Below are 57,671 nucleotides of genomic sequence, written 5' to 3'. Positions count from 1 at the left end.
CTACGCCGACATGTGGGCGGATTCCGAGAACACCGAGAAGGTGCCGAACTACGCGCTGGTCGATGCCCTGGTCGGCTACGACCTGAGCCAGATCGGCTGGAGCGGCACCAGCGTGCAGCTCAACGTCAGCAACCTGTTCGACAAGGAATACATCGCGTCCTGCTACAACACCAGCTTCTGCTACTACGGTGCCGAACGCAGCATGACCGCGACACTGACCTATGATTTCTGATCCCGACACTTCCGCAGTCCGTCGATTCTGAATCGACCCGCACGACCCGCCGGCGGCAAGGATGTCGCCGGCACCATCGCCCTGAACCACTCATCGTCTGACACATCTGGCATGCAAGAACCTCTGGCATCGCACTCGCACTCTGCGCTTACGATGTCGAATCACGTGATACCGATGCCCACGGCTCGCGTGATTGACGTGTCGACGACATCGCCAACAACTCCACCAACAACAACGACCGCAAACGCGGCACTTGATGAATGTCCTGACTGGTCCTCGCACCTGAGCCATCTGTCCCAGCTGGCTGCGAGTCTCTTCCAAGTCTTTATCTGCGAACATTCGCATAAGGTTATGTAATGCACAGCCTTCAAGATTCCGCCGCCACCTACGGCGCTGCCACAGGATCCTCCGCGTCTGACACCCAGACCGACGCCTGTGCGGGCTCCCTGTCCCGCTCGCCCAGCGCCGCCCTGTTCTCGCCTGCCAACATGGATGCCTGGCAGGCCGGCATGAACCGTATCAGCACCCTGGTGGCTGAACAGCTCGACAGTGTCCAGCAGCCGTTCAGTGGCATCACCCCGGAAGCTCTGCGTCCGGCCTTTGCCGATCTCGACCTCGAGACGCCCCTCGAGAACCTCGAAGCCGGTCTGGATGAGCTCAAGTCGCTCTACCTGAAGGACGCCGTCTATTTCCATCACCCCCGCTACATCGCACACCTCAACTGCCCGGTCGTGCTGCCCGGCGTATGGGCAGAGAGTCTGCTGGGTGCGATCAACTCCTCACTCGACACCTGGGACCAGAGCGCCGGCGGCACCCTGATCGAGCAACGCCTGATCAACTGGACCACCGATCGCCTGGGCCTGGGGCCGACCGCCGATGGCATCTTCACCAGCGGCGGCACCCAATCCAACTTGATGGCGCTGCTGCTGGCCCGTGACGCAGTCTGCGAGAAGCTGCCCAACCACCCCGGCAACCAGACCCACGGCCTGCCGCCGGAAGCCGGGCGCCTGCGTGTCTTCGCCTCCGGCATCAGCCATTTCAGTCTGCAGAAGGCCTGTGCCCTGCTCGGTCTCGGTCATAACGCCGTCGTCCCGGTCGCCGTGGATGAGCGTCGCCGCATGGACCCCGATGCCCTGCGGGAAGCTCTCGACAACGCCCGTGCAGAAGGCCTGATTCCGATGGCCGTCGTCGGCACCGCCGGCACCACCGACTTCGGCAGCATCGACCCGCTGGAGGCCATTGGCCGTGAATGCCATGCCCGCGGCATCTGGTTCCACGTCGATGGCGCCTACGGCGGCGGTCTGATCACTTCACGTCGTCACGGTCACTGGCTCAAGGGCACCGAGATGGCAGACTCCGTCACCATCGATTACCACAAGACCTTCTTCCAGCCGGTCAGCTGCAGTGCATGCGTGGTACGTGATCGCACCCAGCTGCGCCACGTCACCTACCACGCCGACTACCTCAACCCGGAGCTTCAGGCCCGCGAAGGCACGCCGGACCAGGTCAACAAGAGCCTGCAGACCACCCGTCGCTTCGACGCCTTGAAGCTGTGGATGACACTGCGTCTGATGGGCGCCGATGCACTCGGCGACATGCTCGATTGCGTGATCGACCTCACCCGCGAAGGCTACCAGCTGCTCGCCGCGGCACCGGACATCGATGTCGTCCAGGCCCCGGAACTGAGCACCCTGGTGTTCCGCTTCCATGACGCCAATGAAGAGACCCTCAGCGCCGAGCAGTGGGATGCCTTGAACCGCGAGATCCGCAAGCGCCTGTCACGCAGCGGTGAGGCCATCGTCGCCGCCACCAAGGTGTCGGGCCGTCAGTACCTGAAGTTCACCCTGCTCAACCCGGAAACCACCCGCGATGACATCGCCGCGGTGGTCGAACTGATCCGCCAGCACGGCCAGGCGCTGATCAAGGCGCATCATCTCGCCGTCAGCACCACGGCCCAGGCAAGCCACGCCGCAGCACTGGCCGATGCCCTGGTCGATACCCCGGCCGCCAAACGTCGCAGCCACACCACAGAAGCAAAGGAAAGCCGTCATGCATGACACCTCGACTCCTCACGTCACCGACACAGCTGAAACGCGCAATGAGGTGCTCGACTTCGTCGCCATCGGCATCGGCCCCTTCAATCTGAGCCTTGCCTGTCTGAGCGAGCCGCTGGAAGACGTGAATGGCGTCTTCCTCGAGCGCAAGGCCGAGTTCGACTGGCACCCGGGCATGCTGCTCGAGGATGCCAGCATGCAGACGCCCTTCATGGCGGACATGGTCTCGCTGGCCGACCCGACCAGCCACTTCAGCTTCCTCAACTATCTGAAGCTGCATGACAAGCTCTACAACTTCTACATCCGCGAAGACTTCTTCCTGCTGCGCCGCGAGTACAACCAGTACTGCCAGTGGGCGGCGCGTGAGCTGACCAGCCTGCGCTTCGATCATGAAGTCCAGGACATCCAGCATGTCGGCGATATCTATGTGGTGCGCGGTATCCGCCCCAGCACCGGCGAAGCCTTCGCCTATCGCGCACGCAAGCTGGTGCTGGGCACCGGCACCCAGCCCTACCTGCCCAAAGCCGCCGATGCCGTGCGTGACGTCGTCCCGGTGGCCGGTAGCCGCGTGTGTCACAACGCCCACTATCTGGCGCGCAAGGACGAGCTGACCTCCCAGCCGGCCATCACCATCATCGGCTCCGGCCAGAGCGCCGCCGAGATCTATCTCGACCTGCTGCGCGAGATCGACCAGCACAGCTACCAGCTCAACTGGATCACGCGCTCGCCGCGCTTCTTCCCGCTGGAGTACGGCAAGCTGACGCTGGAGATGACCTCGCCGGATTACATCGATTACTTCCACGCCCTGCCGCGTGAGCAGCGCAACACCCTGCTGGCGACCCAGAAGGGCCTCTACAAGGGCATCAATCTCGAGCTGATCGACGAGATCTACGACACCCTCTACGCCAAGCAACTGCAAGGCGTGGTGCCTACCACCCTGATGACCAATACCGAACTGACCTCGCTGAACAGGCAAGAGGCCGACGGCGAGTTCACGCTGGGGCTCTATCAGCGTGAACAGCAACAGGCCTGGCGTCACGAGACCAGCGCCGTGGTGCTGGCCACCGGTTACCACTACGCGGCTCCGGCCTTCTTGAAGAGCATCGAGTCACGCATCCGTCGTGATGCCGAAGGCCGCTACGCCGTCGGACGCTTCTATGCCGTCGACGCGCAGAGCACGGCAGATGCCGAAGGCAATGAGGGCGATCAATCGCCGTTCGCCGGCGAGATCTTCGTCCAGAATGCCGAGCTGCACACCCACTCGCTGGCCGCGCCGGACCTGGGCATGGCCTGCTATCGCAACAGCTGCATCCTGCGCGCCATCACCGGCCGTGAGGTCTATACCATCGAGCGCCGCATCGCCTTCCAGAGCTTCGGTGCGCCCGGCTCTGAAAAGGGCTGTGGCAATGGCTTCACACCGCTGCCCGCCGCACACCTGTCCTACGGCGATACGGATATTCACGCCGGCCCGTCCTCTACCGAAAGCTCTACTACCGGCCCATCCTCTGCCGACAGCTCCTCTACCGGCACGGCCTCTGACACCCAGACCGACACGACTCACACCGCTGCACCGCAACACCGGGAGACCACCGCATGAACATGCCAGTCGACATCACCAGCGCCGCAAGCGCCGAACAGTCCAGCAGCGCGGCAAGTTCTCACAGTGCAGCGACACCGTCACAGCAGGTGTTCGGAACGACATCGCTCGCCGCGCCGGCACCGCTCAATCTGCTCAGCCCGGCACCGGGAACGCGCTTCACCCGCCGCGCGGTGGAGCTGGAGCAAGCCCAGGCGCGCCTGCGCAAGCCGCAGGATGACAGCACGAGCGAGCGCGCCGAATTCGCGCTGCGCCCGCTGGATCTCGCCGCCGACATGGCGATGGTGGATGAGTGGACCAGCGGCGAGCGCGCCAGCTTCTGGGGCATGAGTGATGACCTCATCACCACCAAGTACGACTTCTACCAGGGCCTGGAAGAGAGCAAGCACGCCCAGGGCTGGGTCGGTCTCTACAACGACCAGCCGGCGTTTCTGGTGGAGCTCTACGATCCGGCACACGATCCGCTCGGCAAGCACTACGCCGTGCAGCCCGGAGACTTCGGCATGCATTTCCTGGTCGCGCCGCGCAGCGATGACCAGGCCCCCATCAGCGGCTTCTCGCGGGCGGTGATCGAATCGATCATGGCGATGATCTTTGCCGGCCAGTTCCGTGACGAGCATGCCGCTGAAGGGAAAGATGCCGTACGTCCCGTCAGCCGCGTGGTGGTCGAACCGGACAGCCGCAACGAGCGCATCCATCCGCTCAATGCCGCCGTCGGCTTCATCGATCATGGTCCGCTGGATCTCGATGGCAAACCGGCGCGTCTGTGCTTCTGCACCCCGCAGGATTTCCGTGCTGCCCTGGCCACCCGCAGCCCGCGTCTGGACACCGCCATCACCGCCAATCCGGCGGCAGCTGGCCAGCATCTCACCGGACCGGACTGGCAGCAGGCCAATCGCCTGCTGGTACGCAAGGCACTGGCCGAATTCAGTCATGAACGCCTGATCCACCCGCAGTGTGCCGATGAGGCCAATGCCCGCATCACGGATGGCTGGCACCATTACTGCCTGCCACTGAGCGCCCCGGCAGGTGACACGACGCCCGTCAGCCGTCGCGCGGCGCAATATCGCTTCGTGGCGCGACGTTTCCAGCTCGATCACTGGCTGATCGATGCCGCCTCCATCCAACGTCTGGATGCCGATGGCAACTCCCTGCCGCTGGACGCGCGTGAGCTGATTCTGGAACTCAACGATGTGCTGGAGATTCCGCCGCGCCTGCTGCCGGTCTATCTCGAGGAAGTCAGCGCCACACTTGCCTCCAGCGCCTGGAAGATGCAGCGCGCCGTTCGTGAGAACCAATCTGCCCGCGTGCTGGCCGGTGCCTCCTTCCAGACCCTGGAATCGGCGATGAGCGAGGGCCATCCGTGCTTCGTCGCCAACAATGGCCGCATGGGCTTCGATGCCATGGACTATCGCGCCTACGCGCCGGAGGCCGCCCAGCCCTTCGCGCTGGTGTGGATCGCCGTGCATCGCGACAACGCGCACTACTCCGCCGTGGATGGTCTCGATCCGCGCCGTCTGCTGGAAGAGGAACTGGGTCAGGCTGAACTGGCCCGCCTGGAGGATCAGCTGACGGCTAAGGGCCTCGATGCCGCCGATTATCTGATGATGCCGGTGCACCCATGGCAGTGGAATCACAAGCTGGCCATCACCTTCGCCGCCGAGATCGCCAGTCAGCGCATCGTCTGCCTGGGACTGGGTGAAGACCGCTATCAGGCCCAGCAGTCGATCCGCACGCTCTACAATCGCAACCAGCCGGGCCATCGCTACGTGAAGGTCGCGCTGTCGATCCTCAACATGGGCTTCATGCGCGGTCTGTCGCCCTATTACATGCGCGCCACTCCGGTCATCAATCAGTGGCTGCAGGGCCTGATCGATTCGGACCCGTCCTTCGAGAAGTGGGGCTTCCGCCTGCTGCGTGAAGTCGCGGCCATCGGCTATCGCGATGATGTACTGGAAGACGCGGACCCGGCAGCCGTGGGCTATCGCAAGATGCTGGCCAGCCTGTGGCGCGAGAGCCCGGAAGACGTCAAGGACGAGGGCGAGCGCCTGATGACCATGGCGGCGCTGCTGCACGTCGACAATGACGAGAAGGCCTTGCTGCCGGCGCTGATCGAGCGCTCCGGCATCGGCGCCGAAGCGTGGATCGACAAATGGCTGACGGCCTACATGACGCCGCTGCTGCACTGCTATTTCAAGCACGACCTGGTGTTCATGCCGCATGGCGAGAACCTGATCATGCGTCTGCGCGATGGCGTGCCGTGTGGTGCGCTGATGAAGGACATCGCCGAGGAAGCGGCGCTGTTCGCCACCGAGGAGACCCGTGCACTCGAGCTGCCGGAAGGGGTCGAGCGTCTGGTGGTCGAGGTGCCGGAACCGATCCGCATCCTGTCGCTGCTCACCGATGTCTTCGACTGCATCTTCCGCTTCGCGGTGCCGCTGCTGGTGCGCGAGCAGGTGATGACGGAGGAGGCCTTCTGGTCTCGCGTCGCGGCTTGCATCCATGACTACCAGGATGCCCATCCGGAGATGGCTGACAAGTTCGCGCGTCATGACCTGTTCGCACCGCGCTTCACGCTGTCATGCCTCAACCGCCTGCAGCTGCGCAACAATCAGCAGATGGTCGATCTCACCGATCCCTCCGGTGCCCTGCAGCTCAAGGGCGAGCTGGACAACCCCATCGCGGCCTTCGCCCGCCGCTAGGCGGTGACACTCATGGCGATCACCAGATCGCCATGACCCGTTAGCTACGACAAGCTAACGACGACCAAGCAACACCGGGACCGCCCTCGTCATGCACGGGGGCGGTCCTTGGCGTGCCTGACACCCAACCATTGATAATGATTCCTAACAACAATACCATTACCCTCCCATCACGAAAGATCTCATTGCGAGCCGTGGATGTCCTCTCACGCCAAGCCCCCAGTTCGGACTCATCGCGACACGGATGATCGAACGCCTGACACACGCGGGCCAGAAGATGAAACGCCCGCTGAGCTGCAGGCTTGTGCTGCACAGCAATACCGCCAATCTCTGGACCAGCTGTTTGCCGAGCATCGTCATGAACTGACCGGCTTTCTGGTGCGTCAGCTAGGCTCGCATGAGCTGGCGGAAGACATCAGCCATGAGGTCTATCTGCGTCTGCGTCTGACCGGGGACTGGCCCGCCAACCCGCGCGCCTGGCTGTTTCGCATCGCACGCAACCTGATCATCGATCATCATCGCCACCAGTCCCGCGCACCGGAATTCGAATCGGTGTCCGAGGGTGATGAGCGCGTGGCGGCCGCCCATCTGGACCCGGAGAGAAGTCTGGCGCGCCGCCAGAAGTTGCAGGTTATCGATGCGGCACTCTCCGAGCTGGCAGGCCACTTTCGCCTCGCCCTGACCTGGTATCGCCTCGAGGGCCTGACCAAGCGCGAGATCGGTGAACGACTCGGTGTATCCGAGCGCATGGCGGGCCGCTACGTCTCCCAGGCGCAGCAGCACTGCGCGACCCGACTGGCTGCGGCAGGCTGTTATCGCAATGAAGTCAGCCGCGACTGCGCCGCCTGCCGACAGGACACCGCGAATTCGCCGTCAGCCGCGCAGCGCACGTCAGCCACGCCCGGCAAGGCGCGACGACGAAGCCGACGTGATGACGTCCCGATAGCAAGAGGCGATCAGCACTGATGGCCCCGCGGAGCACGGATGGGCGAACGTCTCCGCGTCATGTCGCCCAGAATGAATCGCCCTTAGCCTGACGCCCTGACCACGGATGACGATGCTTTCATGTTCACTCTCGACCACCTGCGCTTTGACCTTGGCGAGCGCTGCCTGCTCAAGACGCAGTCTCTCGATTTCGCCCCCGGCCAGGTGCATGGCCTGATTGGCCACAATGGCTCCGGCAAGTCGACATTGCTCAAGCTGCTGGCGCGTCAGAATACGCCGACCAGTGGCAAGCTGGCGCTGGATGATCGCCCGCTCTCGCAGTTCGGCAGTCGGGAATTCGCGCGGGCAGTGGCCTATCTACCGCAGCACCTGCCGCCGGCCGAAGCGCTGACCGGCCGAGAGCTGGTCGCCTTCGGCCGTTATCCGTGGCACGGCCTGCTCGGGCGTCCCGGACCCAAGGATGAAGAAGCCATCGAGCGCGCCATCGCGCTGACCCACACCGAAGCCTTCGCCAATCAGCAGGTCGATACCCTCTCCGGTGGCGAACGTCAGCGCGTGTGGCTGGCCATGCTGCTGGCCCAGGGCAGTCGCTATCTGCTGCTGGACGAGCCGCTGGCCGCGCTGGACATCGCCCATCAGATCGAGGTGATGGAGCTGGTCTCGCATCTGAGTCATACCCTGGGACTGGGCATCATCATCGTGCTGCACGACATCAATCTGGCGGCGCGCTATTGCGATCGTCTGGTTGCGCTGCACAGCGGCAAGGTACTGGCCGAAGGCGCACCCGATGAAATGATGAACCCCGTCACGCTCAAGGACATCTATGGCGTCGAGATGCAGGTGATCACCCCGCCGCAGAGCCGGCAGCAGATCGCGGTGCCGCTATGAAGTGGTTGTTGGCACTGATCGGACTGAGTCTGCTGGCGGTGGGTCCCGCCAGCGCTGCCATGACGGGTGACGCCCACGAGGCACCAGTGGGCTTCGTCGATCGCCCCGTCGTGGCGCTGGACTGGACGCTGGCCGAGACCCTGACCGGCATCGGAGTCCGCGCCATGGGCGTGGGGCAGGTGGAAACCTACGCAAGTTGGGTGGATCAACCGGCGCTGCCGCAGGGCACGCGGGATCTTGGCCTACGCACCCAGCCGAACCTGGAGCAGCTGGCCGCCCTCGCCCCGGATGACATCCTGATCAGTCCGATGCTGGCAAGCCTCGCGCCGCGCCTATCGGCCATCGCGCCGGTCACCAGCATCGCCATCTATACCCCGGACGCCGATACCTGGCAGACACTGGTCGCCGCGACCCGCCAGCTGGGCAAGCTGACGCAGCGCGAGCCACAGGCCGAACAGCTGATTCGCCTGAGCACCACTCGCCTGGCCGGTTACAACGCCGCGCTGCGCCAGCAGGCGGCACGCGATGGTGAGACGCCGCTGCCGCTGTTGATGGTGCAATTCATGGATGACCGCCATGTGCGCATCTTCGGTGACAACAGCCTGTTCCAGGCCGTGATCGAACGCATGGGCATCGACAATGCCTGGCAAGGCGATACCAATGCCTGGGGCTTCGCCACCGTCAGTCTCGAGAAGCTGGTGACGCTGAAGGGCCGCATGGTGGTAGTGGAGCCGCTGCCACCCGGCGGGCGCGAGGCCCTGGCGCGCAATGGTCTGTGGCAGGCCATGCCCGGCGTGCGCGAGAACAGCGCTGCCTCGGCACCACTGTTCCTGCCACCGGTATGGAGCTTCGGCGCCCTGCCCTCGGCCAATCGTTTCGCCGACCTGCTCGCCGACCATCTGCTTGACGGGCATCTGCTTGACGAGCATCTGATCAACGACCACACGGACACGGCGCTCGATGGCGAGGCGACACTTGAGGGAGAGATCACCGATGGCCACCACTGACCAGGTCATGAGAGAGCGTTCCTCTTCCGCCGCCCTTCGGCTCACTCCCGGCAGAGCCTGCAGCCTGCTCACGCTGGCCCTGCTGGTGCTGGGCAGCCTCGCCCTCAACCGTGACGGCCTGAGCCTGATGCAAGGCCTGACGGCACTGTGGGCATCGCCCGATTTCAGTGATGCGGCCCGTCTCGGCCAGGCAGACAGCGCACTGCTTTCCGCGCAGCTGGTGGCCCATGTCAGCTGGTGGCCACGGCTGGTCTGCGCGCTGCTGGCCGGGGCTGCGCTGGGCATGGCAGGCGTATTGATGCAGCAGGTGCTGCGCAACCCGCTGGCTGCCCCGACGACGCTGGGGGTTGCCAGCGGTGCGAGCCTGGCGATGATGCTGGCGACGCTGTTCGCCCCTGCATTGATGGCCGGCACGGGTCTTGGGGGCGACGGCTTCCAGCTGGGCCGTGAATGGGTCGCGCTGGCCGGTGGCCTGGCGGCCATGGGGCTGGTGTTCGCGCTGGCCTGGGCGCGTGGCATGTCGCCGACCGTGGTGGTGCTGGCCGGACTGGTGGTCAACCTCTACATCGGCGCGCTGGGCATGGTGCTGTTGCTGTTCAATCAGGAGGCCCTGCACGGCACCCTGGTGTGGGGCGCAGGCTCGCTGGCCCAGAACAGCTGGGATGGCGTGATCACGCTGCTCACCCGTCTGTTGCCGGGCATGTTGCTGGCGCTGGTGCTGATGCGTCCGCTGGCGGTGCTGGACCTCGACGAGGCCAATGCCCGAAGCCTGGGCGTCTCGCTGCGCAAGCTGCGTCTGATGAGCCTGGGGCTGGCGGTATTTCTGAGCGCCTGCGTGGTCAGCGTGCTGGGCATCATCGGTTTCATCGGCCTGGCCGCGCCAGCCTGCGTGCGTCTGATGGGCGCGCGTCGCCTGGGTCAGCGTCTGCTGTGGGCACCATTGTTCGGGGCGCTGCTGCTGGCAGTGACGGACCAGGTGGTCGCCAGTCTCGATGGCCTGCTGCCCAACCTGATTCCCACCGGTGCGATGACGGCGGCCCTCGGCGCGCCGCTGCTGCTGTGGCTGATTCCGCGCCTCAAGATGGCCCAAGGGGCTGGCCCCGCCAGTCATCACGGCATGTCACTGACGCATCGTCATCCCCGCCCTGACCGACTGCTCGGCTGGCTGCTGGCCGGGGTCTGCGTGGCCCTGATGCTGGCCCTGCTGGTCGGCAATGGTGCCGATGGCTGGACGCTTGGCAGTGATATGCTCCAACAGTTGCTGGCCGGCCAGACCAGCGTGCTGGACTTCCGCCTGCCAAGGGTACTGGCGGCGGCAGGCGCCGGCGTGCTGCTGGCCCTCGCCGGGACGCTGCTGCAGCGTTTGACCAGCAACCCGATGGCCAGTCCCGAGATTCTCGGCATCAGCGGCGGGACTGCCATCGCCCTGATGCTGACACTGCTGCTGGTGCCCGGCGCAGGCCAGCTGACACTGCTGGCATCAGGGGTCTGCGGCGCACTGGCCTGTCTGGTGCTGCTGGTGCTGCTCAACCACAGAAGCGGCTTCGTGCCGGAGCGCGTGCTGCTGTGTGGCGTGGCGATCACCGCGCTCTACGATGCGGTGCGCGGCATCATCCTCGCCGATGGTGACCCGCGCGGTCAGCAGATTCTGGCCTGGCTGTCCGGCTCCACCTACTACGTGGGCCTCTCCGCGGCGGTCGGCGTGCTCGCGCTGGCGATCATCGCGGTCCTGCTGGTGCGCCCGCTGGCGCGCTGGCTGGATATCCTGCCGCTGGGCACGGCGAGCGCCAGCGCGCTCGGTATCGGCGTGACCCGTGCCCGTCTGGTGCTGCTGGGCACGGTGGCGGTGCTCACCGCGCTGGCGACCCTGATCGTCGGCCCGCTGTCCTTCGTCGGCCTGCTGGCCCCGCACCTGGCACGCCTGCTGGGGCTGAGCCGCGCCCGCGAGCACATGCTCGGCGCGGTGCTGTGCGGGGCGCTGTTGATGGTGCTGGCGGACTGGCTGGGCCGCCAGCTGCTGTCGCCCTACGAGATCCCCGCCGGCCTGATGGCCTCGCTGATCGGCGGCAGCTACTTCCTGTGGAGTCTGCGCAAGTCGGGCTGATGTTCCCTCGATGAGAGGCCTCGAGCCAGAAGACACGCAGCCAGAAGACACGAGACCAGAAGACACGAAGCCCGCGACCTCTGATCGCGGGCTTCGTGTTTCAGCGTTTCTCTTTCAACAAGCCGCACTCAGTTGCCGAACACCACCGTGCGCCTGTCATGCAGGAAGACGCGCCGCTCGAGGTGATAACGCACGCCCCGTGACAGCGTCAGACATTCGATATCACGGCCCTTGGCGATCAGGTCTTCCGGATAGTGGGCGTGATCCACCGTCTCGACGCCCTGGGTGATGATCGGGCCTTCATCGAGATCATCGTTGATGTAGTGCGCGGTGGCACCGACCAGCTTGACGCCCTTCTCGTAGGCCTGATGATAGGGGCGCGCGCCCTTGAAGCCCGGCAGCAGCGAGTGGTGGATGTTGATCGCCCGCCCCGAGAGCTTCTCGCACATGTCACTCGACAGCACCTGCATGTAGCGCGCCAGAATCACCAGCTCAGCCCCGGTGTCCTGCACGATCTGCCATACCTGGGCTTCCTGCTCGGCCTTGGTCTCGGCGGTGATCGGCAGGTGGTGATACGGCAGGCCATGCCACTCGGCCAGCGGTGCCATGTCCGGATGGTTGGAGATGACGGCGGTGATATCCATCGGCAGCTGGCCGATGCGATGGCGATAGAGCAGGTCGTTCAGGCAGTGGTCCGAGCGCGAGACCATGATGACCACCTTCATGCGCTCATCCGGCGCACTCAGGCTGACGTCCATCTCGAAGTCGGCGGCGCGCGTGCCCAGCCCCTGCTCGAAACCGGCGGCGTCAAAGTTGTCACTGAGCTCGCCGACCTCGGTCTGCGGACGAAATTCGGCCCGGATGAAGAAGCGCCCCGACAGGCGGTCATCGAAGGAGTTGAGCTCGGTGATATAGCAGCCCTGCTCGCGCAGGTAGCGTGTCACGACGTCCACCGTGCCGATACGGCTGGGACATTGGGCGGTCAGAATCCAGGTATCACGCATACATAGGTGCCTGTCATGTAAGGATTATTCATTGTTGGAAGCAGCAACGTCAGGGTTGCATCCGAGGCCCTGCGCGACAAACCAATATTATTGAGGCGGGCTTCAGTATTTCTGAAGCCCGCCTCCTGGCCCGGGCAAGGCCCCTGGCAGTTGATTCAGGTCATGGCGTGCGCCTGCGACAGAGCTCTCTCCATACGCAGACCTCTCTCTCCATACGCAGATATCAGGCCTTGATGCAGACCCCGAATTCCTCGCTGGCATCCAGCAGCCAGCGGCCGAGGTAATCGGCGAAGCTTCTGCGCACCACCAGCTCGAATTCGCTCTCGCTGACGCGGCGCAGCACCAGTGTCGCCTTGGCGAACACCGCCGGCACACCCCGTCCGACCGGGAAGGCACGCGGGTGTACATCGGTGGGCGTCGACTTCATCAGCACCTGACGCGCCTGGTCGCCACTCAGCGAGATGACGGTCTGACCACCGCTGACGTTGACCACCTGAAAGCGGCCGGCCAACGCCTCATGCAGCGCCTTCTCGACAGCGAAGGCCTCCTCACCGGGCACCAGGATCAGCCACTCATCCGGTGACAGCCACTGGATCGAGCGGCCGCCCTCATTCTGGTGGAGGGTCGCCGGTGTCAGCGGCAGCGCCAGACCCAGCGCCGCTTCGACACCCTCGGCGAAGCCCGGCTGCGCGGGGTCACCGCGCAACGTCAGGTGACCGAGAAACGCCTTCTCCTGCAGCACGACGCCGGCATCGCCGTCATCGCGGGCCGTGAACAGATGCGCCAGCGGCGAGCGGGCGCTCTGGGCGTGAACCTCGGGCGTCGGACGCTGGTCGATCACCGACGTCTGAGAGCTTGTCATGTCCTGCGGCTGCGCCTCGACGGCGGCACCCGCTTGCGGGTCGAGTGTGGTGGCATCAGACATGCTGGCGCTCCCCTTTCTTGTCGTAGAACACCGGTGATGTGATTTCGGCTTCCAGCGTCGTGCCATCCGCCTGTGGCAGGAACACCGTCTCTCCGATGCGCTTGGCACCGCCCTTGACCACCGCCAGCGCGAAGCCATGTCCCAGCGTCGGGCTGTAGTAGCTGGAGGTCACGTGGCCGACCATCGGCATCGGGATGGCGTGCTCCGGATCGAAGACGATCTGCGAGCCTTCCGGCAGCACGATGCGCTCATCGCCAGCCTTCTTGCGCGTCGGAATCAGGCCGACCATCTGCTTGCGGTCGTCGCGGCGGGTATCCGGACGCGACAGCGCACGCTTGCCGATCCAGGAATACGGCTTGTTGTAGCCGACACACCACTGCATGCCGAGGTCTTCCGGGGTGATCGAGCCATCGGTGTCCTGACCGACGATGATGAAGCCCTTCTCGGCGCGCAGCACGTGCATGGTCTCGGTACCGTAGGGCGTGAGCCCGTACTTCTTGCCGCATTCGAACAGGCGCTTCCAGACATGCAGCCCGTAGTTGGCCGGCACGTTGAGTTCGTAGGACAGCTCACCGGTGAAGGAGATGCGGAAGATGCGCCCGGGAATGTCGGCGATCAGCCCTTCACGCACTTCCATGAACTTGAAGCTGTCACGGTCGAGATCGATGTCGGTCAGCTCGCTGACCAGTGCACGCGCCTCGGGGCCGGTGACGGTCAGGGTCGCCCAGTGATCGGTGACGCTGGTCATCTGCACGTCCAGTTCCGGCCATTCGGTCTGGTGCCACAGTTCCAGCCATTCCAGGATCGAGGCCGCACCACCGGTGGTGGTGGTCATCAGGAAGTGGTCTTCGGCCAGACAGGTGGTGACACCGTCGTCCATCACCATGCCGTCGTCGTGACACATCAGGCCGTAGCGCGCCTTGCCGACGCCCAGCTTGGCCCAGGCGTTGGTGTAGATGCGATTGAGGAACTCGCGCGCATCGCGACCGGTGATGTCGATCTTGCCCAGGGTCGAGGCATCCAGCACGCCGACCTTCTCGCGCACCGCCAGACACTCGCGCTCCACCGCGGCATGCATGTCCTCACTGCCCTGCGGGTAGTACCAGGGGCGCTTCCACTGGCCGACATCCTCGAACTTTGCCCCTTGCGCCACGTGCCATTCGTGCATCGCGGTGTAGCGGATCGGGTCGAACAGCTCGCCGCAGTGACGGCCGACGATGGCGCCGAAGGTCACCGGCGTGTAGTTGGGACGGAACACGGTGGTGCCGGTGTCGGGGATACTCTGCCCCAGACAGCGCGCGGCGACCGCCATGCCGTTGATGTTGCCCAGCTTGCCCTGGTCGGTGCCGAAGCCCATCGCGGTGTAGCGCTTGACGTGTTCGATGGACTCGAAGCCTTCGCGGGTGGCGAGCTCGATCCCGGCGGCAGTGACGTCGTTCTGCAGATCGACGAACTGCTTGGGCGCACGCGCGGTGGGCTTGTCATGCGGTACCTGATAGAGCGGCAGCATCGGGGATTCCGCAAGCTCGGACACCGCCGGCACCTCGGCCCGGGCGGTCTCGTACTCGCAGGCTTCCACTGCGGCGACACCGCTGGCGTAGGCCGCGACCAGCACATCTTCCAGCGCGAAGCTGCCATTGGCGGCACCACAGGCATCGAAGCCCTTGAGCATCGGCGCGCCCAGCGCGGGCAGGAAGCCGTGGATCTCGTCGCTCCACACCGGGCGTGCGCCGGTGTGTGCCGCCAGGTGAACCACCGGGCTGTAGCCGCCGGAACTGGCGATGGTGTCGCAGGCAACCTCTTCCACTTCACCGGTGACAGAGAAGCCGTCGATATCGATGGCCGCGATGCGCGCGCCTGTCACGCGGCGCTCACCCTTGGCCTCGATCACGGCGGCGCCGGTGATGATGCGGATGCCGGCGGCACGCGCCGCCTCGACCATCACGCCGGAAGGGGCCGGACGCGCATCGGCGATCGCGACCACTTCACGACCGGCCGCCTTCCATGCCAGCGCCGCGCGATAGGCGTAGTCGTTGTTGACCGACAGCACCAGCTTGTCACCGGCGGCGACGCCGTAACGAGTCAGATAGGTGGTGACGGCACCGGTCAGCAGGTTGCCCGGCACATCGTTGTGGCTGTAGACCAGCGGCCGCTCGTGGGCGCCAGTGGCCATGATGACGCGGTGGGCGCGCACGCGATGCAGGCGTGAACGTGCCTGCTGGGCGCCACGAGCATTGCGCGGCGCGAGATCGGCCTGATGCTCGGTGCGGCGCTCATGCAGCGTCACGAAGTTGTGATCGTGATAGCCGTTGGCGGTGGTGCGCGGCAGCAGCTGCACATCCTCACAGGCCGCAAGCTCCGCCAGCACGGCGTCACGCCATTCGATGGCGGGCTTGCCGTCCAGGGTCTGATCGAGACAGTCCGCCGACATGGAGAGCAGCGAGCCACCCAGCTCTTCCTGCTCGTCACACAGGATGACGCGCGCGCCGCTGCGGGCCGCGACCAGCGCCGCCATCAGGCCCGCCGGGCCGGAGCCGATCACCAGTACATCGGTGTGCTGATGCAGGTGATCGTAGATGTCCGGGTCGTCCTCGAGCGGAGAACGCCCGAGACCGGCGGCCTTGCGGATGTACTTCTCATAGGTCATCCACAGCGAGGCCGGCGCCATGAAGGTCTTGTAGTAGAAGCCCGGCGGCATGAACTTGCCGCCCAGCTTGCCGACCTGCGGCAGGAAGCGGCTCATCAGGTCCTTCTGGGCCTTGACCCAGCCGCTGACGGCGTGGGCTTCCAGGCCGTCGTAAAGCGCCTGCTGGGTGGCACGCACGTTGGGCACCTGGCCCGCTTCGGTGCTGCCCAGCTGCAGGATGGCGTTGGGCTCTTCGGCACCGGCGGCGACCAGGCCGCGCGGACGCGCATACTTGAAGCTGGCGTTGAGCACGTCGAGGCCGTTGGCCATCAGTGCCGAGGCGAGGGTATCGCCTGCCAGGCCCTGATAGCGCTTGCCATTGAAGGTGAAGGTCAGCGGCGTGGCGCGGTCGATGCGTCCACCCGAGGCGAGACGGCGCGGGGCAGCGGCGGTCTGGTTGTCTTGCTGGCTCATGCGCTCACCCCCTTGGCTTGCGTGGTCGGATCGGCTTTCGTCTCACCGGTGATGGTGGGCTGCTCGCCCATGCGATAGGTCTCGAGAATCTCGTAGGTCACGGTGTGGCGGGTGATGTTGAAATACTTGCGACAGCCCACGGCGTGAATCCACAGCTCGTGGTGGACGCCACGCGGGTTGTTGCGGAAGAACAGATAATCCCCCCACTCGGCATCGGAGCAGGCTTCAGGGTCCTTCGGGCGCTCGATATGCGCCTGGCCCTTGACGTGGAATTCCTCTTCCTCGCGCAGCTCGCCGCAGTAGGGACAGAAGATATGCATCATGGTCGGTCGTCTCCTGACGGCAGGTTCAGTGCGCGACGCCAGCGGCGCCGTGTTCGTCGATCAGCTTGCCCGTGTTGAAACGGTCATAGGAGAAGGGTTCTGCCAGCGGATGGGTGCGCCCCTTGGCCAGTGTCCAGGCAAAGACGTTGCCGGAACCCGGCGTGGCCTTGAAGCCACCGGTACCCCAACCGCAGTTGAAATAGAGCCCCTTCACGGGCGTCCTGGAAATGATCGGACAGGCGTCCGGGCAGGTGTCGACGATGCCGCCCCACTGACGGTTCATGCGTACCCGCGAGAAGATCGGGAACATCTCGACGATGGCCTGCAGGGTGTGCTCGATGGTCGGGTAGCTGCCACGCTGACCGTAGCCCACGTAGCCGTCGATGCCGGCCCCGATGACCAGGTCGCCCTTGTCCGACTGGCTGACATAGCCGTGGACGTGGTTGGACATCACCACGGTGTCGAGAATCGGCTTGAGCGGTTCGGAGACCAGCGCCTGCAGCGGGTGGGATTCCAGCGGCAGGCGGAAGCCGGCCTTCTCGGCCATCACGCCGGAGTTGCCGGCGGTGACCACGCCGACACGCTTGGCACCGATGAAGCCGCGCGAGGTTTCCACCCCGACGATGGCGCCATCCTGCTTGCGGAAGCCGGTGACCTCGGTCTGCTGGATCAGGTCGACGCCGAGGCTGTCGGCACCGCGCGCGAAGCCCCAGGCCACGGCGTCGTGACGCGCCACGCCACCGCGCGGCTGCCAGGAGGCGCCGAGAATCGGGTAGCGTGCGCGGCTCGAGCAGTCCATCGCCGGCACCAGTTCCTGCACCTGCTGGGCATCCAGCACTTCGCCATCGATGCCCTGCAGACGGTTGGCATTCACGCGACGCTGGATGTCACGCATGTCCTGCAGGGTGTGGCCCAGGTTGAGCACGCCACGCTGCGAGAACATCACGTTGTAGTTCAGGTCCTGAGAGAGGCCTTCCCACAGCTTCATGGAGTGCTCATAGAGCGCCGCCGCCTCGTCCCACAGATAGTTGGAGCGCACCAGGGTGGTGTTGCGCGCGGTGTTGCCGCCGCCCAGCCAGCCCTTCTCGATCACCGCGACATTGGTGATGCCGTGCTCCTTGGCCAGATAGTAGGCCGTGGCCAGACCATGCCCGCCGCCACCCACGATGACGACGTCGTATTCCTTCTTGGGTTCTGGGCTGCGCCAGACCTTCTGCCAGTTCTCATGGTGGCTGAGCGCATGCTTGACCAGCCCGAATCCCGAGTAACGCTGCATTTGCCACCCTCCTCACTTCTTTGCCACCGCAAGCGCTGTCCGGTGCTCTCGTCCGAGTGATGTCTGTTGTTGTCACCCGAGTGATGCCTCTGCGCTTGCGGCATGTGTCGTTGTTATCGTTGTCTCTCGCCAGCGCCTTGTTCAGGCAAGCGCAGCGGGGTCGGTCACGCTGTTGGATGCGTAGACCGGGAAGCGTGAACAGACTTCCTCGACCTTGCCGCGCACCTCGGCTTCCACCTTGGCGCTCTCGCCGGTGGACAGCGCGTCGAGCAGGTCACAGATCCAGCCGGCCAGTGCCTCGCATTCCGCCTCGCCGAAGCCGCGCGTGGTGGCGGCCGGAGTGCCGATGCGCAGCCCGGAGGTCACGAAGGGGCTCTGCGGGTCATTCGGCACGCTGTTCTTGTTGACGGTGATATGGGCGCGGCCCAGTGAGGCATCCGCGTCCTTGCCGGTCACGCCCTGGCGGATCAGCGAGACGAGGAACAGATGGTCATCGGTGCCACCGGAAACGACGTCGTAGCCACGCTCCATGAAGACCTCGGCCATCACGCGAGCATTGGCGATCACGCGTGCCTGGTAGCTGACGAAGTCCTGGCTCATCGCTTCCTTGAAGGCCGCGGCCTTGGCAGCGATGACGTGCATCAGCGGGCCGCCCTGCTGGCCGGGGAAGACGGCGCCATTGAGCTTCTTGTGCAGCGCTTCATCACCGGTGGCGGAGAGAATCAGGCCACCGCGCGGGCCGCGCAGCGTCTTGTGGGTGGTGGTGGTGACGACATGGGCGTAGGGCAGCGGGCTCGGGTAGTGACCCGCCGCGACCAGACCGGCCACGTGGGCCATGTCGACCATCAGCCAGGCGCCGATCTCGTCGGCGATATCGCGGAAGCGACGCCAGTTGACCACGCGCGAGTAGGCGGAGAAGCCGGCGATGATCATCTTCGGCTTGTGCTCACGTGCCAGACGCTCCATCTCCTCGTAGTCCAGCTCGCCGCTTTCGGTCAGGCCGTACTGGATGGCGTTGTAGTGCTTGCCGGAGAAGTTGGGCGCCGCGCCGTGGGTCAGGTGGCCACCATGCGCCAGACTCATGCCGAGAATGGTGTCACCCGGCGAGACCAGCGCCATGAACACGGCCGCATTGGCCTGGGCGCCGGAGTGCGGCTGCACGTTGGCGTAGTCACAGCCGAACAGCGCACAGGCGCGCTCGATGGCCAGCGTCTCGACCTTGTCGACGAACTCGCAGCCGCCGTAGTAGCGCTTGCCCGGATAGCCTTCGGCGTACTTGTTGGTCAGCTGGCTGCCCTGGGCTTCCATTACCAGCGGGCTTGCATAGTTCTCGGAGGCGATCAGCTCGATATGCGCTTCCTGACGCGCTGTCTCTTCGAGGATGGCCTCGGCCAGTGCAGGGTCGAGTCTGGCCAGTCGGTCATCACGGGTGTAGCCATGTTGCTGAGACATTGCGCGCCTCCGGTAAGCGGATCGTTGTTGGAGTGGGTCGATGAAAGGGGATCTGTGATCGTCTGTTCGCCCGAATCCTGTCGAGTCAGCCCGGCGCCAAGGCCTTGGGTGGCTGTCTTGACCCGATACTAGCCCTGCCCCCCTGCGGCAAACTGCTTGTCAGCGTCACCCCGCAGCGCGAATGCGACATCGGCAGGCAAAAGCGACATCTCGACGGCCCGCACAGGGGAGCTGCAAATAGTGGCTGCCCGCCAATGGCGCTACACCGACGCCCCATCGGGCAGGTATGCTAGACACCGATATCGTGCGATCAGGCGCCGGATGACGACTGATCCATGCAAGCGCGCGCCTGGGGAAGGGAGTTGAGAATATGCTGATGGAATTGCTGGCGGTGATGGCACCGGTACTGTGTGGCGCCGCCATCGGCTTCTTCTGGGTCAGGCTGGGCAACGACTACCCGATGGCCTTCGTCACCCGGCTGGTGCTCTACATCGGCACGCCGGCGCTGATCCTCAATGCGCTGGGCAGCGCCGAGATCGACAACTCGAGCTTCCTGCGTACGGGCCTGGCGACGCTGTCTGTGATGGCCCTGCTGCTGGCGCTGAGCTGGCCCTTCGCGCGCCTGATCGGCAAGCCGTGGAAGGTGGCGGTGGCGCCATTGCTGTTCTCCAACGTCGGCAACATGGGCCTGCCTGTCTCGCTCTACGCCTTCGGTCAGGCCGGCTTCGCCTACGCCATCACCATCATGGTCACCATGTCGCTGCTGCAGTTCACCCTCGGCGCCTGGCTTGCCAGTACCAGCGGCAACCCGCTGCGCAGCGTGGTGCGCTCGCCGACCATCTGGGCCAGCATCGTCGCCACCCTCATGCTGCTCTGCGATGTGCACATGCCACGCTTCGTCGCCAACAGCCTGGAGCTGATCTCCGGCTTCACCGTGCCGCTGATGCTGATCACCCTGGGCGTGTCGCTGGCCAGCATTCGCGTCAAGAATCTGGCGGCGGGCGTGGGCTTCAGCGTCCTGCGCATTCCCTTTGCTGCCCTGTGTGCCTGGGGGATCGGCACCCTGCTGGACCTGCCCCCGCTGGCACTGCATGTGTTGACCATGCAGATGGCCATGCCGGTGGCGGTCTACAACTACATGTTCGCCCAGAAGGCAGGTCGCGAGCCGGAATACGTGGCCACACTGGTGTTCTGCTCGACGCTCGCCGCCTTCCTCTATCTGCCCATGCTGCTGGCGGCGATGGGGGCGACACTGGGCTGACCCGACGGCAGCTGCCCGAGCCTTCCCACACTCAATGACAGGCACAAAAAAACCACGCGAGCCTGAGGCTTGCGTGGTCGTGTGACACCTTCCTGCGGAAACTGCCGTGCCGTGAAGAAGACGGTATTGCACCATCCCGATAGTGAGCAGCACGGCGCTTCCTGTTGCGACGATCAGCCTTGTAGTCCTGCTGGCACCCGCTCCCGGCCTGGAGGTGGTGCACCGTTCCCCTGTGTCATCATTGCCCTTTTGACCAAACCCGTGACTGGAGTGGCAGTCGTGGACCTGACGTGAACGCTCTCCGCTCTCGACCCGCAGCTGAAGATGGCATGCAGCCCAACGGGGCCTTGTGCTTTTGGCGCCGGGGCGAACCCTGGCGTGGCTCGGCGGGACTTCCTGCAGAACCACTTCCCGCAAAGTCCCCTGCACTGCTTGCGCTCATTCACGTGGCAACATCTGAAGGGTAGCCCCGAAGTCGTCTGCACCTCCAGATGGTTTGTGCCGTCTTCCTGCGCGAGTCGACTTGCTCATGAACCTGAGCATGAAGTCGTAGAGCACTCATACCCGACAGACTGTCAGCGCACCTCGGGCGTGGCGGCTTGCAGTCCCGCCAGGCCCTCGGCCTGCTGCTGACGCAGCTGGGCCAGCGTTGTCACGGCATGTCCCCTGGCTTGCCATTCGGCGCGCTCGGCATCGTCGGCCCGGATGATGAAGCGTCCAAGCAGGGTGTAGAGCAGCCCCAGCAACGGTGACAGCCAGCAGGCGAAGGCCAGCGGAATGTAAAGCAGCCCCTCCATGCCCGCGCCACCGGCCATCAGCCCCAGCGAACTGATCACCACCGCACCACTCGCATTCCAGGGCACCAGCGGCGAGATCAGCGTGCCGCCCTCTTCCAGTGAGCGTGACAGGTTGAGCGTCGAGTAGCCTTCTCCGCGGAATACCGGCGCGTACATGCGCCCCGGCAGAGCGATCGAGAGGTAGGGGTCGCCCGCGATGACATTGGTCAGCGCCGCCGTGGAACTGGCCGCGACCTGCAGACCGAAGATACCGCGCACCTTGACCAGCACCGCGGCGCACAGCACCTCCAGACAGCCGATCACCTCCAGCATCCCCCCGAAGGCCAGTGCGATCATCACCAGCAGGATGACCCAGGCCATCGACATCAGGCCACCGCGATTGAGCAGGCTGTCGATCTCGCTCACGCCGGTGTTCAGGGTGTAACCACTCTGCATATAACCGAACAGTGCCTTGATGGCCTCGCCCTGGACACCATAGGCCACCACGGCGCCCGCCAGCACCCCGACGAACAGCGCCGGCAGTGCCGGCATGCGCGCGATCGCCAGCGCCATCACCAGCAGCGGCGGCACCAGCACCCACAGATTGAATTCGAAGGCACCTGACAGCCCGGCAGTGATGGCAGTGATGCGCTCGAGATCCAGCGACTGGCCAGCGGCGAGCAGGTTGCCGGCGATCAGGTAGATCACCAGCGCGATCAGCATGGAGGGAATGGTGGTCGGCATCATGTTGCGGATATGCGCGAACAGATTCACGCCCGTCACCGCCGGTGCCAGATTGGTGGTATCCGACAGCGGCGAGACCTTGTCACCGAAGAAGGCGCCGGACACCACCGCACCGGCGGTCCACCACGGCGGTATGTCGAAGCCGGCCCCGATACCCATCAGCGCAAGCCCTACCGTACCCACCGTGCCCCAGCTGGTGCCCAGTGTGACCGAGACCACCGAGCACAGCAGCATGGCCGCCGCCAGGAAGTATTCCGGCGAGACCAGCTTGAGCCCGTAGTAGATGATCATCGGCACGCTGCCGGAGGCGATCCACACCCCGACCGTCATGCCGACCAGAATCAGGATCGCGATGGAGGGCAGGCCGACACGCACGATGCGCATCATGCCCTCTTCCATCGCCGACCAGCCGTAGCCCAGCTTCCAGCCGACCAGCGCCGTCATCGCGACGCCACAGATCAGCGGTACGTGCGGAGTGAATTCACCGAAGACAAAAAGTTGCAGGGCCAACACGGCCAGCGTTGCCAGGATGGGCAAGCTGGCCATGAGCAGGGAGGGGCGTTGCGGTGCATCGACATCACGAGTCATGAGACATTGCTCCATTAGCCAGTTGTACTTGTTGTACTTGTTGTCCCCCCACGCTAACCGACTCATGTCCCGACAGATGACTGACAGCGTCACCGACCTCCCTGTAAGCGACATCGTCTACGACTTTCCGCCTATCACTTGCGCGAGATTCATTCACCTCGCCGGGGACTGTCACCAACTTCATCTTGTGGTGAAAAGATGCTCTCCACCTGAACCTCAGATCCTCAGTAATCGATCACCACATCGCCATTGGGCACGCTGCAGCAGGACAGGATGAAGCCTTCGGCGACATCTTCATCGGTGATGCCACCGTTGTGTTCCATCGCGACCTCGCCCGAGACCTTCTGCACCCGACAGGTGCCGCAGATACCCATGCCGCAGGCCTTGGGAATATGCAGGCCGAGCTTGGCGGCGGCAGCGTGGACGGTCTCACCCGGGGCGATCTGCACCGACTTGCCGGTGGCGGAGAACTCGACCCGCGTGAGATCGGAGCGGTCCAGTTCATCGGCCAGCACCTCGGCCTGTTCGGCCTGCTCGATGGCCTCCTCCTCGACATCGACCGGCGTGGCCCCGAAGGACTCCTCGTGATAGCGGCTCATGTCGAAGCCGTGGCTGCGCAGCAGATGCTTGACCGCATTCATGTAGGGCGTGGGGCCACAGCAGAAGATCTCGCGCTCCATGAAGTCCGGCGCGATCATCTCGAGCATCGCGTCGGTGAGATAGCCGCGATAGCCGGACCAGGTCTGGCCGGTCTCGAAGCGCTCACAGATGACATGCATGTTGAACTCCGGCACGCGGGAATCCATGAACTCGAGCTGACGCCAGAAGATGATGTCGCGCGGGCTGCGCGCACTGTGCACGAAGGAGATATCCACATTGGCGTTGGTATCGAAGTACCAGCGCGCCATCGACATCAAGGGCGTGATGCCCACGCCGCCGGACAGCATCAGAATGCGTTCCGCCGGGTAGTCGATGCAGTTGAAGTTGCCGACCGGGCCGTGCACGGCCAGCACGTCGCCTTCGTTGAGGTTGTCGTGCAGCCAGTTGGAGACCAGCCCGCCCGGCACGCGCTTGACGGTGATCGAGAAGCTGTAGGGCACCGACGGTGAGCTGGAGATGGTGTAGGAGCGCATGATCTGCTGGGCATCGATCTCGAGCTCCAGGGTCACGAACTGCCCCGGCTTGAAGAAGAACATCACCGGCTGTTCGGCCATGAAACAGAAGGTGCGCACATCCCAGGTTTCCTGAATGACCTTCACGCAGCGCACGCTATGTCGACCGTTGGTCCAGGTCTGCGTCGTAACCGGATTGAAGTTGCTGAGTGTGGTGCTCATGAAGGCCTCGCTGGGCATGTTGTTCTTGGAGACATGTTCTTGAAGGGGCAGTGTCAGTTCTTGAAGAGACAGTGTCAGGCCACCCTGCGCTGCGTGCGCGACCAACGGTGGGGCATGCTCTGGATTGTCGAGTCAGCGTCCGGCAAGCATTTATCCGTGCACGACAGAAACATGCCCGATCCCTCCAATCACGCCCCCGCAGCGCCCTGCCCCCGCCTCAGCGCTGCGCCTGCCTGTGCCTCGAAGGCCCTGCGCAGACGAGCGGCGTCGGAAATACATCATTGAGCGTCGCCATCAGACATAAGTCGCGACTTGACCTCAGCCACACTGCGGTCCATGCGTGACAAAGCCACTCGGATATCATGCGGGCTGCCTGAACTTCCACGCTGACTATCCTGTTGAGCGAGCGGCCCCTCTGCCTGCGCCGCCCTCGACACCCGAACCGATCAGAACGGGATGACGCACCGCGCGATGCATCGGCACTCAGTCATAGTTGCGCTGACTCATAGGTGCGCTGACTACTAGATGCGCTGACTTATTAGGTGCGCCGATGTCTGCCGCGGTGCTGCCCGGCAATGGTCTGTTCACTCGTTCCCTCTGTCCCGGCTTCACAACAACAATGATCAGCACACTCACTCAACCCAAGGCGACCCTGCTCCCGGCGCCTACCGACCGTGCGAGGACACCGCGATGAGCGACTTACTGGAACACGCTCAGGATCAGCAGCGTCAGGCTGTACGCGAGGCCGCCGCGCGGCTTCTACAGGCCCGCAGCCCCGGCTACACCCTGCCCCAGCCCTTCTACAATGATCAGCGCCTGTTCGATCTCGACATGAAGGAGATCTTCGAGCGCGAGTGGCTGTTTGCCGGCCTCAGCAGCGAGATCCCGCTAAAGGGCAACTTCATGACCATGGATGTGGGCAACAGTCCGATCATCATCGTGCGCGGTGACAACGGGGCCATCCATGCCTTCCATAACGTCTGTCGCCATCGCGGCTCCCGCCTGTGCAGCACCGAGCGTGGCAAGGTCGCCAAGCTGGTGTGCGGCTATCACAAGTGGACCTATGAGCTGGATGGTCGCCTGCTGTTCGCCGGTTCCGACATGGGCACCACCTTCGATACCAGTGACTACGGCCTTCACCCCGTCCACGTGCGCTCAGCCGGCGGCATGCTGTTCATCAACCTCGCCGAGCAGCCCGAGAACTGTGAGCCGTTCTTCAAGACGCTGGAGTTCTACCTCAAGCCCTACGACATGGAGAACGTCAAGGTCGCGGCCAGCTCCTCCATCATCGAGGAAGGCAACTGGAAGCTGGTGATCGAGAACAATCGCGAGTGCTATCACTGCGATGGCTCCCACCCGGAGCTGCTCAACACCCTGCAGGAATTCGATGACACCGATGACCCGCGTGCCACCGAAGCCTACAAGGCGCTGGTCGCGAAGAAGCAGGCCGACTGGGATGCCGAGAAGGTGCCCTATCAGCTGGTGCGCTTCGGTCGCCGCAATCGCATGACGCGCACGCCGCTGCTGGAAGGCACCGTCTCGATGACCACGGACGGCACGCCGGCGTGCAAGAAGCTGTTGGGTCGCCTGCAAAGCCCCGACATGGGCTCGCTGCGCATCCTCAACCTGCCCAACTCCTGGAACCACTTCATGGGCGATCATGCCGTGGTCTTCCAGGTCGACCCCATCGGCCCCCTCAAGACCCGCGTGACCACCAAGTGGCTGGTGCACAAGGACGCGGTGGAAGGTGTCGACTACGACCTGGCGAAACTGCGCAAGGTGTGGGACGCCACCAATGATCAGGACCGACAGCTGGTGGAAGAGAACCAGCGCGGCGTCAACTCCAGCGCCTATCAGCCCGGCCCCTACTCGGCGACCTTCGAGTTCGGCGTCGTCGACTTCGTCGACTGGTATGCCGAGCGCATGCAGGAAGCGCTCAAGGAACAGCAGGAGCCGCATCTGCAGCTGGCCTGAGAGCTTGAGTCCTTGATGCCTTGAGTCCTCGAAACCTGAGACTCTGAAAGACAGACAAGAAAAAACCCGCCACCGGCAAGCCGGTGGCGGGTTTTTTGGCTTTCACCCGGGCAACACGCCGAAGGCGGGTCACCCGGGAGGTACTACGGCTGGATTACAGCTGCGTGTCCAGGCTCATCATCAGGCTGAGCGCCATGACGATGATGATGGAGAAGCCGAACAGCTTGCGTGCCCAGGAGGCATCAGGCTGATCCTTGAGGCGCCAGGCGGCCAGATACAGCCACCAGCCACCCGTGACGGTCGCGACTACCAGATACCAGATGCCGGTATATCCCCACAGTGTCAGCAACAGCGACACCGGGATGAAGCCGGCAATGTACCCCGTCACTACACGCTTGGCATGCTCCATGCCTCGCGCTACCGGGAGTACCGGAATATTGGCGGCCCGATAGTCATCGACACGAAACATGGCAATCGCATAGGAATGCGGCATCTGCCACATGCTGAAGATGATCAACAGCAGCAGCGCCCCCATGTCCGCCTGACCGGTGACGGCCAGGTAACCGACCACTGGCGGCGCAGCGCCGGACAGTGAGCCGATGAGGGTGCCATACACCGAACCACGCTTGAGCCACATGCTGTAGGCCCCGACGTAGATCACGAAGCCCAGTCCCACGGCGATCATCGCCATGAGGTTGGTCATCATGGCCAGAAGCCAGAAGCCTGCAAGGCCCAGCACGCTGCCGAAGACGAAAGCCCCCTTCAGCGAGATATCGCCCTGCACCAGAGCGCGGCCCTGGGTACGTGCCATGTGGCGGTCGATATCGCGATCGATGCAGTTGTTGAACACACAGCCTGAGGCCACGATCAACGCCACCCCGACCAGGGTGGCGATGAACAGCGCCCAATCCACCTCACCACCGGAAGCGAGAAAGAAGCCGCCGCTGACGGTGATCAGGTTGCCGAAGATAATGCCCGGCTTGGTGGTACGCAGGTAGTCCTTGATCATCAGGCTCACGCTATCAGATGGGCATCATGTTCTGATTCAGCTCGATCATGATCCACATGGAACCACCAACGACGATTGCCACGATCACCAGGGTGAACAGCATGGCCATGACATTCCAGCTCTGCTCCTTGGAGCCGTCCAGGTGCAGGAAGAAGTACAGCTGCACGAAGACCTGAGCGATGGCGAAGCCGTAGACGGCCCAGATCACGCCGACACCCGGATCGTCCATCATCATCACCATCCCGAACGGGATGATGGTCAGGATGATGGAGAGAATCAGACCGGTCACGTACTGCTTGACGCTGCCGTGATTGTCGTTGTGGTCGTTGTTGGAATGGCTCATAGCATCACTCCTGTGAGATAGACGACGGTGAAGACGCAGATCCAGATGACGTCCAGGAAGTGCCAGAACAGGCTGAGCATCATCAGACGACCGCGATGCATTTCCGTCAGGCCTTTCTGCTTGACCTGGAAGATCAGCAGCGCCATCCAGATCAGACCGACGGTCACGTGCAGACCGTGGGTACCGACCAGGGTGAAGAAGGCAGACAGGAACGCGGACTTGTCCGGACCATGGCCGTTCACGATCAGGTGGTGGAACTCATAGATTTCCATCGCGATGAAGCCTGCGCCACAGGCGAAGGTGATCATCAGCCACTTGATCACCGCGGAGCTGTCTCCGCGGTTCATGCCCAGCATCGCCAGGCCGTAGGTGAAGCTCGAGGCCAGCAGCAGTGCGGTCTCGACCAGCACGAAGTCCAGCTCGAAGATCTCGGCGCCCGTCGGGCCACCGGCATACGCCTGGCTCAGCACCACGTAGCCCGCGAACAGCATCGCGAACAGGATGCAGTCGCTCAGCAGATAGAGCCAGAAACCGAAGACCTTCAGGCCGTTGGTATCGTGATGCTCGTGATCGTCATGGGCGTCATGCGCCCCATCGTGAGATGTCATTGCATTATTCGCCATGATTACCCCTGAACCACTGTGTCGTTAGGTGTGCGGGCGCTGGGCAGGGCGCGACGCTCGCGACCCTCACGCTCGACGCGCTCCACTTCCTCGACGGACACGTAGTAGTCGATGTCGTAGTTGAAGGAGCGCACGATGAAGGTGGCGATCATGCCGACCAGCCCGACCACGGCCATCCACCAGATGTGCCAGATCAGTGCGAAACCGAACACCAGGCTGAAGGCGGAGATGATGACGCCAGCAGCGGCGTTGCGCGGCATGTGGATCGGCGCATAAGGCTTCTTGGCCTCCTGCTCGATGCCACGTTCCTTCATTTCCCAGAACTCGTCGAGCTCGGAAACCTGCGGCTCGTGAGCGAAGTTGTAGAACGGTGCCGGTGAAGTGGTGCTCCACTCCAGCGTACGACCGCCCCAGATATCGCCAGTGGTGTCCTGCAGCTGCTTGCGGTTCTTGATGCTGACCGCGATCTGGATCACGGTGCACGCGATACCGATCATGATCAGGCAGGCGCCGATGAAGGCGACGACCAGGTACGGTACCCACAGCGGGTTGTCGACGTGCTGCAGACGACGGGTCATGCCCATGAAGCCGAGGATGTACAGCGGCATGAAGGCGAGGTAGAAGCCAGTGATCCAGAACCAGAAGGAACGCTTGCCCCACTTCTCGCACAGCATGAAGCCGGTCGCTTTCGGGAACCAGTAGGTGATACCGGCCATCGCACCGAAGACCACGCCGCCGATGATGACGTTGTGGAAGTGAGCGATCAGGAACAGCGAGTTGTGCAGTACGTAGTTGGCGCCCGGAACGGCCAGCAGAACGCCGGTCATGCCACCGATGGTGAAGGTGACGATGAAGCCCAGGGTCCACAGCACCGGAGAGGTCATCTCGACGCGACCGCGGTACATGGTGAACAGCCAGTTGAAGATCTTCACACCTGTCGGGATCGAGATGATCATCGTCGCGATACCGAAGAAGGCGTTCACGTCAGCGCCGGCACCCATGGTGAAGAAGTGGTGCAGCCAGACGATGAACGACAGGACGGTGATGACGAGAGTCGCCCACACCAGCGAGGTGTAACCGAACAGCTTCTTCTTGGAGAAGGTGGAGATGACTTCGGAGAACACACCGAAGACCGGCAGCACCAGGATGTACACCTCAGGATGGCCCCAGGCCCAGATGAGGTTGACGTACATCATCATGTTTCCACCAAGGTCATTGGTGAAGAAGTGGAAGTCGAGGTAGCGATCGAGCGTCAGCATCGCGATGGTAGCGGTCAGAATCGGGAAGGCCGCGACGATCAGGACGTTGGCGCACAGTGCGGTCCAGGTGAAGACCGGCATTTTCATCAGGGACATGCCCGGCGCACGCATCTTGAGGATGGTGGCGATGAAGTTGACACCTGTCAGCAGGGTACCGACACCGGAGATCTGCAATGACCAGATCCAGTAATCCACCCCGACCCCGGGACTGTAATTGGCCCCCGACAACGGCGGATAGGCCAGCCAGCCGGTCTTGGCGAACTCACCCAGACCCAGAGAGATGTTGACCAGCAGCGCGCCGACCACGAACAGCCAGAAGCTGAGCGAGTTCAGGAACGGGAAGGCCACGTCACGTGCGCCGATCTGCAGCGGCACGACGACGTTGATCAGACCGATGACCAGCGGCATCGCCACGAAGAAGATCATGATCACGCCGTGGGCAGTGAAGATCTGGTCGTAGTGATCCGGGGGCAGATAGCCGTGCCCGCCGGTGGACGCCAGCATCTGCTGGGAACGCATCATGATCGCATCGGAGAAACCACGGATCAGCATCACCAACGCGACGATGATGTACATCATGCCGATCTTCTTGTGATCGACAGAGGTGAACCACTCATTCCACAGGTAGGCCCACTTTTTCTTTACCGTGATGAAGCCGAACAGGGCTGCACCACCGAGGATTACCGCCGCAAGCACGATCATGACGATCGGCTCGTGATACGGAACAGCCTCTATTGTGAGTTTTCCAAGCATTGCTTATTCCTCGGTTGCCATCGCAGATTCAGCGTGACCAGAAGCGTCATGATCGGACATGCCGTGTTCGGCGTTGTCGTGATGCATTCCACCCTTCTTCATGTGGCGCATCTGATCATCGCTCATGCCCAGCTCCATGCCGTCCATGTAGGGCGCCATGATCTGCTCATACAGGTTCGGCTTGACCTGACCATAGAAGGTCGGGGCAACGTCCTCGCTCGGCTCCTGGAGAGCGGCGAAGCCAGCGTCATCCAGCACCTTGCTGCTGCCGCGTGCCTTCTCGATCCAGGCGTCGAAGTCACCTTCGCTCATGACGTGCGTCTTGAAGTGCATGTCCGCGAAGCCGGCGCCGCTATAGCTGGCAGAGATACCGTCGTAGGTGCCCACTTCATTGCCGATCAGGTGCAGACGGTTTTCCATCCCCGCCATTGCATAGATCTGGCTACCGAGCTGCGGGACGAAGAACGAGTTCATCACCGTGTCGGATGTGATGTGGAAGCGAACCTGACGATCCACCGGCATGGCCAGTTCATTGACCGTCGCGATGCCCTGCTCCGGATAGATGAACAACCACTTCCAGTCCATGGACACGACCTGCACCTCGATCGGCTCACCGCCGTCGACGATCTCGGCACGCGGGTCCAGCTCATGCGTGCTCTTCCAGGTCAGGATGCCCAGAGCGAGGATGATCAGGCACGGAATGCCCCAGACCACGATCTCGATCTTGGTGGAATGCGCCCAGTTGGGCGTGTAGGTCGCCTTGCTCTGCTTGGTATCGCGATAGCGCCAGGCGAACCACAGCGTCATGAAGATGACCGGGATAACAACCACGAGCATCAGATAGGTAGCAGTCAGGATCAGCGACTTTTCGGATTCACCGATAGGCCCCTTGGGATCGAAGAGTACGGCGTCACAGCCGGACAGCATCAATAATCCCGCGAGGATAGGGAGTCCCCGCAGAGCCCCCCGCATTAGGCTTTTTCTCATCTCACGACCTCGTTGGAACACGCCATGGCGTCATGACGAGCCCACATGTGGAACACAGCGTTCGAAGAAATGACCAACAGGAAGCCGTCGATCTTTCGAACGAAATCAGAAGATTTCCCGCAGGCGGGCACAGGATAGAGAAAAGACAGGGGGGCTGACTACGGGGCAGGATGACGCACCAGGGGCCACATGCGGATGACTTCGGCCAGCCGGTGCGCACCAATCATGCCTTGGGCGGCATGAGTTCTCTCACGCTCGAGGGAGGTTAAGGCAGCTGGATCCGGTGGCGAAGCCGACACTCACCGCAATGATGTCGCGACAGTGCATGCCTTGCAGGGCCAGACAGAACCTCAATCGCCAGTCTTCACCGCAAAGCCAGCCCCCCTGCCCTGCCTGATGATGCCTGGGAGAATCACGACCTTGTCGCGCCACAATTCTGTGCATCTCCACAAATCTCCTTGCCACCGGCGCAGCACGCGGCGTCGAAGCAACCACTACCACCACACGATAATGCGCAACAAAAATCCAACAAATGACTAAATATCGAAATTAACTACCAAAAAATACGCCACTCGGCCTTTCAAAAGTTGCTGAAGTACTCCCCCACCCCGGGCGAGAGAGACATTTTCCCAGCATGATACTTGTATGATCCGGGCGTTCATTGATGAGAAAACATGCCTCATTATCGATCATGACCTGACAGGTAAATGCACCATGATGCGTCTCGCATGATGCTGGCATCCCCGATCAACAGGGGACGCTTTTTCGCAACCTTGGCATGCCATTCTCATGATCAATACCGAACCAAATGGCCTGATGACTGTCATTTTCTGTCATCCATTTACGCGGGCTCACCACCTTTCTGTCAGATGACGCCCAGCCCGCAACCATAAAAAATATACAAATAAACACAATACAGAAACTTTTTGGTTACAAATTCTGCACAAAAATCCGGTTTCCCGCCCCCATTGTGTGACTTGAGTCAGACAAGGAATGAACTCGACCGAGGCGTCAGGAACAACATCCTCGAAAAAGGTCAAGACCTGCGACAATTGACCACACCAAAAATACTGGCAATGATCTGGGAGAATTTCCCGGGACCTTTTCCACGCCCAGCAGCCAGATAGATCACTCTTCACCAGCACCAGCGGCCTGTGGGCAGGCGCGATTCGCGCTCCACATCCGCGATGATTCGCGGCCGCCACTCGCCACGACGACCAGATTTTCGCGCGCTCGGCCTGACGGTCTCTGACTCTCGAATGTCAGGCGCCGTGCCACATGCAGCCTGAGCGGATCGAGAGCCACGCCCTGCAACGCCCGCTCTGCGATAACAGCGCTATACAACGGCCCCAAAACAACAGCTCTACAACAACAGCCCTGCAACGAGACCCTCACCATGACTGCCTCCTCGACCACACATTCCCTCATCGCTGCCGACCAGCTTCCCGCAGGTATCCTCTATCGCCTGTTCTCCGGCAGCATCGCGCCCCGGCCGATCGCCTGGGTCTCGACCATCGATGCGGCAGGCAACACCAATCTCGCGCCCTTCTCGTTCTTCACCATCGCCAGCATCAATCCGCCGGTGCTCGCCTTCAGCCCGCTGCGCAATGGCGAAGGCAAGACCAAGGACACCCTCAACAACCTCGGACAGGTCGCGGAGTGCGTCATCCACATCGGTGGTGAGGCGATGAGCGAGGCGCTCAATCTCACCAGCGCCAGTCTCGCGGCCGACGAGGACGAGTTCACCCATGCGGGCCTGAACAAGGTAGCCATGCCGCCGCTTGCGGTTCCGCGCGTGGGGGGCGCCCCGATCGCCTTCGGTTGTCGCCTGCGCGACATCATCTCGTTCGGTGAGCAGCCGCTGGCCGGTTCACTGGTACTGGCCGAGGTGGTGGTGATGCATGCCGACGAAACGGTCTGGGATGGGCGGCATGTCGACAATGCGGTGCTGCGTGCCATCGGGCGCATGGCCGGCAGTGACTATGCACGCACGGACAGCCTGTTCAGTCTAGAGCGCCCCGAATGACTTCCCGGTACGAGCAATGGACCTATAAACCTCAATACAATCAATGCCTTTCATCGCACCACCAGGATGACTCAAGGTTTGACGCCGTCACCTGCAACTGGCAGAAATGCGCATGTTGCACAGGGCTTCAGACCAAGATCTGAACGCTTTCACCAGGCGGGACAAGGTCCCTCATTCTGACTCGAGATGCCCATAGGAGCGGCTATCGAAAGAAAAAATACGAGGTAACTTCATGTCATCGAATCCGTACGTGACGGATTACCAGATCGGTCAGGACAATGTTCAGCGACTCGGGCTGGATGTCCACAAGCCGGTCTTCACCATCAGTGCGCTGCTGATCGTAGGGTTCATCCTGTTCACGCTGCTGATGCCCGAGTCGGCAAAGTCGGCGCTGGGCGGTGCCAAGGCATGGTCCATCACCCATGGTGATTGGTTGTTCATGCTCGCCAGCAACTTCTTCATCCTGTTCTGCCTGCTGCTGGTTCTGCACCCGGTCAGCCGCCTGCGCCTGGGCGGACGCGACGCCAAGCCGGAATTCAGCCGCATGGCCTGGTTCGCGATGCTGTTCGCTGCCGGCATGGGCACCGGCCTGATGTTCTGGGGGGTCGCCGAGCCAGTGGCGTACTACACCGACTGGTCAGGCACGCCCCTGAACGCACCACCGCGCACGCCGGAAGGTGCAACGGCGGCACTCTCGGCCACCGTCTTCCATTACGGGCTTCACCCGTGGGCCATGTATGCCGTGATCGGCCTGTCACTGGCCTTCTTCGCCTACAACAAGGGCCTGCCGCTGACGCTGCGCTCGGTGTTCTACCCCTTGCTGGGTGAGCGTGTATGGGGCTGGAGCGGACATATCATCGATATCGTCGCGGTGCTCGCCACCCTGTTCGGCCTTGCCACCTCGCTGGGGCTGGGCGCGGCCCAGGCGGCCTCCGGGTTGGACCATCTGTTCGGCATCGGCGATGGACTGGTCAGCCAGATCGGCGTGATCGTGGCGGTCACGCTCGCGGCCATCTACTCGGTGAGTCGCGGCCTGGATGGCGGCGTCAAACGCCTCTCCAATCTCAACATGATGCTGGCCGCGCTGCTGGTGGTCTTCCTGTTCATCGTCGGCCCGACCATGGACATCATCACCGGGCTCGGCACCACCAGCGTCGGCTATCTGGAATATCTGCTGCCGCTGTCCAACTGGATCGATCGCCCCGACGAAGGCTGGTTCCATAGCTGGACCATCTTCTACTGGGCCTGGTGGATTTCCTGGTCGCCGTTCGTCGGCATGTTCATCGCGCGTATCTCCCGCGGACGCAGTGTGCGCGAATTCGTGACCGCCGTGCTGGTGGTACCGACCCTGGTCACCATCGTGTGGATGACCGTCTTCGGTGGCACCGCACTGGAAGAGGCGCGAGCCGCCGGCAGCGAACTGGCCCAGGGCATCGAGACTCCCTCGATGGCCATGTTCCAGATGTTCGACAGCCTGCCGCTGTCGTCCATCACGTCCTGCGTCGCCATCGTGCTGGTGCTGGTATTCTTCGTGACCTCCTCCGACTCCGGCTCGCTGGTGATCGACTCCATCACCGCCGGTGGCAAGCAGGATGCCCCGACGCGCCAGCGTGTCTTCTGGGCAGCGGCCGGCGGCCTGATCGCCTGTGCCCTGCTGTATGGCGGCGGCAACACCGCACTGAGTGCGCTGCAGGCGGGCGCCATCTCCACGGGGCTACCCTTCACGGTGGTACTGCTGGTGATGTGCTTCTCGCTGTTCCGCGGTCTGCGCTGGGAGAAACGCGAGTACGACCGCGCCAACGCATCGACCTGAGCCACTGCGCGCAGTGAAAAGAGGCGAGTGAGCACCCACGCAAAAGGGCCTGTCAGTCGACAGGCCCTTTTGTTCATCTGGCAGACGGTGTCAGTGCGCGGCGCGCAATCTTTCTTGAGTGCCGCGCCTAGCGCAGCCCCGGCAGCAGATACTTGTCCAGCGCCTGGCGCACCGAGGGCAGCAGGATATCGGAGTGCATCACCAGCTCACGCACCAGTTCCTGCAGGCCCGGCACACCCACTTCGGCATGCTTTCTGAGTGCCATGCGTGCACAGGTGTCCGCGCAGGCATGCTCGGAAATCTGCACGCCCAGCGCCACCAGCCGCTCACGAAAGTCTTCGTGATCAATCAGCTCCACGATCATCATCGTCATTCTCCTTGCTCGCTGACGGCGGGCATTGTCATTGGTATTGACCCACTCTGCTCTGAGCATAGCCCTTGTGAGGATAATCGAAATGCACGACGGGCTGTCTCCGACATTCTGGTCAGACCGAGGCGCGCCCTGCGTATCCGCCAGCGCCACTGCCATAGGCATTTGCGCCAGACGTACCCTTTCCTTTGCGCCAGACGTCCCCTTTCCTTTCCCTCTCCTCCTCTCACCTCCCCTCGCGTTCAGGTGTCCAGACTGGCCGAGACAGGTTCGGCTCTGGCCAGACGGCAGGCGGCGTACTTGAACTCCGGAATCTTGCCCACCGGGTCGAGCGCCGGATTGGTCAACAGGTTGGCGGCGGCCTCGGCGTAGCAGAATGGCACGAAGACCATGCCGGCCGGCGTCAGCGGATCGGCGCGGGTGGCAAGAGTGATCTGGCCACGCCGCGTGGTGATCGAGAGCGGCTCGCCCGGCGTGATGCCCAGGCGCTCCAGCTCCACCGGATTGAGCGTAGCCACGGCGGCCGGCTCGAGATTGTCGAGCACCGTCGCGCGGCGTGTCATCGAGCCGGTATGCCAATGCTCCAGCTGACGGCCGGTGGTCAACACCGTCGGGTAGTCATCATCCAGCGTCTCATCCGGCGGCGTGGGCCAGGTCGGCACGAAGCGGGCACGGCCGCTGGCGCGCGGGAAGCCCTCGCCGAACACCACATCCTCGCCCTCGCCTCCCGGCGTCAGGCACGGATAGGTCACCGAGTTCTCCTCGGACAGCCGCGCCCAGTCGATGTTGTCGAGGGAATCCATGCCCTGCTGCATCTCGGCATAGATCTCCTCCGGCCCGGCGTAATCCCAGTCAAGCCCCATGCGCCGTGCCAGCTGCTGGGTGATCCACCAGTCCGGCTTCGCCTCGCCCGGGGCGCGCAGTGCCGCCCGCCCACGCTGCACCTGGCGGTTGGTATTGGTGACGCTGCCGTCCTTCTCCGGCCAGGCGTACGAAGGCAGCACCACATCGGCGAACTGCGCCGTCTCGGTGACGAAGATGTCCTGCACCACCAGATGCTCGAGATGTGCCAGCGCGCTGCGCGCATGATCGAGATCCGGGTCCGACATCGCCGGATTCTCGCCGAGGATGTACATGCCGCGAATCTGATCGGCATGGATGGCGTGCATGATCTCCACCACCGTCAGGCCGGGTGTGGCCGAGAGCGGCGTACCCCACAGCGCTTCCAGCCGCTCGCGCGCCGCCGTGTCGCCCACCGGCTGATAATCCGGGAACACCATCGGAATCATCCCGGCATCCGAGGCGCCCTGGACGTTGTTCTGCCCGCGCAGCGGATGCAGGCCGGTGCCTTCACGCCCGACATGGCCACACACCAGCGCCAGCGCGATCAGACAGCGCGCGTTGTCGGTGCCGTGGGTGTGCTGCGAGATGCCCATGCCCCAGAAGATCATCGCGCGCCTGGCGGTCGCGTACTCGCGGGCCACGGCGCGAATCTCTTCTGCCGCCACGCCACACAGCGGCGCCATCGCCTCCGGCGTCAGCGCCGCGACATGCTCCGCCAGCGCGGCGAAGTCCTCGGTGTGTGCCTCGATATAGGCCTGATTGGCCAGCCCCTCGGTGATGATGACGTTGAGCATGGCATTGAACAGCGCCACGTCCGCCCCCGGCGTGAACTGGATCGAGCGATGCGCCTGACGACGCAGCGCCAGCGCACGCGGGTCGATCACCACGATGCGTGTGCCACGCTTGGCGGCGCGCTTGAAGAAGGTCGCCGCCACCGGATGATTGACGCCCGGGTTGCAGCCGGTCAGCACGATCAGATCAGACTGCTCGGCCTGCATGAAGGAGGCGCTCACGCCGCCCGAGCCGACGCCTTCCATCAGCGCCGCCACTGAACTTGCATGACACAGCCGTGTGCAGTGATCGACATGGTTGGAGCCGAAACCGGTGCGCACCAGCTTCTGGAACAGCCACGCCTCCTCGTTGGTGCACTTGGCGCTGCCGAAGCCCGCCAGGCTGTCGGGGCCATGCGCGCGCTTGAGGCGCATGAGCCCCTCGGCCGCGACCTCGAGGGCCTCGTCCCAGCTGGCCTCACGGAAGTGGGTCAGCGGGTGGGCGGGATCGAAGTTCGCATCCAGCCCCTTGGCCACGCCGTCACGGCGGATCAGGGGGCGGATCAGACGCTCCGGATGGCGCGGATAATCGAAGCCGAAGCGCCCCTTCACGCACAGTCGGCCATGATTGGAGGGCCCGTCGCGGCCACTGACCGCAATGATGTTGTCCAGCCGCGTATCCGCGACGCGCTGCCGGCGCTTGTCAGTCTTGAGGGAGTCGCCGTCCGCCATGCCCTGCTGGGCATCCGCCAGGGTCGCGACCGGTTGCCCCTCGGCACTCAACGCCTCGCCGCTGCCACGGCTGATTTGATACTCCAGCTGACAGCCCACACCGCAGTACGGGCAGATGGAGGCAACGCGCGCATCGACGGCGGCGCTGTCGCCGAAGCCCTGCTCATCCACCTGGGCGGCGGGCATCAGGGCGCCGGTCGGGCAGGCCTGCACGCACTCGCCGCAGGCGACGCAGGTGCTGTCGCCCATCGGGTCCTCGAGATCGAACACGATGCGCGTATTGCTGCCGCGCCCCGCCAGCCCGATCACGTCATTGACCTGCACCTCGCGACAGGCGCGCACGCACAGGCCGCAGCTGATGCAGGCGTCATGATTGACCGCCATCGCGGTGTGGGAGTGATCGAGAGCGCTGGCCTGCGTCGGCAACCACTCCTCCACCGTATCCCCCAGCCACTCGCGGACCGTCTCGCGGGCGCCGCCCAGGGTCTCGCGCGCGTGCCCGACATCCACCGCCAGCAGCTCGGCCATCGCCATGAAGTGGCTGCTGACATCGGGGTTGTGCGCCTCGGCGGGCATGTCGGCGGCGAGCAGCTCCACCACCATCGCGCGCGCCTCGCCGGCACGCCGTGAACTGGCACTACGCACCACCATGCCCGCCCGCGCCTCGCGGATGCAGCTGGCGGCGAGAGTGCGCTCGCCATCGATCTCGACCATGCAGGCGCGACAGTTGCCATCGCCGCGATAATCCGGCGCTTCGCTGTAGCAGAGATGGGGAATCGTCTCGCCGGCACGCCTGGCGACCTTCCACAGCGTCTCGCCGGGATAGGCCGTCACCTCGGCGCCATCCAGCGTGATGGTGAAGCCATTCTCGCGCAGCGGCTGATCATCCGAGGATGAGTTGCCCAATCCTGTCAGCGCATTCATGCCTCACCTCCCGTGGTGTCAGCCGCATGGCTCGTGGCGTCGGCCGCATCGCTCGTGGCGATCAGGCGCACCCCACCATCCGCGAGGGTCTGGCGGAAGTCCTTGAGCAGGCCGAGCACCGGATTGGGCGCGGCCTGGCCAAGCCCGCAGATCGAGGCATCCATCATCACCTGCGACAAACGCGTCAGCAGCGACTCATCCCACTCATCGCCGCTGAGCGCCGCCAGCATCTGGCGCGTGCCGACGCGACACGGCGTGCACTGACCGCAGGACTCGTCCATGAAGAAGCTCATCAGATTGCGTGCCACCGCCGCCAGGTCGTCCTTATCCGACAGCACCACCACCGCGGCCGAACCGATGAAGCAGCCGTGGGCCTGCAGGGTGTCAAAGTCCAGCGGCAGGTCCGCCTTGCTGGCCGGCAGAATGCCGCCGGAGGCCCCGCCGGGCAGATAGGCACGCAGACGATGGCCGTCGGCCATGCCGCCGCCATATTCCTCGACCAGCTCGCTTAGCGTGATGCCAGCCGGTGCCAGATACATGCCCGGGCGTCTGACGCGCCCGGAGAGCGAGAAGCTGCGCAGCCCCTGACGTCCCTGACGCCCGGCCGCGACGTAGTGGTCATGGCCTTCACGATGGAGCCGCGCGATCCAATAGACCGTCTCGACGTTGTTGACCAGGGTCGGGCGACCGAACAAGCCACATTGCGCCACGAAGGGCGGACGCTGACGCGGCTTGCCGGGCTTGCCTTCCAGCGACTCGATCAGCGCCGATTCCTCGCCACAGATATAGGCGCCGGCGCCACGCCGTAGCTGGATATAGCCCGGCGCGACGAGGCCTGCGGCTTCCAGCTCCGCGATGCACTCGCGCAGCACGGCATTCAGGGTCGGGTATTCGTCGCGCAGATAGAGGTAGAGCGCCTCGGCCTCGATGGCATGCGCACTGGCCAACGCGCCCTCGAGGAAGGTGTGCGGCTCACGCTCCAGATAGCAGCGGTCCTTGAAGGTGCCGGGCTCGCCTTCATCGGCGTTGATCACGCAATAACGCGGCCCGGCCTCGGCACGCACGAAGCCCCACTTGCGAAACGTCGGGAAACCCGCCCCGCCCAGGCCACGCAGACCGGCCTGTTCGATCATCTGCGCCAGGTCCTCGATGCTGACCTCACCGCCCTCCAGCGCGGCGAGCAGCCCATAGCCGCCACTGGCGCGATATTGTGCCAGCCGCGGATAGTCGAGACTCGCTGCCGGCGCGGCATGCACATGGCCCTCGGCAATCGCCGCCGTGACGCCTTCCACGCTGGCATGGCCGAGATGGTAATGCCCGACCTCCGCCACCGGCGCACTGTCGCAGCGCCCCATGCAGGGCGCACGCAGCACGCGCACCTGTTCGGGGTCCAGCCCCGAGGCGAGACCGGCGCGCAAGGCTTCGGAGCCGGCCAGCTGACAGGACAGCGAATCACAGACGCGCACGGTCAGCGCCGCGGGCGGCGTCTCGCCATCGCGAACCACGGTGAAGTGGGCATAGAAGGTGGCCGTCTCGTAGACCTCGGCCATCGGCAGACGCATCCACTCGGCCAGCGCGCGCAGATGGGGCAGCGTCAGGTAGCCGACCTTATCATTGAGCACATGCAGATATTCGAGCAGAAGGTCACGCTGCACCGGGGCATCACCCAGCAGGCGCTGAATCGCACCCCAGGCCTCGGCATCCAGCGGGCGGCCGCGCAACTGGCTGCGCGAACGGCGGCGAGCGACGGGCGTCGGCTCGGTCAGGGTCTCAGGCGTCATGGCGGCACCAAATTGTTATCGTTATGAACTGGCGGATCGTGCGGTCGAGACAACGGCCTGGCTGGACCGTGGACGCGGCTTTGTAGAGGTATTCCAGGTCAGGCAAGGCCGATGAGCCAGGCAGGTTCCTTCACTGTAGATCGCAATCTACAAAGCGGGCAGAGCCGCGACAACCGCCTCCCCCACCGAATCGTCTCGCGTGTCAGCCATGCACATGTCGGCGTCGTATCCAGCTAACTCGCCCTCGCCAAGCCCTCACACAATCACCGAGGTCCGGCGGCGACCTGCCCCGCAGTCAGACTCGTCACCGCACTGTGGATTGCTACTCCACCACCCTTCCCACATCACACCCCCGGGAGACACCCACGACAACACCTCGCTTCACGCCAACTGCCCTGCCCGGCTGGCGACACCAATAACAACATGAGGTCACCACATGTCATCGAATCCGTATGACACGGACTACGAGATCGGCCAGGACAATGTCCAGGTCATGGGTCTCGATGTTCACAACCCCGTCTTCGCGATCAGCGCCGTGCTGATCGTCAGCTTCATCCTGTTTGCCATCGTCTTCCCTGCGGGCGCGGAAAGTGCCCTGGGCGGCGCCAAGGCCTGGTCCATCGCGCATGGTGACTGGCTGTTCATGCTGGCCGGCAACCTCTTCGTGCTGTTCTGCCTGCTGCTGATCGTGCATCCGGTGGGCAAGCTGCGCCTGGGCGGCCAGAAGGCGACCCCCGAGTTCTCGACACGCTCCTGGTTCGCGATGCTGTTCGCCGCCGGCATGGGCATCGGCCTGATGTTCTGGAGCGTCGCCGAGCCGGTGGCCTATTACACCGACTGGTACGGCACGCCACTCAACGCGCCGGCCGGAACGCCGGAAGGGGCACGCGCCGCGCTGGGTGCCACCATGTATCACTGGGGCCTGCACCCTTGGGCCATCTACGCCGTGGTCGGGCTGTCGCTGGCTTTCTTTACCTACAACAAGGGCCTGCCGCTGACCATCCGTTCGGCGTTCTACCCGATACTCGGCGAGCGCACCTGGGGCTGGATGGGGCATATCGTCGATATCCTCGCCGTGCTGGCGACCATCTTCGGCCTGGCGACGTCGCTGGGGCTGGGCTCCGCTCAGGCGGCATCGGGACTGGACTACCTGTTCGGCGTCGGCGATGGCCTGCCGACCCAGATCGCGATCATCATCCTGGTGACGCTGGTGGCCATCTACTCGGTCAGTCGTGGTCTGGATGGCGGCGTGAAGCTGCTCTCCAACATCAACATGATCATCGCCGCCGTGCTGATCATCTTCATTCTCATCTTCGGGCCGACTCTCGCCATTCTCATGGGTCTGGGCACCACCACCCTCAGCTATGTGGAATATCTGCTGCCACTGTCCAACTGGATCGGCCGTCCCGATGAAAGCTGGTTCCACGGCTGGACCGTCTTCTACTGGGCGTGGTGGATTTCCTGGTCACCGTTCGTCGGCATGTTCATCGCGCGAGTCTCGCGCGGCCGCACGGTGCGCGAATTCGTCACCGCCGTGCTGCTGGTGCCGACACTCGTCACCATCGTGTGGATGTCCGTCTTCGGCGGCACGGCGTTGGAACAGGCCATCAATGGCGTCGGTGCACTGGCCAATGGCATCGACTCCGTGTCACTGGCCATGTTCCAGATGCTCGACAACCTGCCGCTGTCCGGCGTGGCATCCTTCATCGCCATCGTGCTGGTACTGGTGTTCTTCGTGACCTCGTCCGACTCGGGCTCGATGGTGATCGACTCGATCACCGCCGGTGGCAAGATCGACGCGCCGGTCAGCCAGCGAGTCTTCTGGGCGGCGATGGAAGGCCTGATCGCCGGTGCCCTGCTCTATGGCGGGGGAAGCGCCGCACTGGGCTCATTGCAAGCTGGTGCCATCGCCACGGGTCTGCCGTTCACGCTGGTACTGCTGGTGATGTGCTATTCGCTGTTCCGTGGCCTGTTGCAGGAAAAGAAGGCACAGGACATGCTCATTCGTCCGGTCGCCGGTGCCTGACATGCGGCGTGACCCAAGGCTTTACTGACCAAAGCTTTACTGACCAGGGCGGTGCTGACTGACAGGCCGCAAGACATGGACACAAAAAAACGCCGCCCCCGGTAACCGGGGGCGGCGTCTTCATTGGATGACCCGAACGTCATCCAGGCGAGATCAGGAGTTTTCCTGAGCCAGCTTCTGCACCTTCTTCATCAGGTCCGGGTCGTTCTGAACCGCTTGACCGATGGAGTTGAAGGTGGCGACTTCCAGACCGGAGTCTTCGACAGCGCTGACCATCTCGTCATTGGCTTCCTGACGCACGCTCTGCTTGGCAGTCTCGTCGTCGGCTTTCTGCAGCTTGCCGGCGAATTCCTGAGAGATGCGTGCGATATCCTGAGAGGCCGCAGCGAACTGTTCCAGCTGAGCATCAGTGAAATCGCCAGCCTGAGCCTGTGCCGCCTGGGCAGTAGACTGACCCTGGGCCGGTGCGTCAGCAGCGAACGCCGGTGCCGACATCATGCCCGCGGAAATCAGGGCAGCCGTCATGTATGCAGTCATCCGTTTCATTGCAGCCTCCAGCAGTGATCAATAAGTGTTTGCCCTAACTCAGACGGGCCTGACGACAGGATGTTCATTTTTTCATGCAACTCTTTGAAAACATTCTGTATCGCCAGAGTTACATGAGTCGCAGATCAGCAACGTAAAAGCCGTGGAGCCACGCATGGCGGGCGTCATGACGGCTGGACGCGCATACAGCTTGCGCCACGATTGTGGAAATATCTGCAGCATGCCGCGTAAAGTCTGCACGCGCTTTACAGAGAGCCACGCCACCTGTTGCCGCCGCTATCGATATGTCGCCACTAGCCTTCTCACAGGCTGAATGAGGGCGGCATATCGTGAAGTACCACATAAATCGCGCGCCGACGGGCAGCAAACTCCCGACGACTGTCTTAGTCTTGAAGGAGAGTCTGTCATTCGGGGTGTGCCATTCTACTGTGCAATCTGCTTCTGCCGCCAGGCTGGCCATCCCAGCTCATATCATTCGCCGCCGGAGGACTGCCATGTCCACGCACATACCGTCCGCGCAGAGATTGTCCTCGCAGGTACTGTCCACACAGATACCGCCCGCGCCGCCTCGACGGCTCTCGCACCGCAGGCTGACGCCGGGCCTGATGAGCCTCATGCTTCTGGCCCTGCTGCCGGCCCTGATGCTGAGCTCGCCGGTGCATGCCATCAGCCTGCTGGATTCGGACGCCGACCTAAACGCGCCCGCCGAGACATCCACTGGCGCGCCACCGCCACCGACCTCACCGGACACCGCGGAGACCACCATGACCGCCGCCAATGTCGACCCCGCCGCCAATCCGTTGCTGGGCGAGACCTGGAACCGACGCTCGCTGGTGCTGATCGCGCCGGATGAGCAGGACCGGGATCTCGAGCGCCAGCGCGAGGAACTGCGCGCCACGCGTGGCGAGATGCAGCAACGCGACATGACGCTCTATACGCTGATGGGCACGCGCGGCATTCACGATGGCGTGCCGATGAGCTTCGAGGAGGTGCGTGCCCTGCGTGATGCCATGCAACTGCGCGAGGGTGCGCCCTTCACCGTCATCCTGATGGGCAAGGACGGCGGCAAGAAGATGCAGCAGGAAGGCTTCGTCTCCCCCGACCAGATCTATCAGGTGATCGACAACATGCCGATGCGCCAGCGCGAAGCTAGTCAGGCAGCGCGCAAGGCTCCCCAGGGAACCGACGAGCACACCTCGCCCGAGCCCTTGAGCGATGAGGACTGGCAGTGGGAGGAGTGATCCTCTGTAAGAGCGATCTTCTGTGAGGAGCGACCTTCTGTGAGGTATGAAAAAGCCCCTGCCAGCGTGCTGACAGGGGCTTTTTACCGTCTGCGCGACTTCAGCGCAGCACGCCTTCCTCACGCAGCAGCTTGAGGATTTCCGCCGCGCCTTCCTCGGCGCTCACGCCTTCCAGACGCTTGCCACCACCTCCTTCGGCCTTGGCGGCCGCGGCCTTGAAACGATCACGCGCGCTGGTCGCCTTGATACGCTTCAAGCGCTTGGGTCGCTTGCGAGCTGGCGCCACGCTGAAGGCCTCCGCCAGCACGTCATGGGCAAGCTCACCGCTGGCCACCGCGGCTAGCTCGCCACGTCGCGCCTGACCAAAGGCCGATTGACGCGCCGCCGGTGCGGCGGAATCGACGCTGACAAGCGCCGGCAGCGTCACGCGCAACCGCCGTCGCTGGCCACGCGGCAATGCCTGCAGAGCAGTCAGCTGCTCGCCATCACAGCTTTCGATCGCGACGATGCCCTCCACCAGCGGCCAGCCAAGGCTCTCCGCCAGCAGGTGCGGCAACAGTCCACTGCCTTCTCCCGTCTCGCTCTGACCACCGCACACCACCAGCTGCGGTGCCACCTGCTTGAGGCGCGCCACCAGCAGCGGCCAGACATCGATGACCGGTTGATCAATGGCAGCCGCCTGTGAATCGATAGTTTCAAGGGTGTTGGGCGTCACCAGCGTCAACGCCTCCAGCCCCATGCCCAGATAGCCGCGCAGCGCCTGGTCCTGCTCGCTACCGGGGATGAAATCGCTGCCACTGGCATGCCAGGCACTGAGGCTGACGGCACCGGGCGCAGACTGGCGCTCCAGCGCCAGGCACAGCTCCAGCGCGCGGGCGTCCTGCTCGGCGCGCCGCAGACGCCCCGAGACGGGATGCTGCCCCAGCGATACCAGGCTCACGACCTCAAGCGGCGCCGAGGCCTGCTGCGCAACGGACGAACGTTCTGCCTTCATGTTCTTCTCCTTTCCCCTGTCGCAGGCGCGAGTTCAGGCCGCGTCGGCGGCAAGCGTGGCGGATGACGTAGCGGACACGGTAGACGACTGCCCCGCCACCGAGGCAGCACCTGCCGCCTGGGAGGCATCACCGCCGGCACTGCGTTCGGCCTCGAGCTGCTGACAGAGACTGGCGAGAATCGCCCCGGCGTCACCGATCACCGAAAGATCGGCACGCTTGACCATGTCACAGCCACCATCGGTGTTGATGGCCACCACCTTGTCGCAGCGCTGGATGCCCTGCAGATGCTGGATGGCCCCCGAGATTCCCACCGCGACATAGACCCGCGCCGTTACCCAGGTACCGGTGGCGCCGACCTGGCGGGCACGCGGCATGAAGCCGTCATCCACCGCCACCCGTGAGGCGCCTTCGGTGGCCCCCAGCAGGCTGGCGGCACGGTGGAAGCCATCCCAGTCGCGAATGCCGTTGCCCGCCGAGAGAATGAATTCGGCCTCGCCCAGCGCGATTGCGGAGGGATCGACGGCCACCGGGCCAAGATCTTCGATCACGTCTGGCACGGCGCGCGCGGTACTGGCCGCCTCCCAATCAAGCGGCAGCGCGGCGTGGCGCACATCTTCCACCGGCTCGGCGCATTCCGCTTCGCACAGCACGATACGGGTCAGCGCGCGGGTCAGGTCCTGCTGACCATTGCCGCTGCGCCCGGTGACGTTCACCTCGGCAAGCTCGCCACGCCCGATGGCGGCAAGCTCGCCGTCGAGTTGATAGGCGTTGCCGCTGGGCCGCGCCAGCGCATCGCCCTGGCACAGCAGGCGCGCACCGAGCCGCCGGCCGCGTTCACCACCACCAGTGCGGGATTCCGGCAGCAACCACAGCCGTGGAGTCAGCTTGCCATCGATGGCCTCAAGCTCCGCCAGCTGGGCCAGCGGCGCGTAGCCATCGTGGAGAATATCGGCAAAGTGCAGCCAGCGATCGGCGCCCGCCGCGCCGAGTCCGACACTGTCGGCGGCGTCACCCTCCTCACGCAGCGTGCCGAAGGTGACGGCCAGCACCGCGCCCTGATGGGCGGGGTCAGCATCGGCGATCTGACGCGCCAGCCCCAGCACATCGCGGTCATGGCTAGAGAGCCGCCCACCGGTCATGTCCGGTACCACCGCGATCAGGAAGGCGGGTGATGCGATCTCGACCAGCGGCAGCACGCGCGCCTTGGTCATGACGGCGGCGTTGCCCGCCCCCGCCGCGGCAGGCCCGGAGCGGCCACTGCGGTCGATGCGTTTGCGACCATTGGCGGCGATGAAATGGCCGACGTGAGGATTGCGACGCATCACGCCCTTCGGGCCCATCCAGCGTTCCTGAGGGGCTGCCGCGCCACGGCCCAGCGCCTGCAGCGCGATGAGGTGCTGCGGGTGCAGGCGATTGCGTGCCTGCTGCTCCAGGCGCGGGTCACGGCGTGGCAGTGGCTCGCGCTCTGATGGGTGTGGATGCTCGGTTGCTTGTGGCTGCTCTGATGCGTGTAGATCCGGGGAAATCGTCATGCCGTCACCTCCGCGTCAGTGGGCTGCGTGGTCGACGCCGCCAAGCCCTGAGTGGACAAGCCTTGCGTGGATGCATCCGCTACCAGCGCGCGCGCCATCAGTTCCGCCAGATCCAGCACCTGGGGTTCGGCTTCACCGGCCGGTGCCACCACGCCTTCCAGCATCGCGGTGCACTGCGGGCAGCCGACCGCCACTACCTCGGCGCCGGTCTCGCGCACGTCGCCCATGCGCATGTCGGGGATACGCTGCTTGCCGGGAATGTCCGTCACCGGCGCGCCACCGCCGCCGCCACAGCAGCGTGAGCGGAAGCCGGAGCGCTGCATCTCGCGCACTTCAAGACCCAGCGCCGCCAGCAAGGTGCGCGGCGCCTCGAATTCCCCGTTGTAGCGGCCCAGATAGCAGGGGTCGTGCCAGGTGACCGAACCGAGCGTGGCAAGCTTGCTGGCATCCAGACTCAGACGTCCCGCCGCCAGCAGCTCGTTCATGTAGCTGGTGTGGTGATTGACGAGGTAGTCGCCACCGAAGGCGGCATATTCACGCCCCAGCACATGGAAGCTGTGAGGATCACAGGTGATGATGCGCGCGAAGCGGTACTTCGCCAGGGTGGCGATATTGCGTGTGGCCAGCGACTGGAAGGTCGCCTCGTCACCCAGGCGACGCGCCACATCACCGCTGTCACGTTCTTCCACTCCCAGAATGGCGAAGTCGACCCTGGCCGCGCGCAGCACCTGCACGAAGGCGCGCAGCGTGCGCTGGTTGCGCATGTCGAAGGCGCCATCGCCCAGCCAAAGAAGTGCTTCCACCGGACGCGGATCACGCGCCGCTTCCCGAGCGGCCTGCACCTCGGCGATGCGCGGCAGGTTCAGGTCCGCCGCCCAATGCAGACGTGCCTCGAGCGCGAAACCGCCCGGATTGTCGGTGGCGATCAGATTGTCGAGCACCTCGACGCCCTTGCCCGGTGTCGCGCCCTGCTCCAGCGTCATGTGACGGCGCATGTCGACGATGGCATCGACGTGCTCGATCATCATCGGGCACTCCTCGACGCAGGCGCGACAGGTGGTGCAGGCCCACAGGGTTTCCGGCTCGACCAGTACCTTGAATTCGTGGATCAGCTTGTCGGCGTCTGTCGGCTTGCCCGCTGCACCCGGTGACGCCTTGATCTGGATCGGCCCGGATGACGCTGCATGACCTGCCGGCCGAGCATATGGCGATGCCCCGACGATGGCCTGCTGCGGGCCGCCGCCATGCTGACCGACAGCACGCTTCGGCTCGTCGCCCGGATAGGGCGAACCGGCGTAGGCGGCATCGCTGCCACCGGCCATGCCCACCACCATGTCCTGGATCAGCTTCTTGGGATTGAGCGGCTGACCGGCCGCGAACGCCGGACACACCGCTTCACAGCGCCCGCACTGCACGCAGGCATCGAAGCCCAGCAGCTGACGCCAGTTGAAGTCGGCAGGCTTGCCAACGCCTAGCGGTGCCTCGGGATTGGAAAGATCTAGCGGCAGCAGCGCGCTGTCGCGGATGCCCGCGCTGTCACGGGTGCTGAAACGTGCCGGACGCCGATGGAAGGCCAGATGCAGCGCACCGGCGAAGGCATGCTTCATCGGTCCGGTGATGCGCGAGCCACCGCCGGTCATGCCGACGATCATCTCGAGAAGACCCCAGGCGATGCCCGCCACCAGCACCAGCCCGAGAATACCGCCGGAGATCATGCCGCCGACGCCTTCCGGCAGCACCAGTGACAGACTCATCACGAACAGGCTGGCGGAGAACACCAGCAGGCTTTTGGGCAGGCGCATCCACGGGCCACGCGACAGGCGCGCCGGCGGATCGAGACGACGACGACGCACGAACAGCGCGCCAGCGAACATCGTGCCACTGGCCAGCAGCAACAAGACACCCAGCCAGGCAGAGTCGAAGCCGAAGCCGTATACCACCACCATCAGCAGCGCCGCAGCCACGAAGCCACCGCCAGTGGCGACGTGGGTATTGGCCATGTAGCGGTCCCGCGCGACCACGTGGTGCAGGTCCACCCCGTAGCGGCGCGGCACCTTGGCAAGACTCGTGATCAGCTCTCCCACTCTCATGGACGTGGCATCCGCCCGCCCCTGGCGCCACAGGCCGATGCGCTTGACCGCACCGACGACGGCCAGCGCCAAGGCGGCGAAGATCAACACCGACAAGACGGTTTCGCTCAAGACTGTTTCATTCATGGTCAAACCTCCCACCTACGTGTCAGACGACGCGATCAAAAATCCTTGCACAGGCGCAGGGCGTCGTAGATGGCGGCGTGGGTGTTGCGCGGAGCGTTGCAGTCGCCGAGACGGAACAGCAGGTAGTCGTCACCGTCAGTGGCCTGGCTAAGGCACGGCTGCGGCTTGATGGCGTAGAGCGACTCGACGTCGATCTGGCCCTTGTTGAGCGAGCCGTCCTTGAAGGCGTAGTAGAGCGCTTCATCCGGGCGCACGCCGTTCTCGACCACGATCTGATCGACGACGCGCTCTTCGAGCGTGCCGGTGTACTCGTTCTCCAGCACCGCCACCAGCCCCTCGCCCTCGCGGTAGACCTCATGCAGCACCATGTCGGAGGTCATCACGACTTCCTTGGCATACAGGCTGCGGTAATAGGTCGGGAAGGTGGTACCGCCGACCGCCGCACCGGGCTTGATGTCGTCGGTGACGATCTCGACCCTGGCGCCCTTGTCGGCCAGATAGTCAGCCACCGAGACCCCGGAGAACTCACAGATGCTGTCGTAGATCAGCACGTTGCTGCCCGGCGCGACGCGCCCGTCCAGCACGTCCCAGGAAGAGACGATCAGGCTCTTGGCCGGGTCTTCGTCATAGCCCCAGGACGCGAACTGGTCCATGAACGGACGACCGCCCACCGCAAGGATCACCACATCGCCGCGTAGGTCACGGATGGTGGCCTCATCGGCCCGCGTGCCCAGGCGCAGGTCGACCTTCAGGCGCGCCAGTTCCAGCTGATACCAGCGCGTGATGCCGGCGATCTGATCACGCTGCGGCGCCTTGGCCGCTATGGTGATCTGGCCGCCCAGCTCGTCACGGGCCTCGAACAGCGTCACGTCGTGGCCGCGTTCGGCACACACGCGGGCTGCCTCCATGCCGGCCGGACCACCGCCGACGATGACGACCTTGCGCACCGGGCCGCTGGTCTTCTCGATCTGATGCGGCAGGCCCATGTATTCGCGCGAGGTGGCGGCATTCTGGATGCACAGCACGTCCAGGCCCTGGTACTGACGGTCGATGCAGTAGTTGGCACCGACGCACTGCTTGATCTGATCGAGCTGGCCCATCTTGATCTTGGCGATGATGTGCGGGTCGGCGATGTGGGCGCGGGTCATGCCGACCATGTCGACATAGCCGCCTTCCAGGATGCGCTCGGCCTGGTTGGGGTCCTTGATGTTCTGGGCGTGGATCACCGGAATCTTGACGACTTCCTTGATGCCGGAGGCCAGGTGCAGGAAGGGTTCCGGCGGGTAGGACATGTTGGGAATGACGTTGGCGAGGCTGTTGTGGGTATCACAGCCGGAGCCGATCACGCCGAAGAAGTCGAGCAGACCGGTGGCATCGTAATAGGCCGCGATCTGCTTCATGTCGTCGTGGGACAGGCCATCGGGATGGAATTCATCACCACAGATGCGCATGCCGACCACGAAGTCGTCGCCGACCTCGGCGCGCACTGCCTTGAGCACCTCGATACCGAACTTCATGCGGCCCTCGAAGCTGCCACCCCATTCGTCGGTGCGCTTGTTGACGCGCGGGCTCCAGAACTGGTCGATCAGGTGCTGGTGCACGGCGGACAGCTCGACGCCGTCCAGGCCGCCTTCCTTGGCACGCCGCGCCGCCTGGGCGAAGTCGGCGATGATGCGCTGGATCTCTTCCACCTCGATGGTCTTGCAGGTAGAGCGGTGCACCGGCTCGCGGATGCCGGACGGCGACATCAGCGAGGTCCAGTCGAAGCCGTCCCAACGCGAGCGACGGCCCATGTGGGTAATCTGGATCATGATCTTGCCGCCATGCTTGTGCACGGCATCGGCCAGATTCTGGAAATGCGGAATGATGCGATCAGTCGACAGATTGACGGAGCTCCACCAGCCCTGCGGGCTGTCGATGGAGACCACCGAGGAGCCACCACAGATGCACAGGCCACACCCGCCCTTGGCCTTCTCTTCGTAGTAGCGCACGTAGCGCTCGGTGGTCATGCCGCCATCGGTGGCATACACCTCGGCATGGGCGGTACTGACGACGCGGTTGCGGATGGTCAGCTTGCCGATCTCGATCGGCTGGAAGAGTGCGTCGAATGCCATGGTGAGAGCTCCTCGCCGGGGAGAGCACCGCCTTGTCACGCTGGCCTGGCCTGCCCGCCGCCACGAGTCGTGGCGGTGGGGTTGGCGTCAGGCGTCTTGCATGTCAGGAAAGGCGGCGCTCAGGCGTTGCGTTGTCGTTGTTGTGGGTGATGAGTGTCGTGTGGTGAGTGTCGTGACAGAGAGATGATCGGGCAGCCGGCTTGTGCTGTTGCCTGTGCCAAGTCTGGGCCTCGGCCTTGACCCGAGCCATGGAATAGAGAGTGGCGGATCCGAAAACGTCACACTGTTCCGGGAGCGACCTCGAAATACCCCACGTCACAGCCTTCCTCACCACCGCTCTGGGTCTGGGCGGCGACGGTGCGCAGCTCGCTGCCACGCGCGGCCAGAATCTGGTCCATCGCGCCTGCGAACCAGCCGGTGAACATGTACTCAAGCTTTGTGCCGGTCTTGCCCTGCTGATAGACGAAGCAGGAGTGTTCCAGGCGCACCTTGCAGGTGCCGCGCTCCAGATCGATCTCCTCGGTGATGAACAGGCCCCAGCCGCGCTGTGACAGACGCTTCATGTAATGCTCGAAGACCTCCACCCCGACCAGGCCGTGCAGCTCGGCTTCCTTCTCGCACCAGTGCCAGGCGCTCTTGTAGCCGGCGTGGTAGAGAATCTCGGCATACTTCTCCACGCCCAGCGCCTCTTCCACCGCGACGTGGTTGTTGATGAAGAAGTGACGCGGCACGTACAGCATCGGCAGGGCGTCGGAGGTCCAGATGCCTGTCTCGCTATCCACTTCGATCGGCAGTTCAGGGGCCATCTTGCTCATGTCGGTATCCTCGAAAGGGGGCTTAAGGGAGATGTAAAAGAGAGTTCAAGAAAGAGATCGGGAAAGAGAGATCAAGAAAAGGCACGGACAGACAGACTCAGCCGCCCCAGACGTTTTCCAGCGTGCGCAGCCAGTTCTCACCCATGATCTTGCGCACCTGATGCTCGCTCATGCCGCGACGCAGCAGCGCCTCGGTCAGATTGGGGAACTCGCCGATGGTGCGGATGCCTTCCGGATTGACGATCTTGCCGAAGTTGGTGAGACGACGGGCGTAACCCTTGTCGTGGGTCAGCCACTCGAAGAAGTCCTGCCCGTGACCCTGGGTGAAGTCGGTACCGATGCCGATGGCATCCTCGCCGACCAGATTCATCACGTATTCGATGGCCTCGACGTAGTCGTCGACGGTGGCGTTGACGCCGGCCTTGAGGAAGGGGGTGAACATGGTGACGCCGACGAAGCCGCCGTGTTCGGCGATGAAGCGCAGCTCGGCATCGGACTTGTTGCGCGGGTGGTCCTTGAGACCGGCCGGCGCGCAGTGGGAATAGCAGACAGGCACCTTGGATTCGAGAATGACTTCCTCGGAGGTCTTCGAGCCGACGTGGGAGAGATCACACATCACGCCGACGCGGTTCATCTCGGCGACCATCTCGCGCCCGAAGCCCGACAGACCGCCATCGCGCTCATAGCAACCGGTGCCGACCAGATTCTGGGTGTTGTAGCACATCTGAACGATACCCACGCCGAGCTGCTTGAAGACATCGACATAGCCGATCTGGTCTTCATAGGCGTTGGCATTCTGGAAGCCGTAGATGATGCCGGTCTTGCCGGCGGCCTTGGCGGCGCGGATGTCGGCGGCGGTGCGCGCCACGCAGACCAGATCACTGCTCTTGGCGATCAGCTGGTTGCTCTTGACGATGTTGTTGACGGTCGCCTGGAAGCCTTCCCACACCGAGACGGTGCAGTTGGCCGCGGTCAGACCGCCCTTGCGCATGTCCTCGAACAGCTCGCGCTGCCACTTGGCGATCACCAGACCATCGATGACGATGCTGTCATCGTGCAGGGCGCGGGCCGCATCGGACCCACCGAAGGAGGAGGAGAATTCGGACATCATGTCGCTCCGGCGCTGGGCAGGCGGCTCTGGAAGTCAGGTCACTGCCCGTACCCGGCGGACAGGGCCTGCCGGAACACGATCTCCTGCAGGCTGTGCCAGCATAGTCCTGCCCTCTTTCCCCTCTGACGCCAGATGCGACCCGTGGCTATCGAATCGCGTCAGGGCTGTCGTTTCTGAAACGACGACGCCCCGACTCGAGAGAGCCGGGGCGTCGTGGGACAGCCGAGGGTGTAGCGTCACGCCGCTCAATGCGCGGGGGACAGCTCCTTCAGCGAAGGCAGCAGGTCCCAGCTCAACCAGCCACGCGGCTGTTCCAGGCGCTTGAGATAGCCCATGCCGAGATTGTTCATCTGGCGGCGCGTCCAGCTGGCACGCCGCTGGATATAGGCCGAGGGCTTGCCGGCATTGAAGCGGATCGGGTTGGGCAATACCGCCGCCAGCAGGCTGGCCTGGTAGGCGGACAGGCTGGCGGCATCGGTATTGAAGTGATGCTCGGCCGCGGCCTCGACACCGAAGACCCCCGGCCCCCATTCGGCGACATTCAGGTAGACCTCGAGAATGCGCTCCTTGGGCCAGATCACCTCGATCAGGATAGTGAACCAGACCTCCAGCCCCTTGCGCACCCAGCTGCGCCCATTCCACAGGAAGACATTCTTGGCGGTCTGCTGACTGATGGTACTGGCGCCGCGTAGACGTTCACCGGCCAGCCGCGCATCGATGGCCTTGACGATCTGATCGACATCGAAGCCGTAGTGATCGGGAAACTTCTGGTCTTCCGAGGCGATCACCGCCAGACGGGCATTGTTGGAAATCTGTTCCATCGGCACCCAGTCATGCTGCAGCGCCATCGGCTCGCCGGTGACCAGGCCATAGCCCCACTTCTCCAGCATCACCATCGACACCGGCAGCGGCACGAAGCGCAGCAATACCACCAGGCCGATGCAGGCCACCATCCAGCAGGCGACGACCTTGAATGCCCACACCGCCAGCCAGCGCAGACGCTCCATCGGGCGCATGCCGGCACGCGGCACCGGGCGGCGTGTCGCCCCGCGCCGCACACCCGCCACACGCTCCGTGCCTTCCTGCCTGCGTTGCTGTCCTCGTGCCATCCCTTGCCGTCCCCTATCGTGGCGCGTCATTCCGCCGCCGAGCCATTGTCATGTCAGCTACTGCTTATTGGTGCCTTCGAGTGTACCAGAGCGTGCCGGTGGCTCCTGTGAAAACGACAACGCCCCTGCTACAGAGGCAGAGGCGTTGGACATTGCGGGAGGCTGGTCAGCCGGCAGGCGTCAGCCCTGCAGACGCACGCTGGCGTAGGTCGGCTCACCGCGCGCATTGGCCAGTGCCAGAATCGCCGAGGAGACGGGGGACTCGCTGGCCGGTTGCAGAGGCGCATTGCCGCCCATGCTCTGGCCGATCGACTGGTGCAGCAGCCCTTCCAGACTGGCGACACCGGTCAGCTGATGGTCGCCATCGGCGCGACACGGTACCTCCAGCACGCTGACACTGCGCTCGCCACCGATGCGCTCGTCACGCGGTGGCATGCCGAAGTACTCGCGGTAGCACTTGGAGAAGTGCGGCGTGGACACGAAGCCACAGGCCGAGGCCACCTCGATGATCGACAACGCCGTCTGCTTGAGCAGCTGACGCGCGCGGGTCAGGCGCAGCTTGAGGTAGTAGCGCGACGGCGAGCAGTGCAGATAGCGCTGGAACAGACGCTCCAGCTGACGGCGCGAGACATCGACATAGTGCGCCAGCTCGTCCAGGCCGATGGGCTCTTCCAGATTGGCCTCCATCAGCGCGACGATTTCCAGAAGCTTCGGCTGGGTGGTGCCCAGTACATGCTTGAGCGGCACGCGCTGCTGGTCCTGCTCGCCACGCACCCGGTCGCAGATGAACATCTCGGAGATGCCCGCCGCCAGCTCGCGGCCATGCTCGCGACCGATCATGGTCAGCATCATGTCCATCGGCGCAGTACCGCCGGAGGCCGTGGCGCGGTCCTGATCGATGGAGAACAGTCGCGTGGTCAGCGGCACGCGCGGGAAGGCTTCCTGCATCGCGGCCAGACACTCCCAGTGGATGCTGGTCTCATGGCCTTCGAGCAGCCCCGCCTGGGCCAGCGCCCAGCTGCCGGTGCAGACGGCACCCAGCTTGCGGCCGGCACGTGCCTGCGCCTGCAGCCAGCTGACATGCGGGCGATGCACGGAGCGCTGGATACCGACGCCACCGCACACGATGACGATATCCAGCGGCGGGCAGGCCTCGGTGGAGGTATCGGGCGTGACCTGCAGGCCATCGCTGGCGCGCACGGGGGCGCCTTCCAGCGCCACGGTATACCAGCGGTACAGCTCGCGTCCGGCCAGCTGATTGGCCATGCGCAGCGGTTCCACCGCCGAGGCCAGCGAGATGAGCGTGAAGCTGTCGAGCAGCAGGAAGCCGATGGTCTGCGGCTGACGCGTCTCGCCGGCCATTCCTGCAGCGGATGAGTGAGCTTCGTACGGGCGGGCGAAACGGCCACTGGTCAATGCCATGAGGGGAGTCCTTCTCTATATCTGCTTGAGTGGCAGACCGGGGGCTCGTGGCGCCCTCTCCCGTGGCCTGATGAGGCCGGCGGGGGTCCGCAGTATTATCGTTATTGGGTCTCAGCAGGGAGCGAACCTTGGAGGTCGGCTCCAGCAGCGACGACATCGGCGATCGGCCCCATCAGGGGAAGGTCAATAAGCGACCTCTGCAATTCCGATAGCGTCAGGGATGTCGTGTTTCACTGCCTGGACGTCGTGCGTTGTCCACCTCTCGACAGTAAACCATCGCGCCTGCATGGCGCAGTGACTTTATCGCCGCTGTGCAGCAAATCATCGTTGCCGTACGGCACAGAATAACGCCTGAGTTAGCTGCCACTAACGCAGCATAAGCAAACGCCACCAAAACGGGCTTTCATGCCTGAAGGTTCTGAAAGACACCGCTTCTCATGACGAAAAAACGACAGTCCCGCTATCCATCAATCGATAGCGGGACTGTCGTTTCTGTCTTTCACGCAGTGTCTCTGCTCGGCGAGCGATCAGCTGCGATGGGCACTTTCACACCTCAAAGCAGGTGCTTTGAATGCTTTTTCATTTCTACCGGCGACCACACTCACACCTCAAAGAAGGTGTTTCGCGTGGTAGGTCAAATGCTCATCGATGAAGCTGGCCATGAAGAAGTAGCTGTGGTCGTAGCCGGGTTGACGGCGCAGGACAAGCGGATGATCCAGCTCGGCGCAGACCGCCTCCAGGCGCTCCGGCTTGAGCTGCTCCTCGAGGAATTGATCATTCTCGCCCTGCTCGACGAACAGCTCCTGACGCGCGGCGCCGCTGTGGCTCGCCTGCTTGACCAGCTCGCAGGTATCCCACTGCGCCCACTGGGTGCGGTCATCCCCGAGATAGCCGCTGAAGGCCTTCTCGCCCCACGGGCAGGCCATCGGATTGACGATCGGCGCGAAGGCCGAGACCGAGCGATAGCGGCCCGGATTCTTCAGCGCGCAGATCAGCGCGCCGTGGCCGCCCATGGAGTGACCGGAGATGGACTCGCGTTCGCCATCCACCGGGAAGTGACGCTTGACGAGCGCCGGCAGCTCCTCGGCGACGTAGTCGTACATGCGGTAATGGCGCGCCCACGGCTCGCGGGTGGCATTGACGTAGAAGCCGGCACCGCTGCCGAAGTCGTAGCTGTCGTCTTCGCCGGGCAGGTCCACGCCACGCGGGCTGGTATCCGGACAGATCAGGGCGATGCCCAGCTCCGCCGCCTTCTTCTGCGCGCCGGCCTTCTGCATGAAGTTCTCGTCGGTGCAGGTCAGCCCCGACAGCCACCACAGCATCGGCACCGGGCCCTGTTCGGCCTGCGGCGGCAGATAGATGGCGAACACCATGTCGCAATCCAGGCTGCCGCTGCGGTGACGGTAACGCTTGAGCCAGCCGCCATGCACCTTGTTGGCGCTGACCAGCTCGAGTTGTTCGGTCGCGGTCATCATGCTCTCCCTTGTGATATCGCCCGTGAAAACGGCGTCGGCAAGCCGACGCCGTTTCGCGTTCCAGACCTCTCCGGGCAACACGCGTTTTCGTGTTGCCCGGCGGCAGTTCAGCCCCGGATCAGAAGCTCAGCACGGTACGGATCGACTTGCCTTCGTGCAGCAGATCGAAGGATTCGTTGATCTTCTCGAACGGCATCTGGTGAGTGATGAAGTCGTCCAGATTGATCGCGCCGTCCATGTAACGCTCGACGTAGCCCGGCAGTTCGGTGCGTCCCTTGACGCCACCGAAGGCGGAGCCTTTCCAGACGCGTCCGGTCACCAGCTGGAACGGACGGGTGGAGATCTCTTCACCGGCACCGGCGACGCCGATGATGATGGATTCGCCCCAACCCTTGTGCGCGCATTCGAGCGCGGCACGCATGACATTGACGTTGCCGATGCACTCGAAGGAGTAGTCGACGCCGCCGTCGGTCATCTCGACGATGGCTTCCTGAACCGGCACGGACAGCTTGCTCGGGTTGACGAAGTCGGTGGCGCCGAACTTGCGGGC

Annotated in this window: 41 protein-coding genes (2 of these 41 running past the window's edge); 14 read left to right on the top strand and 27 right to left on the bottom strand. The window is 63.9% G+C overall.

Translation table 11 applies throughout. The features are described 5' to 3' along the window. The 8 genes from F8A90_RS02280 to fhuB all read left to right on the top strand — a co-directional run. Window positions 1-232: the 3' portion of a TonB-dependent siderophore receptor gene (locus F8A90_RS02280; protein WP_233593410.1), read on the top strand. It extends 1,901 nt beyond the left edge of the window; only the last 232 of its 2,133 coding nucleotides appear in the window; the start codon falls outside the window, past its left edge; its stop codon occupies window positions 230-232. A 356-nt stretch (window positions 233-588) separates the two neighbouring features. Further along, window positions 589-2,289 carry a pyridoxal phosphate-dependent decarboxylase family protein gene (locus tag F8A90_RS02275; RefSeq protein WP_233593409.1) on the top strand — a complete coding sequence of 567 codons (1,701 nt, stop codon included), beginning with the start codon at window positions 589-591 and terminating at the stop codon, window positions 2,287-2,289. Next, window positions 2,282-3,883: a lysine N(6)-hydroxylase/L-ornithine N(5)-oxygenase family protein gene (locus tag F8A90_RS02270; protein WP_200018751.1), complete on the top strand. Its 1,602-nt coding sequence runs from the start codon at window positions 2,282-2,284 to the stop codon at window positions 3,881-3,883. Before F8A90_RS02275 ends, F8A90_RS02270 begins: the two co-directional genes overlap by 8 nt. Further along, window positions 3,880-6,585 carry a GNAT family N-acetyltransferase gene (locus F8A90_RS02265; protein WP_200018749.1) on the top strand — a complete coding sequence of 902 codons (2,706 nt, stop codon included), beginning with the start codon at window positions 3,880-3,882 and terminating at the stop codon, window positions 6,583-6,585. Before F8A90_RS02270 ends, F8A90_RS02265 begins: the two co-directional genes overlap by 4 nt. Before the next feature lie 198 nt (window positions 6,586-6,783). Beyond that, on the top strand, window positions 6,784-7,551 hold the full coding sequence (locus F8A90_RS02260; protein ID WP_200018747.1) for an RNA polymerase sigma factor: 768 nt from the start codon (window positions 6,784-6,786) through the stop codon (window positions 7,549-7,551). A 99-nt stretch (window positions 7,552-7,650) separates the two neighbouring features. After that, the gene (locus F8A90_RS02255) at window positions 7,651-8,418 is read left to right on the top strand and encodes an ABC transporter ATP-binding protein (protein WP_166019793.1); all 768 of its coding nucleotides are present in this window, start codon (window positions 7,651-7,653) and stop codon (window positions 8,416-8,418) included. 8 nt (window positions 8,419-8,426) lie between these two features. Next, entirely contained in the window at window positions 8,427-9,425 is a 999-nt protein-coding gene (locus tag F8A90_RS02250) for an ABC transporter substrate-binding protein (RefSeq protein WP_233593408.1), read from the top strand. Next, the gene (gene fhuB / locus F8A90_RS02245) at window positions 9,412-11,529 is read left to right on the top strand and encodes a Fe(3+)-hydroxamate ABC transporter permease FhuB (protein ID WP_233593407.1); all 2,118 of its coding nucleotides are present in this window, start codon (window positions 9,412-9,414) and stop codon (window positions 11,527-11,529) included. Before F8A90_RS02250 ends, fhuB begins: the two co-directional genes overlap by 14 nt. Window positions 11,530-11,657: 128 nt before the next feature. Here fhuB and purU read toward each other — a convergent pair whose 3' ends face one another. The 6 genes from purU to glyA all read right to left on the bottom strand — a co-directional run bounded on the left by purU (window position 11,658) and on the right by glyA (window position 19,609). Then, entirely contained in the window at window positions 11,658-12,533 is an 876-nt protein-coding gene (gene purU, locus F8A90_RS02240; RefSeq protein ID WP_200018743.1) for a formyltetrahydrofolate deformylase, read from the bottom strand. A 223-nt stretch (window positions 12,534-12,756) separates the two neighbouring features. Further along, window positions 12,757-13,458 (bottom strand): sarcosine oxidase subunit gamma, encoded by a 702-nt coding sequence (locus F8A90_RS02235; RefSeq protein ID WP_233593406.1) that lies wholly within the window; start codon window positions 13,456-13,458, stop codon window positions 12,757-12,759. Then, window positions 13,451-16,558: a sarcosine oxidase subunit alpha family protein gene (locus F8A90_RS02230; RefSeq protein WP_200018740.1), complete on the bottom strand. Its 3,108-nt coding sequence runs from the start codon at window positions 16,556-16,558 to the stop codon at window positions 13,451-13,453. Before F8A90_RS02230 ends, F8A90_RS02235 begins: the two co-directional genes overlap by 8 nt. After that, a complete protein-coding gene (locus tag F8A90_RS02225) occupies window positions 16,555-16,881 on the bottom strand; it encodes a sarcosine oxidase subunit delta (RefSeq protein WP_043333138.1) in 327 nt (108 codons plus the stop codon). The genes F8A90_RS02230 and F8A90_RS02225 overlap by 4 nt, the downstream gene beginning before the upstream one ends. A 25-nt stretch (window positions 16,882-16,906) precedes the next feature. Next, window positions 16,907-18,157 (bottom strand): sarcosine oxidase subunit beta family protein, encoded by a 1,251-nt coding sequence (locus F8A90_RS02220; protein WP_200018738.1) that lies wholly within the window; start codon window positions 18,155-18,157, stop codon window positions 16,907-16,909. Between the two features lie 141 nt (window positions 18,158-18,298). Further along, a complete protein-coding gene (glyA, locus tag F8A90_RS02215) occupies window positions 18,299-19,609 on the bottom strand; it encodes a serine hydroxymethyltransferase (protein ID WP_200018736.1) in 1,311 nt (436 codons plus the stop codon). A 370-nt stretch (window positions 19,610-19,979) separates the two neighbouring features. On the opposite strand from glyA, the gene F8A90_RS02210 reads away from it, so the two are divergent. Then, a complete protein-coding gene (locus tag F8A90_RS02210; RefSeq protein WP_054555340.1) occupies window positions 19,980-20,870 on the top strand; it encodes an AEC family transporter in 891 nt (296 codons plus the stop codon). 575 nt (window positions 20,871-21,445) lie between these two features. Here the strand turns inward: F8A90_RS02210 and nhaC are convergent. Next, on the bottom strand, window positions 21,446-22,978 hold the full coding sequence (gene nhaC, locus F8A90_RS02205) for a Na+/H+ antiporter NhaC (protein WP_233593405.1): 1,533 nt from the start codon (window positions 22,976-22,978) through the stop codon (window positions 21,446-21,448). Window positions 22,979-23,202: 224 nt separating this feature from the next. Continuing rightward, window positions 23,203-24,312, bottom strand: coding sequence for a hybrid-cluster NAD(P)-dependent oxidoreductase (locus tag F8A90_RS02200; RefSeq protein ID WP_166019786.1), 1,110 nt, complete (start codon window positions 24,310-24,312; stop codon window positions 23,203-23,205). Window positions 24,313-25,002: 690 nt separating this feature from the next. Here F8A90_RS02200 and F8A90_RS02195 point away from each other — a divergent pair. Beyond that, on the top strand, window positions 25,003-26,286 hold the full coding sequence (locus F8A90_RS02195; RefSeq protein ID WP_200018734.1) for an aromatic ring-hydroxylating oxygenase subunit alpha: 1,284 nt from the start codon (window positions 25,003-25,005) through the stop codon (window positions 26,284-26,286). Between the two features lie 154 nt (window positions 26,287-26,440). Here the strand turns inward: F8A90_RS02195 and cyoE are convergent, their stop codons facing one another. From cyoE to cyoA, 5 genes are read right to left on the bottom strand one after another with little or no spacing between them, the layout of a single operon-like run. Beyond that, window positions 26,441-27,295 carry a heme o synthase gene (gene cyoE, locus F8A90_RS02190; RefSeq protein ID WP_166019784.1) on the bottom strand — a complete coding sequence of 285 codons (855 nt, stop codon included), beginning with the start codon at window positions 27,293-27,295 and terminating at the stop codon, window positions 26,441-26,443. 13 nt (window positions 27,296-27,308) lie between these two features. Further along, window positions 27,309-27,638 carry a cytochrome o ubiquinol oxidase subunit IV gene (gene cyoD / locus F8A90_RS02185; protein WP_107335551.1) on the bottom strand — a complete coding sequence of 110 codons (330 nt, stop codon included), beginning with the start codon at window positions 27,636-27,638 and terminating at the stop codon, window positions 27,309-27,311. Then, window positions 27,635-28,261: a cytochrome o ubiquinol oxidase subunit III gene (cyoC, locus tag F8A90_RS02180; protein ID WP_131431257.1), complete on the bottom strand. Its 627-nt coding sequence runs from the start codon at window positions 28,259-28,261 to the stop codon at window positions 27,635-27,637. The genes cyoD and cyoC overlap by 4 nt, the downstream gene beginning before the upstream one ends. A 2-nt stretch (window positions 28,262-28,263) precedes the next feature. After that, window positions 28,264-30,273 carry a cytochrome o ubiquinol oxidase subunit I gene (gene cyoB / locus F8A90_RS02175; protein WP_054555335.1) on the bottom strand — a complete coding sequence of 670 codons (2,010 nt, stop codon included), beginning with the start codon at window positions 30,271-30,273 and terminating at the stop codon, window positions 28,264-28,266. 3 nt (window positions 30,274-30,276) lie between these two features. Beyond that, window positions 30,277-31,245, bottom strand: a complete 969-nt coding sequence (cyoA, locus tag F8A90_RS02170) for a ubiquinol oxidase subunit II (RefSeq protein ID WP_166019907.1) — start codon at window positions 31,243-31,245, stop codon at window positions 30,277-30,279. Between the two features lie 1,411 nt (window positions 31,246-32,656). On the opposite strand from cyoA, the gene F8A90_RS02165 reads away from it, so the two are divergent. Next, a complete protein-coding gene (locus F8A90_RS02165) occupies window positions 32,657-33,286 on the top strand; it encodes a flavin reductase family protein (protein WP_166019783.1) in 630 nt (209 codons plus the stop codon). A gap of 232 nt (window positions 33,287-33,518) precedes the next feature. Next, a complete protein-coding gene (locus F8A90_RS02160) occupies window positions 33,519-35,099 on the top strand; it encodes a BCCT family transporter (RefSeq protein WP_166019782.1) in 1,581 nt (526 codons plus the stop codon). Between the two features lie 127 nt (window positions 35,100-35,226). Here the strand turns inward: F8A90_RS02160 and F8A90_RS02155 are convergent, their stop codons facing one another. The 3 genes from F8A90_RS02155 to F8A90_RS02145 all read right to left on the bottom strand — a co-directional run bounded on the left by F8A90_RS02155 (window position 35,227) and on the right by F8A90_RS02145 (window position 40,519). Beyond that, window positions 35,227-35,466 (bottom strand): hypothetical protein, encoded by a 240-nt coding sequence (locus F8A90_RS02155; RefSeq protein ID WP_043333148.1) that lies wholly within the window; start codon window positions 35,464-35,466, stop codon window positions 35,227-35,229. 245 nt (window positions 35,467-35,711) lie between these two features. Then, window positions 35,712-38,738: a molybdopterin-dependent oxidoreductase gene (locus tag F8A90_RS02150; protein ID WP_200018730.1), complete on the bottom strand. Its 3,027-nt coding sequence runs from the start codon at window positions 38,736-38,738 to the stop codon at window positions 35,712-35,714. After that, complete coding sequence (locus F8A90_RS02145) at window positions 38,735-40,519, bottom strand: NADH-ubiquinone oxidoreductase-F iron-sulfur binding region domain-containing protein (protein ID WP_200018728.1); 1,785 nt, start codon at window positions 40,517-40,519, stop codon at window positions 38,735-38,737. The genes F8A90_RS02150 and F8A90_RS02145 overlap by 4 nt, the downstream gene beginning before the upstream one ends. Before the next feature lie 436 nt (window positions 40,520-40,955). Here F8A90_RS02145 and F8A90_RS02140 point away from each other — a divergent pair, with 436 nt between their 5' ends. Next, complete coding sequence (locus F8A90_RS02140; RefSeq protein WP_200018726.1) at window positions 40,956-42,545, top strand: BCCT family transporter; 1,590 nt, start codon at window positions 40,956-40,958, stop codon at window positions 42,543-42,545. 153 nt (window positions 42,546-42,698) lie between these two features. Here the strand turns inward: F8A90_RS02140 and F8A90_RS02135 are convergent, their stop codons facing one another. Next, on the bottom strand, window positions 42,699-43,091 hold the full coding sequence (locus F8A90_RS02135; RefSeq protein WP_043333741.1) for a DUF4168 domain-containing protein: 393 nt from the start codon (window positions 43,089-43,091) through the stop codon (window positions 42,699-42,701). 605 nt (window positions 43,092-43,696) lie between these two features. Between F8A90_RS02135 and F8A90_RS02130 the strand changes: the two genes are divergently transcribed. Further along, window positions 43,697-44,332 (top strand): DUF4174 domain-containing protein, encoded by a 636-nt coding sequence (locus tag F8A90_RS02130; protein ID WP_200018724.1) that lies wholly within the window; start codon window positions 43,697-43,699, stop codon window positions 44,330-44,332. 100 nt (window positions 44,333-44,432) lie between these two features. Here the strand turns inward: F8A90_RS02130 and F8A90_RS02125 are convergent, their stop codons facing one another. The 10 genes from F8A90_RS02125 to F8A90_RS02080 all read right to left on the bottom strand — a co-directional run. Beyond that, on the bottom strand, window positions 44,433-45,326 hold the full coding sequence (locus F8A90_RS02125; RefSeq protein WP_200018705.1) for an electron transfer flavoprotein subunit beta: 894 nt from the start codon (window positions 45,324-45,326) through the stop codon (window positions 44,433-44,435). 33 nt (window positions 45,327-45,359) lie between these two features. Then, window positions 45,360-46,859, bottom strand: a complete 1,500-nt coding sequence (locus F8A90_RS02120; protein ID WP_200018703.1) for an electron transfer flavoprotein subunit alpha/FixB family protein — start codon at window positions 46,857-46,859, stop codon at window positions 45,360-45,362. Continuing rightward, complete coding sequence (locus tag F8A90_RS02115; protein WP_233593625.1) at window positions 46,856-49,060, bottom strand: (Fe-S)-binding protein; 2,205 nt, start codon at window positions 49,058-49,060, stop codon at window positions 46,856-46,858. Before F8A90_RS02115 ends, F8A90_RS02120 begins: the two co-directional genes overlap by 4 nt. A gap of 50 nt (window positions 49,061-49,110) precedes the next feature. Next, window positions 49,111-51,189: a dimethylglycine demethylation protein DgcA gene (dgcA, locus tag F8A90_RS02110; RefSeq protein WP_200018699.1), complete on the bottom strand. Its 2,079-nt coding sequence runs from the start codon at window positions 51,187-51,189 to the stop codon at window positions 49,111-49,113. A 278-nt stretch (window positions 51,190-51,467) separates the two neighbouring features. Then, complete coding sequence (locus tag F8A90_RS02105; protein WP_200018698.1) at window positions 51,468-52,004, bottom strand: DUF5943 domain-containing protein; 537 nt, start codon at window positions 52,002-52,004, stop codon at window positions 51,468-51,470. A gap of 97 nt (window positions 52,005-52,101) precedes the next feature. Continuing rightward, window positions 52,102-53,112 (bottom strand): dipeptidase, encoded by a 1,011-nt coding sequence (locus tag F8A90_RS02100; protein WP_200018697.1) that lies wholly within the window; start codon window positions 53,110-53,112, stop codon window positions 52,102-52,104. Window positions 53,113-53,360: 248 nt separating this feature from the next. Next, window positions 53,361-54,122, bottom strand: coding sequence for a monofunctional biosynthetic peptidoglycan transglycosylase (gene mtgA, locus F8A90_RS02095; RefSeq protein WP_084589412.1), 762 nt, complete (start codon window positions 54,120-54,122; stop codon window positions 53,361-53,363). A 282-nt stretch (window positions 54,123-54,404) separates the two neighbouring features. Beyond that, window positions 54,405-55,586, bottom strand: coding sequence for a GlxA family transcriptional regulator (locus F8A90_RS02090; RefSeq protein ID WP_166019905.1), 1,182 nt, complete (start codon window positions 55,584-55,586; stop codon window positions 54,405-54,407). Window positions 55,587-56,254: 668 nt separating this feature from the next. Beyond that, window positions 56,255-57,118, bottom strand: a complete 864-nt coding sequence (fghA, locus tag F8A90_RS02085) for an S-formylglutathione hydrolase (protein WP_200018695.1) — start codon at window positions 57,116-57,118, stop codon at window positions 56,255-56,257. 121 nt (window positions 57,119-57,239) lie between these two features. Further along, window positions 57,240-57,671, bottom strand: partial view of an S-(hydroxymethyl)glutathione dehydrogenase/class III alcohol dehydrogenase gene (locus F8A90_RS02080; protein ID WP_200018694.1) — the 3' end only. Its footprint extends 678 nt past the window's final position; only the last 432 of its 1,110 coding nucleotides appear in the window; its start codon lies off the right edge, out of view; its stop codon occupies window positions 57,240-57,242.

Origin of the sequence: Cobetia sp. cqz5-12, assembly GCF_016495405.1 — a bacterium.
Lineage (GTDB): Bacteria > Pseudomonadota > Gammaproteobacteria > Pseudomonadales > Halomonadaceae > Cobetia.
The sequence above is the reverse complement of the archived record's forward strand: the minus strand, read 5'-3'. Positions and strand labels throughout refer to the sequence as shown.

What these genes read in the sequence shown, in the direction of transcription:
- F8A90_RS02275 (WP_233593409.1), top strand. Translation starts at nt 589, where the DNA reads ATGCACAGCCTTCAAGATTCCGCCGCCACCTACGGCGCTGCCACAGGA.
- F8A90_RS02270 (WP_200018751.1), top strand. Translation starts at nt 2,282, where the DNA reads ATGCATGACACCTCGACTCCTCACGTCACCGACACAGCTGAAACGCGC.
- F8A90_RS02265 (WP_200018749.1), top strand. Translation starts at nt 3,880, where the DNA reads ATGAACATGCCAGTCGACATCACCAGCGCCGCAAGCGCCGAACAGTCC.
- F8A90_RS02260 (WP_200018747.1), top strand. Translation starts at nt 6,784, where the DNA reads ATGTCCTCTCACGCCAAGCCCCCAGTTCGGACTCATCGCGACACGGAT.
- F8A90_RS02255 (WP_166019793.1), top strand. Translation starts at nt 7,651, where the DNA reads ATGTTCACTCTCGACCACCTGCGCTTTGACCTTGGCGAGCGCTGCCTG.
- fhuB (WP_233593407.1), top strand. Translation starts at nt 9,412, where the DNA reads ATGGCCACCACTGACCAGGTCATGAGAGAGCGTTCCTCTTCCGCCGCC.
- purU (WP_200018743.1), bottom strand. Translation starts at nt 12,533, where the DNA reads ATGCGTGATACCTGGATTCTGACCGCCCAATGTCCCAGCCGTATCGGC.
- F8A90_RS02235 (WP_233593406.1), bottom strand. Translation starts at nt 13,458, where the DNA reads ATGTCTGATGCCACCACACTCGACCCGCAAGCGGGTGCCGCCGTCGAG.
- F8A90_RS02230 (WP_200018740.1), bottom strand. Translation starts at nt 16,558, where the DNA reads ATGAGCCAGCAAGACAACCAGACCGCCGCTGCCCCGCGCCGTCTCGCC.
- F8A90_RS02225 (WP_043333138.1), bottom strand. Translation starts at nt 16,881, where the DNA reads ATGATGCATATCTTCTGTCCCTACTGCGGCGAGCTGCGCGAGGAAGAG.
- F8A90_RS02220 (WP_200018738.1), bottom strand. Translation starts at nt 18,157, where the DNA reads ATGCAGCGTTACTCGGGATTCGGGCTGGTCAAGCATGCGCTCAGCCAC.
- glyA (WP_200018736.1), bottom strand. Translation starts at nt 19,609, where the DNA reads ATGTCTCAGCAACATGGCTACACCCGTGATGACCGACTGGCCAGACTC.
- F8A90_RS02210 (WP_054555340.1), top strand. Translation starts at nt 19,980, where the DNA reads ATGCTGATGGAATTGCTGGCGGTGATGGCACCGGTACTGTGTGGCGCC.
- nhaC (WP_233593405.1), bottom strand. Translation starts at nt 22,978, where the DNA reads ATGACTCGTGATGTCGATGCACCGCAACGCCCCTCCCTGCTCATGGCC.
- F8A90_RS02200 (WP_166019786.1), bottom strand. Translation starts at nt 24,312, where the DNA reads ATGAGCACCACACTCAGCAACTTCAATCCGGTTACGACGCAGACCTGG.
- F8A90_RS02195 (WP_200018734.1), top strand. Translation starts at nt 25,003, where the DNA reads ATGAGCGACTTACTGGAACACGCTCAGGATCAGCAGCGTCAGGCTGTA.
- cyoE (WP_166019784.1), bottom strand. Translation starts at nt 27,295, where the DNA reads ATGATCAAGGACTACCTGCGTACCACCAAGCCGGGCATTATCTTCGGC.
- cyoD (WP_107335551.1), bottom strand. Translation starts at nt 27,638, where the DNA reads ATGAGCCATTCCAACAACGACCACAACGACAATCACGGCAGCGTCAAG.
- cyoC (WP_131431257.1), bottom strand. Translation starts at nt 28,261, where the DNA reads ATGGCGAATAATGCAATGACATCTCACGATGGGGCGCATGACGCCCAT.
- cyoB (WP_054555335.1), bottom strand. Translation starts at nt 30,273, where the DNA reads ATGCTTGGAAAACTCACAATAGAGGCTGTTCCGTATCACGAGCCGATC.
- cyoA (WP_166019907.1), bottom strand. Translation starts at nt 31,245, where the DNA reads ATGCGGGGGGCTCTGCGGGGACTCCCTATCCTCGCGGGATTATTGATG.
- F8A90_RS02165 (WP_166019783.1), top strand. Translation starts at nt 32,657, where the DNA reads ATGACTGCCTCCTCGACCACACATTCCCTCATCGCTGCCGACCAGCTT.
- F8A90_RS02160 (WP_166019782.1), top strand. Translation starts at nt 33,519, where the DNA reads ATGTCATCGAATCCGTACGTGACGGATTACCAGATCGGTCAGGACAAT.
- F8A90_RS02155 (WP_043333148.1), bottom strand. Translation starts at nt 35,466, where the DNA reads ATGATGATCGTGGAGCTGATTGATCACGAAGACTTTCGTGAGCGGCTG.
- F8A90_RS02150 (WP_200018730.1), bottom strand. Translation starts at nt 38,738, where the DNA reads ATGAATGCGCTGACAGGATTGGGCAACTCATCCTCGGATGATCAGCCG.
- F8A90_RS02145 (WP_200018728.1), bottom strand. Translation starts at nt 40,519, where the DNA reads ATGACGCCTGAGACCCTGACCGAGCCGACGCCCGTCGCTCGCCGCCGT.
- F8A90_RS02140 (WP_200018726.1), top strand. Translation starts at nt 40,956, where the DNA reads ATGTCATCGAATCCGTATGACACGGACTACGAGATCGGCCAGGACAAT.
- F8A90_RS02135 (WP_043333741.1), bottom strand. Translation starts at nt 43,091, where the DNA reads ATGAAACGGATGACTGCATACATGACGGCTGCCCTGATTTCCGCGGGC.
- F8A90_RS02130 (WP_200018724.1), top strand. Translation starts at nt 43,697, where the DNA reads ATGAGCCTCATGCTTCTGGCCCTGCTGCCGGCCCTGATGCTGAGCTCG.
- F8A90_RS02125 (WP_200018705.1), bottom strand. Translation starts at nt 45,326, where the DNA reads ATGAAGGCAGAACGTTCGTCCGTTGCGCAGCAGGCCTCGGCGCCGCTT.
- F8A90_RS02120 (WP_200018703.1), bottom strand. Translation starts at nt 46,859, where the DNA reads ATGACGATTTCCCCGGATCTACACGCATCAGAGCAGCCACAAGCAACC.
- dgcA (WP_200018699.1), bottom strand. Translation starts at nt 51,189, where the DNA reads ATGGCATTCGACGCACTCTTCCAGCCGATCGAGATCGGCAAGCTGACC.
- F8A90_RS02105 (WP_200018698.1), bottom strand. Translation starts at nt 52,004, where the DNA reads ATGAGCAAGATGGCCCCTGAACTGCCGATCGAAGTGGATAGCGAGACA.
- F8A90_RS02100 (WP_200018697.1), bottom strand. Translation starts at nt 53,112, where the DNA reads ATGTCCGAATTCTCCTCCTCCTTCGGTGGGTCCGATGCGGCCCGCGCC.
- mtgA (WP_084589412.1), bottom strand. Translation starts at nt 54,122, where the DNA reads ATGGAGCGTCTGCGCTGGCTGGCGGTGTGGGCATTCAAGGTCGTCGCC.
- F8A90_RS02090 (WP_166019905.1), bottom strand. Translation starts at nt 55,586, where the DNA reads ATGGCCGGCGAGACGCGTCAGCCGCAGACCATCGGCTTCCTGCTGCTC.
- fghA (WP_200018695.1), bottom strand. Translation starts at nt 57,118, where the DNA reads ATGACCGCGACCGAACAACTCGAGCTGGTCAGCGCCAACAAGGTGCAT.